General features: G+C 70.2%; 48 protein-coding genes (2 of these 48 running past the window's edge). 15 read left to right on the plus strand and 33 right to left on the minus strand.

The features are described from left to right. A protein-coding gene (locus tag H295_RS0118125; RefSeq protein ID WP_020136749.1) for a PHP domain-containing protein crosses the window boundary here: on the minus strand, window positions 1-187 show its beginning. 671 nt of this gene lie to the left of the window's left edge; 187 of the gene's 858 nt are visible here — the first part of the coding sequence; the start codon lies at window positions 185-187; the stop codon falls past the left edge of the window. Between the two features lie 99 nt (window positions 188-286). Next, window positions 287-928, minus strand: a complete 642-nt coding sequence (locus tag H295_RS0118130) for a DUF6758 family protein (RefSeq protein ID WP_028809478.1) — start codon at window positions 926-928, stop codon at window positions 287-289. Between the two features lie 182 nt (window positions 929-1,110). On the opposite strand from H295_RS0118130, the gene H295_RS0118135 reads away from it, so the two are divergent. Beyond that, window positions 1,111-2,334 carry an MFS transporter gene (locus tag H295_RS0118135; RefSeq protein ID WP_020136751.1) on the plus strand — a complete coding sequence of 408 codons (1,224 nt, stop codon included), beginning with the start codon at window positions 1,111-1,113 and terminating at the stop codon, window positions 2,332-2,334. A 158-nt stretch (window positions 2,335-2,492) separates the two neighbouring features. On the opposite strand, the gene H295_RS0118140 is transcribed toward H295_RS0118135, so the two are convergent. Then, window positions 2,493-3,077 carry a suppressor of fused domain protein gene (locus H295_RS0118140; protein ID WP_028809479.1) on the minus strand — a complete coding sequence of 195 codons (585 nt, stop codon included), beginning with the start codon at window positions 3,075-3,077 and terminating at the stop codon, window positions 2,493-2,495. Window positions 3,078-3,570: 493 nt separating this feature from the next. Here H295_RS0118140 and H295_RS0118145 point away from each other — a divergent pair, with 493 nt between their 5' ends. Together H295_RS0118145 and H295_RS0118150 are read left to right on the plus strand one after the other, a co-directional pair. Continuing rightward, on the plus strand, window positions 3,571-4,689 hold the full coding sequence (locus H295_RS0118145) for a magnesium and cobalt transport protein CorA (protein WP_020136753.1): 1,119 nt from the start codon (window positions 3,571-3,573) through the stop codon (window positions 4,687-4,689). 10 nt (window positions 4,690-4,699) lie between these two features. Continuing rightward, a complete protein-coding gene (locus H295_RS0118150; protein WP_020136754.1) occupies window positions 4,700-5,212 on the plus strand; it encodes a hypothetical protein in 513 nt (170 codons plus the stop codon). Window positions 5,213-5,230: 18 nt separating this feature from the next. Here H295_RS0118150 and H295_RS0118155 read toward each other — a convergent pair whose 3' ends face one another. Then, entirely contained in the window at window positions 5,231-5,977 is a 747-nt protein-coding gene (locus tag H295_RS0118155; protein ID WP_020136755.1) for a hypothetical protein, read from the minus strand. 202 nt (window positions 5,978-6,179) lie between these two features. Between H295_RS0118155 and H295_RS0118160 the strand changes: the two genes are divergently transcribed. The 3 genes from H295_RS0118160 to H295_RS0118170 are packed head-to-tail and all read left to right on the plus strand — an operon-like array spanning window position 6,180 to window position 9,232. After that, window positions 6,180-7,466 carry a magnesium transporter MgtE N-terminal domain-containing protein gene (locus tag H295_RS0118160; RefSeq protein WP_020136756.1) on the plus strand — a complete coding sequence of 429 codons (1,287 nt, stop codon included), beginning with the start codon at window positions 6,180-6,182 and terminating at the stop codon, window positions 7,464-7,466. After that, window positions 7,456-8,055: a DUF1003 domain-containing protein gene (locus H295_RS0118165; protein ID WP_020136757.1), complete on the plus strand. Its 600-nt coding sequence runs from the start codon at window positions 7,456-7,458 to the stop codon at window positions 8,053-8,055. The genes H295_RS0118160 and H295_RS0118165 overlap by 11 nt, the downstream gene beginning before the upstream one ends. Window positions 8,056-8,098: 43 nt before the next feature. Continuing rightward, entirely contained in the window at window positions 8,099-9,232 is a 1,134-nt protein-coding gene (locus H295_RS0118170) for an Mrp/NBP35 family ATP-binding protein (protein WP_028809480.1), read from the plus strand. Between the two features lie 131 nt (window positions 9,233-9,363). On the opposite strand, the gene H295_RS0118175 is transcribed toward H295_RS0118170, so the two are convergent. The 4 genes from H295_RS0118175 to H295_RS0118190 form a co-directional block, all read right to left on the minus strand. Further along, window positions 9,364-9,660: a hypothetical protein gene (locus H295_RS0118175; protein ID WP_020136759.1), complete on the minus strand. Its 297-nt coding sequence runs from the start codon at window positions 9,658-9,660 to the stop codon at window positions 9,364-9,366. Further along, window positions 9,657-16,463 (minus strand): HYD1 signature containing ADP-ribosyltransferase family protein, encoded by a 6,807-nt coding sequence (locus H295_RS0118180; RefSeq protein ID WP_020136760.1) that lies wholly within the window; start codon window positions 16,461-16,463, stop codon window positions 9,657-9,659. The genes H295_RS0118175 and H295_RS0118180 overlap by 4 nt, the downstream gene beginning before the upstream one ends. A 180-nt stretch (window positions 16,464-16,643) precedes the next feature. Further along, on the minus strand, window positions 16,644-20,273 hold the full coding sequence (locus H295_RS0118185; protein ID WP_020136761.1) for a LamG-like jellyroll fold domain-containing protein: 3,630 nt from the start codon (window positions 20,271-20,273) through the stop codon (window positions 16,644-16,646). Window positions 20,274-20,308: 35 nt separating this feature from the next. Then, window positions 20,309-21,865 (minus strand): FG-GAP repeat protein, encoded by a 1,557-nt coding sequence (locus H295_RS0118190; RefSeq protein WP_199788596.1) that lies wholly within the window; start codon window positions 21,863-21,865, stop codon window positions 20,309-20,311. Between the two features lie 509 nt (window positions 21,866-22,374). Here H295_RS0118190 and H295_RS0118195 point away from each other — a divergent pair. After that, window positions 22,375-24,297, plus strand: coding sequence for a glycosyltransferase family 2 protein (locus tag H295_RS0118195; protein ID WP_028809484.1), 1,923 nt, complete (start codon window positions 22,375-22,377; stop codon window positions 24,295-24,297). A 91-nt stretch (window positions 24,298-24,388) separates the two neighbouring features. Here the strand turns inward: H295_RS0118195 and H295_RS0118200 are convergent, their stop codons facing one another. The 5 genes from H295_RS0118200 to sigE all read right to left on the minus strand — a co-directional run bounded on the left by H295_RS0118200 (window position 24,389) and on the right by sigE (window position 29,361). After that, the gene (locus tag H295_RS0118200; protein WP_020136764.1) at window positions 24,389-25,054 is read right to left on the minus strand and encodes a hypothetical protein; all 666 of its coding nucleotides are present in this window, start codon (window positions 25,052-25,054) and stop codon (window positions 24,389-24,391) included. A gap of 320 nt (window positions 25,055-25,374) precedes the next feature. Next, window positions 25,375-25,821 (minus strand): sec-independent translocase, encoded by a 447-nt coding sequence (locus tag H295_RS0118205; protein WP_020136765.1) that lies wholly within the window; start codon window positions 25,819-25,821, stop codon window positions 25,375-25,377. Window positions 25,822-26,000: 179 nt separating this feature from the next. Continuing rightward, complete coding sequence (locus H295_RS0118210; protein WP_078616679.1) at window positions 26,001-27,608, minus strand: S1C family serine protease; 1,608 nt, start codon at window positions 27,606-27,608, stop codon at window positions 26,001-26,003. 98 nt (window positions 27,609-27,706) lie between these two features. Continuing rightward, window positions 27,707-28,666 carry an anti-sigma factor family protein gene (locus H295_RS0118215; protein ID WP_028809485.1) on the minus strand — a complete coding sequence of 320 codons (960 nt, stop codon included), beginning with the start codon at window positions 28,664-28,666 and terminating at the stop codon, window positions 27,707-27,709. Next, window positions 28,663-29,361: an RNA polymerase sigma factor SigE gene (sigE, locus tag H295_RS0118220; RefSeq protein ID WP_020136768.1), complete on the minus strand. Its 699-nt coding sequence runs from the start codon at window positions 29,359-29,361 to the stop codon at window positions 28,663-28,665. Before sigE ends, H295_RS0118215 begins: the two co-directional genes overlap by 4 nt. Window positions 29,362-29,662: 301 nt before the next feature. Here sigE and H295_RS0118225 point away from each other — a divergent pair, with 301 nt between their 5' ends. Further along, window positions 29,663-30,295 (plus strand): O-methyltransferase, encoded by a 633-nt coding sequence (locus H295_RS0118225; RefSeq protein ID WP_199788602.1) that lies wholly within the window; start codon window positions 29,663-29,665, stop codon window positions 30,293-30,295. A gap of 147 nt (window positions 30,296-30,442) precedes the next feature. Here H295_RS0118225 and H295_RS45530 read toward each other — a convergent pair whose 3' ends face one another. Beyond that, window positions 30,443-30,610, minus strand: coding sequence for a DUF3117 domain-containing protein (locus tag H295_RS45530; RefSeq protein ID WP_003966491.1), 168 nt, complete (start codon window positions 30,608-30,610; stop codon window positions 30,443-30,445). Window positions 30,611-30,967: 357 nt separating this feature from the next. On the opposite strand from H295_RS45530, the gene H295_RS0118235 reads away from it, so the two are divergent. Beyond that, entirely contained in the window at window positions 30,968-31,759 is a 792-nt protein-coding gene (locus H295_RS0118235) for an enoyl-CoA hydratase/isomerase family protein (RefSeq protein WP_020136770.1), read from the plus strand. Window positions 31,760-31,791: 32 nt separating this feature from the next. Here H295_RS0118235 and H295_RS0118240 read toward each other — a convergent pair whose 3' ends face one another. Beyond that, window positions 31,792-32,367 (minus strand): DNA-3-methyladenine glycosylase I, encoded by a 576-nt coding sequence (locus tag H295_RS0118240; protein ID WP_020136771.1) that lies wholly within the window; start codon window positions 32,365-32,367, stop codon window positions 31,792-31,794. Further along, window positions 32,364-32,717, minus strand: coding sequence for a DivIVA domain-containing protein (locus H295_RS0118245; RefSeq protein ID WP_020136772.1), 354 nt, complete (start codon window positions 32,715-32,717; stop codon window positions 32,364-32,366). Before H295_RS0118245 ends, H295_RS0118240 begins: the two co-directional genes overlap by 4 nt. Window positions 32,718-32,891: 174 nt before the next feature. On the opposite strand from H295_RS0118245, the gene folP reads away from it, so the two are divergent. Continuing rightward, entirely contained in the window at window positions 32,892-33,752 is an 861-nt protein-coding gene (folP, locus tag H295_RS0118250) for a dihydropteroate synthase (protein ID WP_020136773.1), read from the plus strand. 270 nt (window positions 33,753-34,022) lie between these two features. Here the strand turns inward: folP and H295_RS0118255 are convergent, their stop codons facing one another. Both H295_RS0118255 and dapE read right to left on the minus strand, forming a co-directional pair. After that, window positions 34,023-34,781, minus strand: a complete 759-nt coding sequence (locus H295_RS0118255; protein WP_020136774.1) for a TIGR00730 family Rossman fold protein — start codon at window positions 34,779-34,781, stop codon at window positions 34,023-34,025. A gap of 112 nt (window positions 34,782-34,893) precedes the next feature. Continuing rightward, a complete protein-coding gene (dapE, locus tag H295_RS0118260) occupies window positions 34,894-35,973 on the minus strand; it encodes a succinyl-diaminopimelate desuccinylase (protein WP_020136775.1) in 1,080 nt (359 codons plus the stop codon). An 85-nt stretch (window positions 35,974-36,058) separates the two neighbouring features. On the opposite strand from dapE, the gene H295_RS0118265 reads away from it, so the two are divergent. Continuing rightward, window positions 36,059-37,054, plus strand: a complete 996-nt coding sequence (locus H295_RS0118265) for a heavy metal transporter (protein WP_078616680.1) — start codon at window positions 36,059-36,061, stop codon at window positions 37,052-37,054. A gap of 273 nt (window positions 37,055-37,327) precedes the next feature. Continuing rightward, on the plus strand, window positions 37,328-37,783 hold the full coding sequence (locus tag H295_RS0118270) for a hypothetical protein (RefSeq protein ID WP_020136777.1): 456 nt from the start codon (window positions 37,328-37,330) through the stop codon (window positions 37,781-37,783). A 67-nt stretch (window positions 37,784-37,850) separates the two neighbouring features. Here the strand turns inward: H295_RS0118270 and H295_RS0118275 are convergent, their stop codons facing one another. Both H295_RS0118275 and fdxA read right to left on the minus strand, forming a co-directional pair. Continuing rightward, a complete protein-coding gene (locus H295_RS0118275) occupies window positions 37,851-38,942 on the minus strand; it encodes a bifunctional succinyldiaminopimelate transaminase/glutamate-prephenate aminotransferase (protein ID WP_020136778.1) in 1,092 nt (363 codons plus the stop codon). A gap of 115 nt (window positions 38,943-39,057) precedes the next feature. Then, window positions 39,058-39,375 carry a ferredoxin gene (gene fdxA / locus H295_RS0118280; protein WP_020136779.1) on the minus strand — a complete coding sequence of 106 codons (318 nt, stop codon included), beginning with the start codon at window positions 39,373-39,375 and terminating at the stop codon, window positions 39,058-39,060. A gap of 140 nt (window positions 39,376-39,515) precedes the next feature. Here fdxA and H295_RS0118285 point away from each other — a divergent pair, with 140 nt between their 5' ends. Both H295_RS0118285 and H295_RS0118290 read left to right on the plus strand, forming a co-directional pair. Next, a complete protein-coding gene (locus H295_RS0118285; RefSeq protein WP_020136780.1) occupies window positions 39,516-40,526 on the plus strand; it encodes a GNAT family N-acetyltransferase in 1,011 nt (336 codons plus the stop codon). A gap of 32 nt (window positions 40,527-40,558) precedes the next feature. Then, entirely contained in the window at window positions 40,559-41,431 is an 873-nt protein-coding gene (locus H295_RS0118290; protein WP_028809489.1) for a transglutaminase-like domain-containing protein, read from the plus strand. A gap of 64 nt (window positions 41,432-41,495) precedes the next feature. Here H295_RS0118290 and H295_RS0118295 read toward each other — a convergent pair whose 3' ends face one another. From H295_RS0118295 to H295_RS0118330, 8 genes are all read right to left on the minus strand, one after another. Continuing rightward, a complete protein-coding gene (locus tag H295_RS0118295) occupies window positions 41,496-42,113 on the minus strand; it encodes a response regulator transcription factor (RefSeq protein WP_020136782.1) in 618 nt (205 codons plus the stop codon). Then, window positions 42,110-43,276: a sensor histidine kinase gene (locus H295_RS0118300; RefSeq protein ID WP_020136783.1), complete on the minus strand. Its 1,167-nt coding sequence runs from the start codon at window positions 43,274-43,276 to the stop codon at window positions 42,110-42,112. The genes H295_RS0118295 and H295_RS0118300 overlap by 4 nt, the downstream gene beginning before the upstream one ends. Continuing rightward, window positions 43,273-44,028, minus strand: coding sequence for an ABC transporter permease (locus H295_RS0118305; protein ID WP_020136784.1), 756 nt, complete (start codon window positions 44,026-44,028; stop codon window positions 43,273-43,275). The genes H295_RS0118300 and H295_RS0118305 overlap by 4 nt, the downstream gene beginning before the upstream one ends. Beyond that, window positions 44,025-44,936, minus strand: coding sequence for an ABC transporter ATP-binding protein (locus H295_RS0118310; RefSeq protein WP_043217598.1), 912 nt, complete (start codon window positions 44,934-44,936; stop codon window positions 44,025-44,027). Before H295_RS0118310 ends, H295_RS0118305 begins: the two co-directional genes overlap by 4 nt. Window positions 44,937-45,052: 116 nt before the next feature. Beyond that, window positions 45,053-47,653 carry a membrane protein gene (locus H295_RS0118315; RefSeq protein WP_043217600.1) on the minus strand — a complete coding sequence of 867 codons (2,601 nt, stop codon included), beginning with the start codon at window positions 47,651-47,653 and terminating at the stop codon, window positions 45,053-45,055. Between the two features lie 158 nt (window positions 47,654-47,811). Next, entirely contained in the window at window positions 47,812-48,222 is a 411-nt protein-coding gene (locus tag H295_RS0118320) for a DUF6113 family protein (RefSeq protein ID WP_020136787.1), read from the minus strand. Continuing rightward, on the minus strand, window positions 48,219-49,076 hold the full coding sequence (mshB, locus tag H295_RS0118325) for an N-acetyl-1-D-myo-inositol-2-amino-2-deoxy-alpha-D-glucopyranoside deacetylase (RefSeq protein WP_020136788.1): 858 nt from the start codon (window positions 49,074-49,076) through the stop codon (window positions 48,219-48,221). Before mshB ends, H295_RS0118320 begins: the two co-directional genes overlap by 4 nt. A 58-nt stretch (window positions 49,077-49,134) precedes the next feature. Continuing rightward, window positions 49,135-49,329 carry a hypothetical protein gene (locus tag H295_RS0118330; RefSeq protein WP_020136789.1) on the minus strand — a complete coding sequence of 65 codons (195 nt, stop codon included), beginning with the start codon at window positions 49,327-49,329 and terminating at the stop codon, window positions 49,135-49,137. A 176-nt stretch (window positions 49,330-49,505) separates the two neighbouring features. On the opposite strand from H295_RS0118330, the gene H295_RS0118335 reads away from it, so the two are divergent. Further along, a complete protein-coding gene (locus H295_RS0118335) occupies window positions 49,506-51,626 on the plus strand; it encodes a S9 family peptidase (protein WP_020136790.1) in 2,121 nt (706 codons plus the stop codon). A 122-nt stretch (window positions 51,627-51,748) separates the two neighbouring features. On the opposite strand, the gene H295_RS0118340 is transcribed toward H295_RS0118335, so the two are convergent. The 5 genes from H295_RS0118340 to H295_RS0118360 form a co-directional block, all read right to left on the minus strand. After that, a complete protein-coding gene (locus H295_RS0118340; protein ID WP_020136791.1) occupies window positions 51,749-52,810 on the minus strand; it encodes an ABC transporter ATP-binding protein in 1,062 nt (353 codons plus the stop codon). After that, on the minus strand, window positions 52,803-53,804 hold the full coding sequence (locus H295_RS0118345; RefSeq protein WP_020136792.1) for an ABC transporter ATP-binding protein: 1,002 nt from the start codon (window positions 53,802-53,804) through the stop codon (window positions 52,803-52,805). The genes H295_RS0118340 and H295_RS0118345 overlap by 8 nt, the downstream gene beginning before the upstream one ends. Window positions 53,805-54,053: 249 nt before the next feature. Further along, on the minus strand, window positions 54,054-55,025 hold the full coding sequence (locus tag H295_RS0118350) for an ABC transporter permease (protein ID WP_028809490.1): 972 nt from the start codon (window positions 55,023-55,025) through the stop codon (window positions 54,054-54,056). After that, a complete protein-coding gene (locus tag H295_RS0118355) occupies window positions 55,018-55,941 on the minus strand; it encodes an ABC transporter permease (protein ID WP_020136794.1) in 924 nt (307 codons plus the stop codon). Before H295_RS0118355 ends, H295_RS0118350 begins: the two co-directional genes overlap by 8 nt. A gap of 7 nt (window positions 55,942-55,948) precedes the next feature. Further along, on the minus strand, window positions 55,949-57,277 hold the 3' portion of the coding sequence (locus H295_RS0118360) for a peptide ABC transporter substrate-binding protein (protein WP_028809491.1). It continues 312 nt past the right edge of the window; only the last 1,329 of its 1,641 coding nucleotides appear in the window; the start codon falls outside the window, past its right edge; it ends in the stop codon at window positions 55,949-55,951.

Here is a 57,277-nt window from a genome sequence, read left to right on the forward strand (position 1 = left end):
GCTCGGCCCCGGTGACGAGGGTCAGCCCGGCGGGCAGGGCGGCAAGCGCCTCGCGGTGTCCACGGGTCGTGTCGTGATCGGTGAGCGCGACGACGTCCAGCCCGGCAGCGGCGGCGTTGCGCACCAGCTCGGCGGGGGTGTCCGTGCCGTCGGAGGCGGTGGAGTGGGTGTGCAGGTCGATGCGCACGCGGACTCCAGGCGATGACGGGACGGGGAGGGACGCTCAAGGATAACCGGATTTTCGAGGTCCGCTGTCACATCCGCAGCAGGGGTGCGCCCCCTACAGTCAGGGCTTCAGCAGGCGCGGCGACAGCGCTCCGCAGGGCACCAGTTCCAGCTCCGCCCCGGCGTCCCGCAGATCCGTCAGCACCAGTTCGTCGTACATCAGGAGCCCCGACTGCTCGGGCCAGACGACCGCCCACAACCACAGGCCGAGCGCCTCCCCGGCGAAGACCGCCCGGTCCTCCGGCGCCCCGGCCACGTGCCACAGCGGAGTCGGCCGCCCCGCGGCCAGCACCTTGGCCTGCGCCGGTTTCTCCACGCTCATGTACGGGCCCGGGTCCGGCCCGTCGATCCCCGCGTACCGCGCCCCGAGCCCGACACCGAGCTCCTCGGCGACGAGAATCAGCTCGCCGACGCCTCCGAGCGGGCCGGGGCCCGTGCAGGCCACCGCCGTGGCACGGCCGCCGCTGCGGTCGTCGCCCGCGCAGGCCACGCCCGTGAACAGCCAGCCGACCGGCAGCGGCCAGGGCATCCACACCGGCACCTGCGTGCGATGCACCACGACACCGAGGGCCTCGACGCTGGGCGGGATCACGGGCTGCAGCGGATGCACGGTCCCGTGCACATCGCACTGCCAGCTATCGGCGAAGAGTCCGGGAGCCCTGACCCGGCCACCACACTTCGGGCAACTGGGTTCGCCCCTCATAGGGCCCCACGGTCCTACCCTCGCCCCGCCACGTCAAGGACGATCACCCGTCCGGTCGGAAGCGGTTCGTCCCGGCAGCACCAGCCGAGATTAGATGTAGCTTGCATTTATTAGTCACTCTAACTTAGTATGTGTATATACCAACCATCACGTGAAGCCTCGTCGAGAGTGGAGGAAAGACCATGGACCCCTTCGATGCGGGAGCCGGTGGCATCCTGCGCCAGCCGAAGGCCGTGTGGGCGACGGCGGGTGCGTCCGTCGTCGCCTTCATGGGCATCGGACTCGTGGACCCGATCCTGCCGTCGATCGCCAAGGGCCTGGACGCCACGGCGAGCCAGGTGTCCCTCCTGTTCACCTCGTACTTCCTGATCACCGCGATCGCGATGCTGGTGACCGGCTTCGTCTCCAGCCGCATCGGCGGCAGGAAGACCCTGCTGCTCGGCCTCGCCCTCGTCGTGGTCTTCGCCGGACTCGCCGGCACCTCGGGCTCGGTCGGTGAACTGGTCGGCTTCCGGGCCGGCTGGGGTCTGGGCAACGCCCTGTTCGTCTCGACCGCCCTCGCCGTCATCGTCGGCGCGGCGGCCGGCGGGAGCGCGGCGGCGATCCTGCTGTACGAGTCCGCCCTCGGCCTCGGCATGGCGTGCGGCCCGCTGCTCGGTGCCCTGCTCGGTGACGCCAGTTGGCGCTACCCGTTCTTCGGCACGGCCTTCCTGATGGCGATCGGCTTCCTGTGCATCACCGTGTTCCTGAAGGAGCAGCCGAAGCCGGCCCGCAAGACGTCCCTGCTCGACCCGCTCAAGGCGCTCGGCCACGGCGGTCTCGCCTCGGCGGCCGTCTCGTCCTTCTTCTACAACTACACGTTCTTCACCGTGCTGGCCTTCACCCCGTTCGTGCTGGACATGACCCCGTACAAGTCGGGTGCCGTGTTCTTCGCCTGGGGTGTGCTGCTCGCCGTGTTCTCGGTGTTCGCCGCGCCGCGCCTCCAGAAGCGGTTCGGTTCGCTGAAGGTGCTCGGCGGCTCGCTGGTCCTGCTCGCGGCCGACGTGCTCGTCCTGGGCTACGGCAACCACACCGCGGCCGTCGTCTGCACGATCCTGTCCGGCGCCTTCATCGGCGTGAACAACACCGTCTACACGGAGCTGGCGCTCGGCGTGTCGGACGCCCCGCGCCCCGTGGCGAGCGCCGGCTACAACTTCGTGCGCTGGTTCGCGGCCGCCGCGGCGCCGTTCTTCGCGCCGAAGATCGAGGAGTGGACCGACGTCCACGTCCCGTTCGTGGTGGCCGCGGTGACCGCGGTGCTGGGCGCGCTCGTGGTCGTCGTACGGCGGAAGGCGCTCACGCACGAGGCGGAGGAGCTGGAGCCGCGGCACGCGGTGGAGGACAGCGTCACGGTGTTCGCCGGCTGACGGCGGTCGAGGGCACGGCCCATCGCGTTCGCCGGCTGACGGCGGCCGGGGGCACGGCCCATCGCGTTCGCCGGCTGACGGCGGTCGGGGCCAGGGCCCGTCGTGTTCGCCAACTCACCGCTTCCGGCCAGCACTTGGTGAGCTTGCTCACGCGGGGGTCAGTCCAGCGGGACGGATTTCCGGGACGGGTCCCGGAGGTCCGTCCCGTGCGTCAGCCAGCGCTCCTGGAGGGCCTGGGCGCCGTGCACGCGCTTCCAGGCGGCCTCGTTCGGCGTCATCGGGAGCAGCGGCAGGAAGTGCACCGGGTCAAGGGGCTCGTCGAGCTCCAGGTCCTCGACCAGACCGCCGGGCTCGGCGACCAGGACCGAGGTGAAGGGGGCGCCGGGCCACAGTGGTTCGCCCACGTCGAGCGAGGCGCCCGGAGCCACCACCACGCCCTCGACCTGCGGGGACGCGGCGAGCACGGCGAGCGGGCGGAGCACCTTGTCGGTGTCGGCGAGCCCTGCCCGCACGGAGAGGACCAGTTCGGCACGCGGGCCCTTGACCGGGTCGGCGAGCATCGCGGTGGGGTCGCTCATCGGCTGCGCGGACATGCCGAGGGTGGCGTAGCGGACGACGTCCCCGTCGGTGAAGCGGAGCACCTCGATGCGGTCCGTACCGAGGAAGGTGACCGCCGCGCGCGCGTCCGGCTCGCCCAGCGCGCCGCGCATCCGGGCCTCGACCAGAGGAAGAACATCTGCCATGCGGCGAGCATAGAACTCGTCAGTACCGGGCAAAGCAGCGCCTTGACACTTCGGGCTGCTGCTACTCTGGCCCGGTCGTCGGGGCAGCACGCAGAAGCGTCGCGTTCAAGTCACGACGCCTTGTGAGACTCCCTTGCGGGAATGGATCGTCCCTTACGAGGGACCGGCCGGAGGAGGTGGGGCTGTCATGGATCGAAGTCGACCTGGTAGTACCACTCGTTCTTCCGGCCTCTGATGCAGCTCTGTGACGTTCGGCAACCGCCGCCTCTCACGTTCGCGTCTTCGTGCGGAAGAGCACTTCGTTCGTTTTGCCTGATCACTCTGATCACTCTGATCACCAGCAGTAGCTGAGTCAGTAACGAAGTCCGCCACCGCGATGGTGCGGTGCTCCCCGCTTTGTGGACGTGCCAAACACCGACAGCAGGACGTCCTCATTCCGGGTAGTTCCACCCGTCGCCGGGGCCCTTTGTTGCCCGTCACGAAGGAGCCTGCCATGTCGATGATCCGTGACCTGCGTGCCGCCGTGCGCCCGTCGCGTCCCTCGCTGCGCAAGGACACCGGCGCGTACGACGCGACGCGCGACCCCTCCACCCCCTCCGCCGTCGTCGACTGCGCGGTCTACCGCGACGGCCGGCGTGTGGAGACCGACTGCCAGCTGAGCCCGCACGAGGCGATGCGCCAGGTGCGTCGCGACGGCGGGTTCGTGTGGATCGGCCTGCACGAGCCGAGCGAGGCCGAATTCTCCGGCATCGCCAGCGAGTTCGGGCTGCACCCGCTCGCCGTCGAGGACGCCGTCCAGGCCCACCAGCGGCCCAAGCTGGAGCGCTACGACGACTCCCTGTTCACCGTGTTCAAGACCATCCACTACGTCGAGCACGACGAACTCACCGCCAACAGCGAGATCGTCGAGACCGGCGAGGTCATGTGCTTCACCGGCCGGGACTTCTTCATCACCGTCCGGCACGGCGGCCAGGGCTCCCTCAGGGCGCTGCGCCACCGCCTCCAGGACGACCCGGAGCTGCTCGCCAAGGGCCCCTCGGCGGTGCTGCACTCCATCGCCGACCATGTCGTCGACGGCTATGTGGCGGTCGCGGACGCGGTGCAGGACGACATCGACGAGGTGGAGACCGAGGTGTTCACCCCGGGGCGCGGCGGCAAGGTCTCGCGCGGTGTCGACTCGGCGCGGATCTACCAGCTCAAGCGCGAGGTGCTGGAGTTCAAGCGGGCCGTGGCCCCGCTGCTGCGGCCGATGCAGCTGCTCAGCGAGCGGCCGATGCGGCTCGTGGACCCCGACATCCAGAAGTACTTCCGCGATGTCGCCGACCACCTCGTCCGGGTCCAGGAGCAGGTCCTCGGCTTCGACGAGCTCCTCAACTCGATCCTCCAGGCCAACCTCGCGCAGGCGTCCGTCGCCCAGAACGAGGACATGCGGAAGATCACGTCCTGGGCCGCGATCGTCGCCGTACCGACGATGGTGTGCGGGGTCTACGGCATGAACTTCGACTACATGCCGGAGACGCACTGGCGGTTCGGCTACCCCGTGATCATGGCGATCACCGGTGTCATCTGCATGGGCATCCACCGCACACTCAAGCGCAACGGCTGGCTCTAGAGTGGGCGCCATGACCAGCGAGCTGCTCGACCGCGCCCTTGTGGAAGAGGCCACCAAGAAGTCCGGCCTCGTCTGGGTCCAGGGGCCCGGCTCTCCGGCTCGCGCGCTGTGGCACGTGTGGCACGAGGGTGCCGCGTGTCTGGTCGGCGACGGGCCCGGGGAGCAGCCGCTGCCGGGGCTGACCGACGGCGGCACCGCCGAGGTGACCGTCCGCAGCAAGGACAAGGGGGGCCGGCTGGTCTCCTGGACGGCCCGGGTCGTGGAGCCGGCGCCGGGGTCCGAGGCGTGGGAGGCGGCGGTCGGCGAGCTGAAGGGCAAGCGGCTGAACGCCCCGGACGGCGAGGCGATGACGGACCGTTGGGCGCGTGAGTGCCGGGTGCTGCGGCTGGAGCCGACGGGGGCCCTGGGCGCGCTGCCCGACGGCGACCTGGCCGAACCGCCGCTGCCGACACCGGCGACCACGCGTGAACCGGTCCCGGCCGGGCTGCCCCGGCTGCTGCTGAGGCGTCGCAAACGCGGATAGCGGGGTCGGCCCGCGCGGCTAGGACGTCGGCAGCTGCTTGCCGTAGTCCACCGTCTCGTCCTTCTCCGGCTCGGTCAGGGCGAAGTTCTTGCCCCAGGCCGAGAAGGTCAATGTGCCCGCGCCGCCCGCGCGGGCCAGGCGCAGCGGGTACGGCTGCCCCTCCAGGGAGACGTCCAGCGTGCCTCCGTCGCCCTTGTCACCGGTGATCCGGATCGTGCGGGTACCCGCTTGTTCGTGATGACCGTCCGTGTCCAGGGTGCCGTGCAGGGTCAAAAGCCCGTCGAGGAGAACGTCCTTGTCCGTGAAACCGCTGAACTTCTTGTACGCCGGGTCCCCCGAGGGCACCTTGACGTACTTGCCGTCGAGCTTGTCGGCGGCCGCGTCGCTGTCGTCGCCCTTGCCGTCCTCATGGGCCCAGAAGCCCGCGTCGGCCTTCAGATACAGCTTCTCGCCGATCCGCAGCAGCTGGAAGGTGGTGCCCTCGGCGGTGACCGAGCCGGAGCCGCCGGCGGCGCTCAGGCGCATGTCGAGCCGGTACGTACGGCCGCTGGTGACCACGTTCCCGGACAGCCGCAGCGCGTCGGCGGCGCCGGCTGCCGCCCGGGTCTTCGCCTGGATCTGCGCGGCGGGCAGCTTGCCGACCCCGTTGGTGCCCGCGTCGGGGTCCTCGCTGCATCCCGTGAGCCCCGTGCCCGTGACGACCAGGGCGCACACCGCGCCCGCCAGTACGGTCCTGCGGGTTCGGTCCCGGGCGATCGCGGTCACAGGTGAGGCTGCCTCTCCGACGACGGTCCATCAGCGTGGTACGGCAGCGTACCGGGGCCCGGGTCCCCGGGCGGAGCCGGACCGTCCGGACCCCTCACCAGGGCGTATCCGATCGGTACGGGCTAGCCTTAAGCCCTCCCGAGCGGGCAATCCGGACAAGGAACGACGAACGAATCACCCTGTACGCAAAGGAAGCACAGCCATGGCAGCGGGAGCCCCCCGGATCTTCGTCTCGCACCTAGCCGGTGTCGCCGTCTTCGATCCCAACGGCGACCAGGTGGGCAGGGTGCGCGACTTGGTCGTCGTGCTGCGCGTCGGGCGCAGGCCGCCCCGGGTGCTCGGCCTGGTCGTCGAACTGTCCACGCGGCGCCGCATCTTCCTGCCCATGACCCGGGTGACGAGCATCGAGTCCGGCCAGGTCATCACCACCGGCGTGCTCAACGTCCGCCGCTTCGAGCAACGGCCCACCGAGCGCCTGGTCTTCGGCGAACTGCTGGACCGGCGGGTCACCCTGGTCGAGTCCGACGAGCAGGTCACCGTCCTCGACATCTCGGTGCAGCAGCTGCCGGCCCGCCGGGACTGGGAGATCGACCGGGTCTTCGTCCGCAAGGGCGGCAAGGGCGGAGCGTTCCGGCGCAAGGGCGAGGCGCTGACCGTCGAGTGGTCGGCGGTCACCGGCTTCACGCTGGAGGAGCAGGGACAGGGCGCGGAGAGCCTGCTGGCCACCTTCGAGCAGCTGCGCGCGGCCGACCTCGCCAACGTCCTGCACCACCTCTCCGCCAAGCGGCGCGCCGAGGTGGCGGCAGCCCTCGACGACGACCGCCTGGCCGACGTGCTGGAGGAGCTCCCCGAGGACGACCAGATCGAGATCCTCGGCAAGCTGAAGGAGGAGCGGGCCGCGGACGTCCTGGAGGCCATGGACCCGGACGACGCGGCCGACCTGCTCTCCGAGCTGCCCACGGAGGAGCAGGAGCGGCTGCTGAGCCTGATGCAGCCGGGGGACGCGGCCGACATGCGGCGCCTGATGGCCTACGAGGAGCACACGGCCGGCGGTCTGATGACGACCGAGCCGATCGTCCTACGGCCCGACGCGACCGTCGCCGACGCGCTCGCCCGCGTCCGCAACCCCGACCTCTCCCCCGCGCTCGCCGCCCAGGTCTACGTGTGCCGCCCGCCCGACGAGACCCCGACCGGCAAGTACCTCGGCACCGTCCACTTCCAGCGGCTGCTGCGCGACCCTCCGTACACCCTGGTCAGCTCGCTCGTCGACGACGACCTCCAGGCCCTGGACCCGGACGCGACGCTGCCGGTCATCGCCGGGTTCTTCGCGACGTACGACATGGTCGCGGCACCCGTGGTCGACGACTCGGGTTCGCTGCTCGGCGCGGTGACCGTGGACGACGTGCTCGACCACATGCTGCCCGAGGACTGGCGGGAGACGGAGTTCGACGCGGAGGGGGCCGAGGGGGTGGCTCACCATGACGCCTGAGCGCGAGAGCTCGAACCGCGAGCGCACGCCGTCCGGCGCCACGGCCACCACCCGCACCCGGGCCCGCCTGGACCAGCCGCGTCCGCCGCGGCGCAGGCTGCTGCCCGAATGGGACCCGGAGGCCTTCGGACGCCTGTCGGAGCGGATCGCCCGCTTCCTCGGCACCGGCCGGTTCATCGTCTGGATGACGGTCGTGATCATCGCGTGGGTGCTGTGGAACATCTTCGCGCCCGGCGACCTGCGCTTCGACAACTACCCGTTCATCTTCCTCACGCTGATGCTGTCCCTCCAGGCCTCCTACGCCGCCCCGCTGATCCTGCTCGCGCAGAACCGGCAGGACGACCGGGACCGGGTCAACCTGGAGCAGGACCGCAAGCAGAACGAGCGGTCGATCGCGGACACCGAGTACCTGACCCGGGAGATCGCCGCGCTGCGGATCGGTCTCGGGGAGGTGGCGACCCGCGACTGGATCCGCTCGGAGCTCCAGGACCTGATGAAGGAACTGGAGGCGAGGCAGCACGACGGTCATGCCATATTCCCGGCAGAACGGTCGGATCGGCCGTCGGGACGTGACGTAGACGACCGTTGATGACCGTGCAGGGGGCCCGGCACGGCGCCGTACCATCGTCTGTATGGCTAGCGAAGACGCGGTGCGCGAGGCACTGGCGACGGTGAACGACCCCGAGATCAACCGGCCCATCACGGAACTCGGGATGGTCAAGTCGGTCGAGATCGGGGCGGACGGGGCGGTCGCGGTCACCGTGTACCTGACGGTCTCCGGCTGCCCGATGCGCGAGACGATCACGCAGCGCGTGACGGATGCGGTCGCGGCGGTCGAGGGCGTCACGCGCGTCGACGTCACGCTGGACGTGATGAGCGACGAGCAGCGCAAGGAGCTGGCGACGGCCCTGCGGGGCGGCCAGACCGAGCGCGAGGTCCCGTTCGCCAAGCCCGGCTCGCTGACCCGCGTCTACGCGGTCGCCTCCGGCAAGGGCGGCGTCGGCAAGTCCTCGGTCACGGTGAACCTGGCGGCGGCGATGGCGGCCGACGGCCTCAAGGTGGGCGTGGTCGACGCCGACATCTACGGCCACTCGGTGCCGCGCATGCTCGGGGCGGACGGCAGCCCGACCCAGGTCGAGAACATGATCATGCCGCCGTCGGCGCACGGCGTGAAGGTCATCTCGATCGGCATGTTCACCCCGGGCAACGCGCCGGTGGTGTGGCGCGGCCCGATGCTGCACCGAGCTTTGCAGCAGTTCCTGGCGGACGTGTACTGGGGCGACCTGGACGTCCTGCTCCTGGACCTGCCCCCGGGCACCGGCGACATCGCGATCTCGGTGGCTCAGCTGGTCCCGAACGCGGAGATCCTGGTCGTGACGACCCCGCAGCAGGCGGCGGCCGAGGTCGCCGAGCGGGCCGGCTCCATCGCGGTCCAGACCCACCAGAAGATCGTCGGCGTGGTCGAGAACATGTCCGGCCTGCCCTGCCCGCACTGCGGCGAGATGGTGGACGTCTTCGGCACGGGCGGCGGCCAGACGGTCGCGGACGGCCTGACGCGAACCATCGGCGCCACGGTCCCGGTCCTCGGCTCCATCCCGATCGACGTCCGCCTCCGCGAGGGCGGCGACGAGGGCAAGCCGGTCGTACTGAGCGACCCGGACTCCCCGGCGGGAGCGGCACTGCGGGGGATCGCGGGGAAACTGGGGGGGCGGCAGCGGGGGCTTTCGGGGCTGTCGCTGGGGATTACGCCTCGGAACAAGTTCTGAAGCTTTTGATATTAATCGCTTCACGCTCGAACTTGAAGCGCAACACACAAGGGCCCACCTGCACCGTTGCAGGTGGGCCCTTCGCGACGTCACCGAGTGCTCGACGTCACTAAATTATTGCGAGCGACCGATCAATCCCGCTCACGGTATGCGTCGACCTGCTCAGCGATTCCTTCCAAGGCATCGGGCCCGATTACTTCTTCCAAAGAATCGCCCACAAATTCACGGGCCCGCGCCAGACGGGCGGGGAGATTGTACTCCACCACGTACTCAAGGAGAATGCGGGGATCCGCCCCGGATCCGATGCGTGACAGCACCCGGTCCATTGAGACCACGTACTCCTCCAGATCCCGAAAAAGGTCAGTGAATTTCTCCAAATCCACTGCGACGCTCTGGGGCACGCCGGGCACGCCGGGCACGCCGGTCACCTGACTACCCTAATATTCGTGACTGCGATATCACCATCTGCGACCCATTCCGTAATTCCCATGGTTGCATTATATCTTGACCGCACTCGCCCAGCCGGGACGTCGAATTCGAGAACGTGGTTTCCGCGACCGCGCCCGATTCCCAGTTTGGCCTCGGCGTCACGAGGACTCCACGGCTTCCCCTTGGCAGGAACCATGAAGACCTTGTTCTGGTCGCTTGCTCGTATGATCCCGCTCTGCTTGATTCCCGCCTTCCCTCGGGCATTGGTGTAGTGCCGCATCCGAACCATCTCTTCGGCGGCTTCGTCACCACCCGTGGGACAGTTGTGGACAAGAATGGGAGTGGCTCCGAGCACCACGTAATACGTGTGAAGCTCATTGACCGTGAGGTTGCGAACCGTAGAGTCGAGAGCCGTCCAGCGCTGAACCGAGGCGATCCGCACTTTGGTGCCCTGACTGGTACGCAACCAGTTGCCGGCCATGAGGTCCGTGGCGTTAAGCCACTCGCCGAGCTCGGGAACCCAGAACGGGTGTTTGTCGGTCGCCGTCACCGAGGCCGTCTTGTCGCCCTTGTCCCCGTCGACGTCGATCGTGACCTTGACCAGGTGCTTGAGGCCCTTGCCAGTGATCTCGGCGGTGACAGTCTCGGGCTTGGTCTCTCCAGTCTTCGGGTCCGTGGCCAGGACCTCGTCGCCGATGTCGACGTCCTCGATCTTCTTGGTCGTGCCATCGGCCATCAGGACGAGGGTGCCGGGTGTGAAGCTGTTCGGCTTCTTGACCACGCACTCCGCGGCGTCCTCGGCAGCCTTCGCTGCCTTTCTGCTCTTCCGCCAATCCTGGAAAGTGTCCAGCAGGTCCTTGCCCAGACCCCAGATCCGCTTCCCCAAGGCCGCAGCCTTGTCCCAGCGGAACAGGTACTTCTTCGCCAGCTTCGCCAGTGGCCCACCGCCCAGGAAGGACGAGACCACGTTCAGGGCCGTGTTGCCGCAGGCCGCCAGGTTTCCTGTCGTGAAGCAGTCCAGGGCGTCCGTGATGCCCAGTTCGTCGGCTGCGATCTTGCCGAGTTCCTTGGCGATCGCTATCGCCTTCTGCTTCGCGGAGTCCTCCGCGTCGCGGGCGATGTCGGCCTTGGCCTGGGCCTCCGTGTAGGTGCTGTTGCCGGCGCTCTTGTCCGCCCTGCCGTCACCGTCGCTGTCGACCGCACCCGAGTGCTTCTTCGGACCCGGACCGCACTCGTTCCAGCCGCCGACGCAGTCGGCCAGTCGCAGGCCCGACGCATCACTGTTCGAGACCGGGCTGTTGTTGGCGTAGGCGTAACCGTTGATCTGCTGGGGGTCGGTGTAGTCGATGATCGGGTCGGCGGAGATGAAACGGCCGGTGTCGGAGTCGTACTCGCGGGCACCGAGAGTCGTCAGGCCCGTGGACTTCTGGACCGTACCGCCCACGAACCCCTTGTCGTTGACCCAGCCGGACCCCGATGACGTCGACTCGTCCCGCGCGTTGCCGAACGCGTCCATGCGGCGGCGGGTCACAGAACCCGTCTTCGCGTCGACCGCCAGTTCCGCCGTGCCCTGGTGGTCCGAGGCGAGGAAGTGGACGCCGTCCGCCTCCCGCATCGCGACCGTCGTGCCGGCGAAGGTGTAGTACCGGGTCGCCGTGACCTTGGCGGTGGACTTGTCGTAGTGGAGCTCCGTGCCGGGGAGGTAGAACGTCTTCTCGGTCGGCGTGTCACGGAGGATACGGGCACCCGAGGCGTCGTACTTGTACGTCGTCACCGACGCGTCCGCGTTCGTGACCTGCGTCAGCTCACCCTGCTTGTCCCAGGTCAGCGACTGGGTGTCGCCGTCCAGGACGCGCTTGTTGGTGTTGCCCGAGGCGTCGTAGACGTAGGTGTCCCGGGACGTCACCTGCGGAGTCGTGCTCGTCGCCGCGGTCTGCTGCGTCACCGACGACACCGTGTGCGGACCGGACGCGGCACCGTTCGGGCCGGAGCCCGTCTCGCCGTACTTGTAGGTGCGGGTCGACGTCGCCGTGCCGTTCAGGCCGTGCCGGGTCTCGCCGGTGCGGTTGCCGAGGGTGTCGTAGCCGTAGTCCGTCCAGTACGGGGCCACTCCCCCGACGGTCGACGCCGAGGCACCCGACGCGCAGGAGGTGTCCGTGCCGCCCGTGCCCTTCGCGCCGTTCGACGCCACCGACGACGTCCATGCCGAGGAGACCCGGCCGAGACCGTCGTACACGAAGCACTGCACGTCACTCGTGCCGCCCGACGGCGTGTCCGCGATCGAGAGGATGTCGCCGGCGGCGTCGTAGGTGTAGTCGGCGTCGTAGGCGACGGCCGACGCGCCCTCGACGCGGACCGAGGAGTTGGTCAGGCGGTTGGTGCCTGCCTCGTAGTAGTTGTTGATCCAGGTCTTCTTCGCCGTCGACCCGCCGGTGGACAGCTCCAGGGTCTCCAGGTTCGACGTCGGGGAGTACGACGCGTCCGTGACGTAACTCAGGCCGCCGAGGGAGGTGTTGAGGCCCACGGGGCGCCGCAGGGCGTCGTAGACGTTCGCCACCGACTCACCGGAGAGGTCGGCCACCGCCGGCAGGGTCTGGTGGTTGAGCGTGCCGTCGTCGTTGTATCCGGCCCCGAACTCGTACGTCCCGCCCAGCTGCGGCTCGGCCGTCTTGGACAGGTAGTACTTGGTCGACAGGGGCAGGTAGTCGTTGTCGACGTCGAGGGTCGGATAGGTCACCGACGAGTAGACCGCGCCGTCCTTGTAGGTGTAGACGCCGTACAGCTCGCCCTTGTAGACCGTGTCGTACTTCGACACCGACAGCTTGGTGCCGGTGGTCGGCTCGCCCTGCCAGGTGGAGGCCACCCGGCCCAACTCGTCGTAGACCGTGGAGGTCTTGTCGCCGTTGACCGTGACCGACGTCTGACGGTCCAGCAGGTCCCAGGTGTACGAGGACGCGCCCGCGTCGGGGTCGGAGGCAGTCTCCTTCCGGCCCAACTGGTCATAGGTGTACTTCCAGTTGTTGCCCTTGTCGTCGGTCACGCTCGTGAGCTGACCGGCCGCGTTGTAACCGTAGGACGTGGTGACGGCCGCGCCGTCCGTCGGGTACTGGATCTGGGTCGTCGTACGGTCCCGGCCGTCCTTGACCGCCGTCGTCCTGACCCCGCCCTTGGGCGGAGTGGTCGTGACACGGTCGCCGCCGTACGTGTACGTCGTGCGGTACTTCTCCGTGCCCTGGACCTTGAAGATCGACGCCGTGGTGCGGCCCGCGCCGTCGTACGTCGTCACCGTCTGGGCGTCCAGGTCGGCGTCGACCGGATCGAACAGGGTGGAGGACGGGGCCTGGGTGGTGAAGTAGGTGTCGTTCACCTGCGTGACGCGACCCGAGCCGTCGTACAGCGTGTCGGCGACCATGCGGCCGCCCTCGCCCTCGGTCTGCTCCTGCCTGGGCCTCAACCAGCCGTCGTACAGCGACCATTCACTGCCGTACGTCGTCCCGTCGTTCTCGATCTTCTGGGTGTGGACGGCGGCCGGGCCGTCGTCGCCGCGGATCAGGTACTCGTACTTGATGGACGGGGTGAAGCTGTTCGCCTTGGGGCGGTCCGGCATCCACACCGAGACCAGACGGCCGAAACCGTCGTAGGCGAGGTCCGTGCGCAGGCCGTTCTGGTCGACCTTGGCCGTGGGCTGCCCCCAGGCCGGGGCGTATTCGGTCGAGGTCGTCCAGCCGTCGACGTTGGTGACGACGGCCTTCGTCGCCAGGCCGTAGGTGTCCGTGTACACGGTCGAGGACGTGTACAGCGTCGGCGACGACGCCGTCTCCGCGTCCTTGACCACCTTCGGGCGGCCGTAGTCGTCGTAGGAGGTCACCGCGGTCGTCTGGTACGTCGCCGTGGTGCCGTTGTGCGACTGGAGCCGCTTGGTCGTCGTCGGGTCGCCCTTGGTCGGCGCCGCGCCCAGCGTCGCCGAACCGTCGTAGTACGTCAGGTCGTCGGAGATGACGTCCCTGGCCCGGTTGGGGGTCGAGGCACAGTCGACGGCGACCTTCTCGACGCGCGAGACGAGCGAGTAGATGTGTGCGCTCGCACTGTCGGCGTACTCGGTGCGGGTGCACTGGTTGTCCGCGACACCGACCTCACCGTCGTCGTCGACCATCTTGGCGCGCCCGGTCGAACCGTCGTACGTCGTGGACGACTTGATGTGACGCCAGCCGCCCGCCGCGAGAGCCGTGTACGTGTCCACCGAACCGGTCGCGACATAGCGGGCCTGGTAGGTGGCCCAGTCCTGGACCTCGGTCGCGGTCACCGCGGTCCAGGGAACCGTCACCGACTTCTCGGTGACGACATCACCGTTGTAGGTGAGCGTCTCGAGCTCCAGTCCGGCCTTCCAGTCGGAGTCGTCGTAGGAGCCGCCGGTGGAGTCGGTGACCTTCGCGGACCGGGTGGCGCCGGCCTTGTTGACGTCACCGTCGAGACCGCGGAAGTAGACGTGCTCGGTCTTGGTGTTGGACGCGGAGTTGGTGCCGGCCGAGGTGACGACCTGGACCTTGCCGTAGCCGCGCCAGTCGCTCCAGGTGCGGTACTCGGACTTGGAGATGCCGTCGGCCGGCGTCTTGCGCCAGCCCGCGTCACCGACGTAGGTGTACGAGGTGACCTGGTCGGCGTTGTCCCCGGTCAGGTCGGTCTGGACGACCGAGCCGACGACGTACTTGTGGAACCAGTCGGTGATCGGGTCGGTGACGCCCGGCGGATTCCACTTCACCGGGAAGCAGCGCTTGACGGAGGAGTCCTCGGCCGGGACGTTGCCCGGCGTGCACTGGTTGTCGGCGTAGTTGACGCTGAGCGCGCCACCGCTCTCGTTGAGGACGCTCGACAGCCGGTACCGGTAGAAGGGAAGGAGGTTGTCGCCGGTCTCGTCGACCCGGTTGGGGAGCTTGGTGCCGTTGAGCTCCACGGAGGGAACCGAGGCGTCGGTGCCGACCTTGCCCGTGTGGTCGATCTTGTTCAGCCACAGGGACTTCGAGGCGTCACCGTTGTCGGTGAAGAGGTGGGTCAGTTTCCACTCGTCGACCGGGGTGTAGGCCGAGTCGCCGGTGCGGATCTGCGTGGTGATCTTGGTGAGCTTCTTGCGGGTCCAGAAGGTGGGCGAGTTCTGCCCGGGGCACTTGGTGTTCGCCTTGCAGTTCTGGTCCCAGGGGACGTCGGGCCAGTCGGCGGCCGTGGCGTCGGTGAGGGCACTCGCGGAGCAGTCGGTCAGGGAGCCCACGCAGCGCTCGGCCGTGGTGAAGACGACCTGTGCGGCCGGCTTGGTGGAGTACACCTGCTTGTCGCGCTGACCGTAGTCGATGCGCTTGAGGTAGCCGCCGCGGATGTACGGCTTGCCGTTCTCCGTGGTCTTCAGGCCCTGCGTGTAGTAGTTGGTCTCCGTGCCGTAGAAGTACGACAGCGCGTTCCCGTGCGGGTCCACGACGTAGTCGAGGTTCCAGCGCCAGGCCTGGGTGCAGTACGCGTTGGCGAAGGTCGCGTTGTAGCAGGGCTCGCCGCTGTCGTCACCGTAGACGGGGACGGTCCAGGTGGAGCCGGTCTCCTCGTTGCCGCTCGCGTAGCCGGTCAGCCGGTTGAGGCCGAACCAGTACTGGGTGCCGTCGGCGGTGGTGATCTTCCAGTACTCGCCGTTGTCGTCACCGTTGGTGGTGCCGGTCAGGTGCTCGACCTTGGAGTTGTCGTCGGAGCTGATCCGCCACTCGCCGCTCTTGTCCTTGACGAGCCGCCCGGAACTGCCACCGGTGAGCGAGATCGTGGCGTTGTCGAACGCCCAGCACTGGTCGCCGTTGTTGTCGGCGTGACCGTCGTCGGCGCAGGACTTGTAGCTGCGCTCGATGTAGCCGGGTTCGTAGGAGAAACCCTGGCCGATCCAGGAGCCCTGGTTGTTGGTCGTCGCCGTCTGGCCGTCGATGGACTGGGAGTTGTAGCTCAGGCCGACGGTCGGCTGGAGGCCGCCGGGGACCGGCGGGGTGGTCATCGGGTACGACCACGTGAAGGCGCCGGAGCTGGTGTCGACGCCCCACTGCGAGGACTGCGCCAGGCTGGTCGCCTTGTAGGAACCGCCGTCGCCGCTGTCGCCGGCGGTGGCCGCCACGACCGTGGCCGAGGAGGCGGCGGCGCCGGCCGTGAGGAGCTGGGTGGCGGGGCCGGAGGTGTCACGCGCCGCCTGCACGGTCGCGGTCAGCGTCTGCCCGGCCTCGTCGTTGGCCGTCTTCAGATACGTCGGGGTCGAGCAGGCCTTCTTCTCCGGCGTGGTCAGGACACAGGAGGGATAGGTGGCCAGCCGCAGCCGGGAGCCGTAGGAACCGCCGAAGGCGTCGGCGAAGTCCGAGTAGTCCAGGGCGATCCGGGCCGGTCCGGCGGTTCCGCCGCCGTCGGTGCGGGCGACGGTGAACAGCATGCCGTCCACCCCGGCCGCCTCGGTGGCCTTGCGACCGAGCACTTCCAGGCGGACGGAGTCGGCACCCTTGGTACCGCCGGCCGCCTTCGCGGTGAGGGGCAGCCCCTTGGCCTGGGCCGCCTTGCCGCTGAGCTTTACCTCAGCGCTGCCGGCTCCCGGCCAGTGCGCCTTCTGCGTCTTCCTGACCGCGGCCTTCTCGGCCTGGTCCGTCTTCTTGAACGTCTCGGGAGTGGCGTTCCTGCCGCGCACCGGGTCGTCGAGGTCGGTCTGCGACTTGGGGCGGGTCAGTCCGCTGTCCGCGGTGGCGGTGGGGGCGTACTGCGGGAGCAGCCCTATGGACAGCGCGAGGCCGAGGACCATCGCGGCCCGTCTGCGACCGCTTCGCCAGGCCGGTCGTGAGGACCGGAACCAGGGAGGCGAGGACATCAACTCTCCTAGCTTGTAGGGGGAATGGAGGGTGTGGTGCGTATGTCGGGGGGGCGGAGCGCACGTCGAGACGGGCGGGCGGCAATGAAGCCGCCCGCCCACACACGGAGTTGGTTACGCCGCGTTCTCCTCGACGCTGGAACCACCGGGCAGACCGGCCACGAGGGACACCAGTGAGGCGTCCAGCGGCCCCTGGTACATCCGCACCTCGTCCACGGCACCGGAGAAGTACTCGCCCGCCGTCTTTCCGGTCAGCGCGCGGCCGACCTGGAGGTTCGTGGTGCTGAAGTCCCAGGAGTTGTCCCAGGCGACGTCCACGGTGGCGACGCCGTTGACGTAGAGGAGCACGTCGCCGAAGACGGCGTTGTAGACCAGGGCGAGATGGTCGCCCTCGCCCGTGGCGTTCGGGGCCTTGCCCTTGTCGAGCGCGGTGGTGGTCACCGGAGCCGCCGTGTCGCCGTTGGTCACCACGAGCTGATAGCGGGTGTCGGGCACCGAGTACTTGACCTTGATGGCGGTGCCGTTGGCGCCGGACAGCGAGAGCACCGTCTGGTCCGTCGTCGGGTTCGCCGCGGCGAGCCGGGCGCGGGCGGTGAGGGTGAAGCTGTCCTGTGAGGTGAGCGGCCCTGCGGCCGCGCGGGTGGCGTATCCGGACAGACCGTCGAGAGCCAGGTGCCCGTCGCCCCGCAGCGGCTCGGCGGGCGGCTTGTCCGCACAGTCGGGATCGGCCTCGGGATCGCAGGAGTCGTCCGGGATCGTGTAGATCGAGGCACTCCCGCCGAGGGTCAGCCCGGTGCCGCCGCCGGTCTCCGGGGAGACTCCGGCGGGCGCCGAGTCCAGCTGCCAGTAGGCGAGCTGGTGCGGCTGGATGCCGCCGAGTTCCTGGCCTTCGGCGGGCGGGACCACCCGGTCGTGGAGCTTGACGTCGGCGACGCTGCCCTTGAGGGGGGCCGTGTAGCCGTCGAGATCCAGCCTGCGACCGATCTGCACGGCGCCGGAGGAGGTCCAGACGGTGTGCCGGGCCTGGACGTCGTCGGCGACGAGGACGCCGTTGACGTAGAGCATCAGCTTGCCGAGCTCGTCGTCGTAGACCCCGATGAGGTGCGTCCAGCTGCCGACGACGGCGGTGGCCCCGGACACCTTCCAGCTGCCGAGGGACTCCATGTCGCTGATCGGGATGCGGAAGGTCCAGGAGGCGCTGTCCACGTCGTAGCCGAGCTCGAAACCGGGCTTGGCGGTGCCGTCCTGGCTCACCACGGTCATGTTCTCGGTGGGGATCGCGGGCAGTTTCACCCAGGCGCTCACGGAGAAGGTGGAGCCGGTGTCGACGGCGGCCTTGCCCGCGTCGAGGTAGGCGTTGTCGCTGCCGTCGAACGTGGCCGCGGTGTCGGTGGAGCCGAGCGGGCCCGTGTTTCCGAACGTCACCCCGGAGCCGGCCGTCGCATCGGGGGTGCTGCCGCTGCCGTCCGCCTTGGTGGAGCCCTTGGCGTCACCGAGGGTCCAGGCGGCGACAGGGGCGCGCCCGTCGCTGACCTGGAAGACATGGACGGTGGGGGTCTTCTGCGCGTTGCCCGCGCCGTCCACCGAGGTCACGTGCAGGGTGTACGGCCCTTCGCTGGGCGGCATCCACCGAATGGTCGCCGGCCCGCCGGCGGAGGCGGCCGTCGCCGTCTTCTGAGCGCTGTTGGCGTTCGGACCGGTGAAGTAGTAGCGGTACTGCGTCACGTCGGGAGCCGGCGAGTCCATGGTGAAGCTGCCGTAGTCGCCGACTCCCGCATGCCAGGCGTCGTCGTCCGGGTACTCGGCCGAGGTGATCACCGCCGACCCGGGCTTGGTGGTGTCGTAAATGAACTCGCAGCGGGTCTGGTCGGCCTCTGTCGACCATGCACCGTACGACTCCTGGTCGTAACCGCGGACCGCCCAGGCGACGGTGACGTCCGGCGGAATGCTGAATCCGGCCTCGCCGTCGCCCGAGATGTCCTCCCCGATGGTGTAGAAGAAGGTCGCCACGCCGGTCTGGTCGCTCCAGCTGGAGTCCACCGTGGTCTTCTTGGCGGTCGTCGCATAGTGGGTGACCGTGGTGCTGCCGGAGGTCCACCAGACCTTGAACTGGGCTTGCAGCGTCTCGGAGTTGGCGCCGGTGTCACCGTGGTCGTAGTCCCTGATCACGGCGGAGACGCGGGGTGCCTTGGTGACGTAGTGCTCGGTCGCCTTGCCGTACTCGCAGCTGCCGCCGGGCTTCATGTTGAGGTCGGACTGGGCCGGCTCCAGCGGCGGGCGGTTGTACTTCACCGACAGGAAGGCGTTGCCGCAGAACCGCTTCCAGTACGAGGTGTCGGACTCGCTGCCCGCCTTCAGCCGGAACGTGGTGGTGTCCCAGCCCTTGTCGGCCGCGGTCTGCACGGCGCTCTTGGCGTTGAAAACGGCGTTCTGGTTGGTGGAGGTGCATGATCCGGCATTGGCCGTGGGCGACTTGGTGTCGACGGTCGCCTTGGATCCCGGCTGGTTGGCCCAGTTCGTCTTGGAGTTGATCGCGCTGGCGCCGGTGCTGTTCACCCGGGCCAGCTGCACCTCGCGGGCGGACGAGCTGTAGGTGAAGACCAGGGTGACCGCGAACTCGGCGCTGACGATGTCCTTGCCCTCGAACGACCCGGTGGGGAGAGCGAAGAACTGCCGCTTGACGTCGGTGGAACTGGCGCAGCGGACCGAGACGTCGGTGGGGCAGCGGCCCACACCCTCGTCGTCGTCGAACTTCCAGTACGAGTTCTGCGACCAGTACGAGGACACCATGGCCCAGCCGGTGCGGCTGGCGGTCTTGACCACGGGGTCGATGTAGACCGGGTAGACGGTGTCCTTGTCGGTGAGCAGCTCGCGGTCGGGCGTGAGGGTGACCGTGTCGTCCGAGACGTCGAGGCCGACGTCGGCGACCTGGGCGCCGTCGGGCGGGGTGACGGCGTCCGTGTCCGCTGCGCCGGACTCGGTGTCCGCGCCGTCCGTCGAGGCGTCGGCGTGCGCGGAGTCCCACATCAGCGGCTGCGGTGCCTCGAAGACGGCTCCGCCCGCACCGGGGTCGCCGGCGGTGAGGCCGCCGTCCGCGTCCTGGGTGAGGTTCACGGAGTCGGTGCCGACGGGGAGTTCGAGCCGGGCCAGTTCCGGGTTGGCGGCCGCCTCGGCGTCCTTGACGACCAGGATGTGCGAGAAGCCCTCCGCACTGGCGGTGACCTTGAGGTCGACGCCGTCCAGGACGTCGGCGTAGGTGGCCGTCGAGCCGTCGATCTTCGGCTTGGGGAGCTTCGTCGGCCAGTCGAGGGAGAGCCCGTGGCCGTCCTTCTCGATCTGGGCGAAGGTCGTGTCACCGCCGCCGGAGAAGGACATCGCGGTGGTCGTGGCCTTCGGCGCGAGAGTGCCGTTCTTCTGCTTGACCAGAGTTGTGTCGATGTCCGTCCACTTGCCGTCCTTGCGCGTGCGGACGGGCTGGACGTACTGCTTGGTCGTGAAGGTGCCGTCGGGGTTGGCGACGGTGGTGCTGCGTTCGTCGCGCAGCGTCTGGATCTCGACCGCCTTGCCGGACTTCCTGGCCTTGGCCTGGGCGTCGGACGGGGAGAGGGACGCCCCGCCGTCCCGCGAGGCGCTCGCCTCGGAGGGGGTCTGCTCGGCGGCGGGGGCGGGGAGGATGCCGAGGCCGGGGGTGAGGAGGGCCGCGATGGTGGCGGCGGCGATGAGGGGGCGTCTTGTGCGGGTCATCATCGTGTCGTGCTTTCTGCTTCTCGATCCGCCGTTCACCCGATCACCCCGAACACCGAGCCCGCGTCGGGCAGACCGTCGGATCCCGGCTTGTTCGTGGTGGTGCCCGTGCTGGTCGTGCCGTCGACGTCCGTCCAGGGCAGGATGTAGAGCACACCCTTGGAGGTGGCCGTCTCCTTGCTGTAGGGCACCCCCACGTAGAGATAGGAGGTTCCGGCCACTACTGCGACGCCCGTGTAGTCACGGTCCGTCGCAGTGCCGGGAAGCCCTGAGCCCCGGGTGAGGAGCTTGTCGTTCGTGGTGAGATTCGCGTCAAGCGGGCGGAAGATGTGGACGCCACCCGCGTCCTTGGCCGCTTTGTCCCTGCCGGGCTCACCGACGGCGAGGCGCACGTTGGCCGAGGCAGTCACGACACTGGAGTCGGTGTTGACGATGGCCACACGCTGTCCCATGAAATCGCCGGCCAACGCACCGCCGCCCTCCATGCCCGGGAGGCTGTTGTCGAAGGCAGCTATCTGGGTGTACGCGCCGGACGGCTGGATGCGGAGCACCAGGACGCCCCCTGCATCTTTCGTGGTGCCGATGTCCTCACCCGGGATGCCCACGGCAAGGAGCGCGTCGGAGTTGTACGTCTGATCGCTCGGCCGGTAGCCGGTCAAAGAGATCGAGGTTCCGAAGCCGTCTCCGGCCTCAGACCCCCCGCCGATCCCGGTGCTGTCCTGCCCGAGGCCCACGAGTGGCGTCGGCATGCCGCCGGAGAGGGTGTGGTTGAAGACGGCGACTCCACCGGCGAACTCGAGGTCACCGGCGCTCTCCCCCGGGGACCCGACGGCGAAGTAACGGTTGGTGCCGGAGAGCGAGTAGCCGAAGCGGTCGTTCGCCTCGGCGTCGCCCGGAACTCCGGGGGAGTTCTGGCTCAGGGAGACCTTGGTGCTCCCCTGGATGTACTCGATGCAGCCCGCGTCGGTGTAGGTGGTGCCGCCTGAGGTGACGCCCTCACCGGGTACACCGACGACCAGGTACGGCACGCTGTTCGCGGTGGTGCCCGCCTTCAGCGCATAACCGAACCAGTCGTACGCCTCGGTCGTGGTGGCGGAGTCGAGGCCGGCCTGGGTGTATCCGTCGATCGTGGAGCCGGTACCGATGCCGGTGGGTGTGCCGTGGACGACGTAGATCGCTCCGGCGTCGACGAGATTGACCCCGTCCTTCACCACGTCCTCGTACGGCGTTCCGATCACGAGGTCGCTGCATCCGTCGCCGTCGGCGTCGTAGGCAGCGTAGGAAGTACCGAAGCCGTCACCGGCCTCGGGTACGGCCGACATGCCTGCCGTGGCTTGGGATATCTCCGAGACTCCCTTGCCGCCACCGAGCACCACGCGCACGAGCCCCGCCCGCTTGGCGCCGCTCACTGTGGCCTCGGGGTCTGCGATCACTCGGTCGCCCACTCCGTCGCCGTTGAAGTCGCTCGACGTTCCCGCCGTGCACGTGGCTGCCGCCGCCTGTGGCGAGGTCAACGTCACGCCCCCCGTGACGGCCAGGAACAAGCCGACCGATACGGCCAGCCCCCCGGCCAGATGTGTACGCGTGCGCACACTCCACCCCTTGTTTCCCCTTTGGGCAGGTCACGTAAGACCACCCTATGAATGACGTAAGAGGAAACTAAATACGAGCCAGATAAAGAGCGTCAAGGCTTAACGGAAAACGAGCGCCCACAATAATCACACAGGATGTGACGATCTTTGCTTACGTGCTGCAATCGACTGGAAGCGGACGGTTGACTCAGAAGCGGAACAAAAGCCGCATCAGAGTATCTCCAGGCTCTCAATCCGGCCGTTGCTTCACTGAATCCTCACGCATAGGGCGCAGAGAGGTCGTGATATGTTCATAGCTCAAGCAAGCTGCGCGGGAGCCGATCGAGAACCGGGGGCAACGGTCAGAAATTCACTCTCACCGCTGCCGGTCATTTCACGCACCGCGTTTTTCCGAGGGTGTTGTGTAACCGCTTGTTGATCACCTCGGTGCATTTCTCGGCTTTCCGCATCCGCTCTTTCACTCGGTGAAGGACTCACCAGCGCCTGCGCGGGCAGGTAGGGTCCGTGGAATGCCGAGAGTCAAAGTCAGCGTCGTGGTCCCCGTCTACAACACCGGGAAGTACGTCGACGAGTGCGCGCCGTCGCTGCTGGGGCAGAGTCTGCCCGCCGACGAGTACGAGGTCATCTACGTCGACGACGGGTCGACGGACGACACACTGGCACGGGTGGAGAAGCTCGCGGACCGGCATCCGAACGTCCAGGTGCACACCCGGCCCAACTCCGGCTGGCCCGGAGCGCCGCGCAACCTGGGCATGCGGCACGCGAAGGGCGAGTACATCCAGTTCGTCGACCACGACGACACCCTCGGCCCGGAGGCCCTGGAGCGGCTGTACGAGCACGCGAAGCGCAATGACGCCGACGTGGTGCTCGGCAAGATGTCCAGCACGATGGTGCGGCCCAGACGTCTGTTCCGGCACACCGTGGACGCCTGCACGATCGAGAACGACGAGCTCATGCAGAGCATGACGCCGCACAAGATGTTCCGGCGGGCCTTCGTCGAGAAGCACGGGCTCCAGTTCCCCGAGGGGCCGTGGTTCTTCGAGGACATGTTCTTCGTCGGCGCCGCCTACCTGAAGGCGGAACGGATCTCCGTCCTCACCGATTACCCCTGCTACTACTGGATGAAGCGGGACGACGGCGGCAACAACACCCAGCACCGCTTCAGCCCCCGGTTCGGGTTCTGGGACAACGTCCGCACCATCGTCCGCCAGATCAAGGACGGCACCGAGGCCTCGAACGATCTCGACGCCCTCCAGAACCGCCTTCTGCACCGCAACTACCACGTCGAGATCCTCTCCCGAGCCCGCGAGCCCGAGATCCTCCGTGAAGACCCCGCCCAGCAGCGGGAGCGGTTCGACGCGGCTCGGCGGCTGGCCCTGGAGGAGTTCCCCCCGGCCGTACGCGAGGGCCTGCCCGTCGTGTCGCGGCTGCGGGCCGAGCTGCTGGAGGCCGGGGACTTCGACGGGGCCGTGGCGCTCGCCGAGCGGGTGCGTGAGGTCAAGGCCCGCAGCACCGTGGGCGAGTTGCGGTGGGCGGACGGGCGGCTAGTCGCCGACGTCACGCTGGAGCTGCTCCGCGGGGACGGTGAGCCGCTGGTGCTCGTCGAGCGGGACGGCAAGCGGTGGCTGGACCCCGAGCTGCTGGCCGGGGTGCCGGGGACCGGGGACGGCTGGGAGGTCCGCGACCCGTTCCGGCTGGCGTACGCCGAACTGGTCGTCAAGGACCGGGACCGGGAGGACTGGTGGTACCCGGAGGGAGACCTGGAGGTGCGGCTCGAGCCCGCCGGTGAGGGACGGTCGCGGCTCGTCGCCTCCGGACGGCTCGGCCTGGACCCCGAACGGCTCGCGGGCGGGCGGCCGTTGGAGCGCGGTGTGCACGACGTGTGGGCCTTCGTCCAGCTGCTGGGCATCGACCGGATGGTCCGCCTGACCGGCGACGGCACGCCGGGCGCCCCGGCCGCGGACCCGGCGCTGACCGGCGGGCGGCTCGCGCTGCCGTACTGGACCGGCAGCGGTCAGCTCGCCCTCGACGTGGACCAGCGTCAGCGCAGGCTCGGTTCCGACACGGCCGGTGCCGCCGCGGCGAACACCGCACGCGGTGAGCGGACGTTGCCGTTGCCGTACGTGGCGGCGAGCGCGGAGAGCGCTCCGGCCCGCGTCAAGGTCACCGTGGCCGCGTTGACGGTGGACGCCGAGTTGATCGCGGGGACGACGGCTGAGCTGCGGCTCCCCGGCCGCCTCAAGCTTCCGGCCGGGCGTCACCCGGTCAGGTTCCCGAAGAGCGACGCCCCGGTCGCGTACGCCGTCGTCCGGGACGGCGCCCTGCTGCGGCTGGAGGGCCCGGCGCACGAGACCGGCGCCGGCCGTCGACTGCTCGACGCGGTCGCCGACAACCGCCAGGTCCGGCGGGTACGGCGGCGACTGGGCCGTTAAGACCGACAACATCGCCGTCCAGGACGGATGTGGGGCACCGCCCGGTCGCGGTGCCCCTTCGTTTCGTCCTTCTACTCGTACGCCGAGACTTCTACTCGTACGCCGAGATGTCCTTGATCATCGCGAACCCGAGTCCGTACGCGCTCATGCCTCTCCCGTACGCCCCCACGTGCACCCCCTCCTGGGTGGAGCCCGCGAGGACCCAGCCGAACTCCGACTCCCGGTAGTGGAAGGGCGTGGGCACGCCGTCCACCGGCAGGGACAGGGTCGACCAGTCGGATCCCTCCAGGTCGTCCGCCAGGACCCAGGCCGTCTCGGTCTGCTGGTCCAGCCAGTCGTCGCGCAGGGAGTGGTCCATCTGCCCGGGCCAGGTGAAGGACAGCAGGCCCACCCCGGCCAGCCAGGCGGCGGAGGAGACCGAGGTGGCCTCCAGCAGCCCGGTGCCGTCCGCGCTCCTGCGGGACGGGTTCGCGGCGACGGTCACCACGACCGCGAACTTCTCCTTCGGCTCCCCCGTGGACCCCGCCTCGTTCTTCACGGAGGGCTCGTCACCGTGTCCGATCGAGCCGTGCTCGACGGCCCCGTCGGCCGAGGTGCCGACCTGCATCAGCCAGCGCGGCCCCGTGAAGGCCTCGTCGAGGCCGTACCAGGGGAAGGGCGCCTGAAGGTAGCCGTCGACCGTGCGCCGGGCGGAGGGGACCTGCTGTCCGCTCTCCGCGGCCGGCGCCTGCGCGACCGTCCCGCTCGTCGTCTCCATGTGCCGGACGCCTCCTACTAGCTCTCGTCGGACCGGACCGGCCCCGCCCCCCTTCGGGCGGCGTCGCTGGTTCGCGTACGGCCCGTACAACAACTCGGCAGCATATCCACACCGCTCCGAGCTGCCGGGAAACCGCCCGGCGCGCGAGGCATACGGGGGGTGGGTTCAGGCCCTCAGGGGTGCCGGCCCACTATGAAACGCGTCACGTGTCGGCCGTACGACAGCGAAAGGCGCCCGCGAGCCGAAGGGCTCGGCAGGCGCCTGCCGGTGACGGGGAGCGTACGGCTGAGATGACGTCCGCGTCCGGTGGGGCGTACGGCTCAGGTGGCGTCCGCGTCGAAGGGCGGACGGTCGTCCTTGCCGTTCTCCTCGGGCTTCTTGGACATGTCGATCCGGCCGCCGGAGGAGGACGACGAAGAGGAGGAGGACGCGGACGACGAGGTGTCGGTGCTGTGCACCGCGTCGGTGACCTCGGCCATCTCCTTCTTCAGGTCGAAGCCGTTGCGGATCTCCTTGAGCCCCAGCTCGTCGTTGTCCAGCTGCTTGCGGATGAACGTCTTGGGGTTGAGGTCCTCGAACTCGAAGTCCTTGAACTCCGGGCCCAGCTCCGAGCGGATGTCCTGCTTGGCGCTCTCCGAGAACTCGCGGATCTTGCGGATGGTCCGCATGACGTCCTGGATGACCTTCGGGAGCTTGTCCGGACCGAAGACGAGCACGGCGAGGACAACGAGCGTGATCAGCTCGAGCGGTCCTATGTCATTGAACACCTGAAGCTCCTTGGGGTCCGGGCCAGGACCACGGTACCTGCCGTTCCCGTATGACCGGTACTGTCCCGCAGGCTCCGGGCGCGGGTCAGTGAACGGTTTTCCGGGATGTTTGCCATGTGGGGTGGGATGCGCAGCGGTTCCTGTGAGGTTCGTGTCGGCCGGCGAGTGTCCGGCGCGCGTCAGCTGCCCTCCGAGGAACCAAGGGTCAGCGTGACCGTGAACTCCCTTCCGGCCCGCTCCACGGTGAGCCGGAGAAGGTCACCGGGGCGGTGGGCACGGGTCCTGACGATGAGCTCGTCACCGGAGTGGACGGGCCGGCCGTCGACCCCGGTGATCACGTCACCCGCCTTGAGCCCGGCCTTCTCACCGGGCCCGCCCTCGCTCACCGCGGGTCCGCCACCGCGTCCCCTGGTCCCCACGCGGGCGCCGTCGCCGGTGTAGCCCATGTCGAGGGTGACACCGATCACGGGGTGGGTCGCCCGACCGGTGTTGATCAGCTCTTCCGCGACCCGCTTGGCCTGGTTGACGGGGATGGCGAAGCCCAGACCTATGGAGCCGGCCTGGTCGCTCTCGGACCCGACTCCCTGACCGGCCGAACGGATCGCGGAGTTGATGCCGACGACCCTGGCCCGCGAGTCGAGCAGGGGGCCGCCGGAGTTGCCGGGGTTGATGGGCGCGTCGGTCTGGAGGGCGTCGACGTACGACACGTCGCTGCCGTCCCCGCGTTCGCCCCCGGCGGTGATGGGCCGTTCCTTCGCGCTGATGATGCCGGAGGTGACGGTGCCCTCCAGGTCGAAGGGGGCGCCGATCGCGACGACGGGGTCGCCGACCCGGACGTTGTCGGAATTGCCGAGAGGCAGCGGCCGCAGCCCCCGGACCCCGTTCACCTTGACGACGGCGAGGTCGTAGCCGCTGTCCCGCCCCACGACGGTGGCCTTGGCGGTGTCCCCGCTGGGGAAGGTCACCGATATCTCGCCGTCGGACCCGGCGGGCTCGACGACGTGGTTGTTGGTCAGGATGTGCCCGAGACCGTCCAGCACGAAGCCGGTTCCGGTGCCGGACTCCGCCGTGCCGCGCACATGCAGGGTCACGACGCTGGGCAGCGCCCGTGCGGCGATCCCGGCGACCGTCCCCGGCGGGCGCTCACCGGACTCCCGCCCGGCCTGCGGCAACTCCACGACACCGCCCTCGACCCGGTTCCGCTCCAGATACACCCCTACGGCCCCTCCGACCCCGCCGGCCACGAGCGCGAGCAGAACGGCCCCGGTCAGCAGGGCTTGCCGGGTCGGCCGACTTCCCTGGTCCTGTGCGGGGACAGCGGTACCGGTCTGCTGGAGGGGGGCGGGGTCCCAGGGGTCGTAGTTCTGCCAAGGCGGCGAGGGAGGGGGAGCCGTTTCATCCGCCGGGGCGGGCACGGTGTCCGGCGGCGGTGTCGAGGTGCCGCCCTGCGGGGATACGGTCGCCGGGTGCTGCACCGGCGGGGCGGGCGCCCAAGGGCCCGGTACGCCGTACGGCGGGGTGTCGTTGGAGCCGGAGTCGGTGTCCTGCGGCGGCTCGGGACGGTTGGCAGCGGGCTCGGGGGCAACCGCCTCCGGCGGCGCAAGCTCGAAGTCCCCGTCCGGCTCCGCCGAACCCCGCGGAGCCGCCGGCTCGAAGTCCCCGTCGGAAGGCGTCGCCGCGTCAGACCACGGCGTGTCCTGCGGGGCATCAGGCTCCCCCGGCCCGAAACCCTCCCGCCCCCGGGGTCGGCTCCACCATTTCGCCTTCGTGAGCTTGCCCTGGTCCACGTTCCCCCCACACACCCACAGCTGACCGGCCGCGTCCGCGGCGCGTCGACCTCTCTGTGGATTCAACCAGGTTCACGCGCCCCGGAGCAGGGCGCCGGTCAGCGGGCGGAGGCGGGGGGCGTCGGCGCTGACGTGTTCGGGGGGACGGGTGCTGCGAGGAGGCCGGTGGCGGTGAGGTCCGGCGTGGGGGACAGGGAGGTCAGGGTGAGCGGCGGGGTCTCGCTGAGCGGACGTATGAGCGGGGACATGGCGGCGGCACCCGCGACCACAGGAGCCGTGAGGGTGTGCAGCGCGGCCTGCTGGACCTGGGCGGGGATACCCGGCAGCAGGGGAGCGGAGGCCTCGGTGGGGGCGACGGGGGTGTCGCCCAGTGCCCGCTGCCCCTGTTCCTGCGCGAGCAGGGGGCCCACGCCACGCCGACGCTGGTTCTCCGGCACCGCCGCTCCCGTGCCCGGGGCGCGCGCCGGAGTGACGTTGCTGCCGGCTCCGCGGGCCTCGGTGTCGCCCGGCACGCCCGTGGTGACGCCGCCCAGCGCGATCGCGGCGAGCGACACCGCCCCTGCGGCGACGAACGCGATCCGCATACCGCGTGAGGCGGAGCGCTCGGCGTCGTGGCGGCTGACGTCATGGATGCGGAAACCCCGGCCGGCGGCGGGCGGGAGCACCCCCGCGTGCGTGCGTGCGGGGACGTAGTCGAACTCGAAGCGATCGCCACGTCTTACCCCGAAGGCCCCGGTGCCGGGTCGTCCCGACAGTCCCCCGATGCCTCCCCCGCCGAACGGCGAGCTGTCGCCGTCCTCCGGATCACCTCCGGGCAGCCCCTGGAGGCGGGCGAGGAAGCTCTCGGAGGGCGGCGGCGGGGCGGCCTCCGCGAAGACGTTCTTCAGGCGGCGCTGGGCGTCGGCCTCCGCTTTGCACTTCGCGCAGGTGGCGAGATGCGCGAGGACACGCTCACGCGTGGCATGACCGAGCTCGCCGTCCACCAGGGCGGCGAGTCGGTCTCCCAGATGCTGGTCCGCGAGGCTTCCCTCGCCGGGTTTGGGCAGTGATCCACTCACGCGGTCGCGCCCCCTCCCCCCAGCGCGGGGACCCGGGCCATGAAGGAACGGCGCTCGGCGCGGGCCTCCGGGGAGCGGTGCGCGAGGGCCTTGCGCAGCTGGGAACGGCCGCGGTGGATCCGCGAGCGCACGGTGCCCAGCTTGACGCCCAGGGTCGCGGCGATCTCCTCGTACGACAGTCCCTCGATGTCGCACAGGACGACCGCGGCGCGGAACTCCGGCGCAAGGGTGTCGAGGGCCTGCTGGACGTCCGCGTCGAAGTGCGCGTCGTTGAAGACCTGCTGGGGCGAGGGCTCGCGGCTGGGCAGTCGCTCGGCCGCGTCCTCGCCGAGGGCGTCGAAGCGGATGCGCTGCTTGCGGCGGACCATGTCCAGGAAGAGGTTGGTGGTGATGCGGTGCAGCCAGCCCTCGAAGGTGCCCGGGGTGTACGTGGACAGCGAGCGGAAGACGCGGACGAAGACCTCCTGCGTGAGGTCCTCGGCGTCGTGCTGGTTGCCGGTGAGGCGGTACGCGAGGCGGTAGACGCGGCCGCTGTGCGTGCTGACGATCTCCTCCCAGGTGGGCGGAGTCCACGCCTGCCCATCCGCGTCGGTGGCGAAGGTCGCGGTCTGGGCGTAGTCGCCGGCGTGGCTGTGGTCAGCGGTGTCGTTCACGGATTTCGGCCTGCCCGCCGATCCGAGGAAGCGCCGCAGCACTCCCCCACGATCCCCAGGCGCGGCCGCACCTCCCCTGTCGGCTCTGGTTGTCTCCAGTGGAGCCCCTACCATAGCCACCTCGCCCGTTAGCTCCGGATAAGCGGTTTTACGAGAATTTGATCTGGGCTGATACCACTCGGTCCCCTGCGTCAGCAGTTGCTCGAGGGCCTGCTCGTCATCGTGATCCAACTGTGTCCCCCCGGGTGCGTCTCCACCCCTCTAAACGCCCGGTCCCATCTGCGGGTTCCCGACGCCAACGGATACAGTCACGCCCAGGCAACCACGGGGCAAGGAGAGGGCCATTACCGCCAACCGGCAGACGAGCTGGGCGTTCGCCGACGCCTACGTCGCCGAGGACGAAGTGCTGCTCTGGGCCCGCGACCGGGCCCGTGAGGCGGGGCTGCGCTCGGTGTCGCCCGGCACGGGCGCGGCGCTGCGGTTGCTGGCGGCCTCCGTGGACGCGAAGGCGGTGGCCGAGATCGGCACCGGCACCGGCGTCTCCGGCATCCATCTGCTGTACGGCATGCGCCCCGACGGGGTGCTGACCACCGTCGACCCCGAGCCGGAGCACCAGCAGTTCGCCCGCCAGGCCTTCCGCGCCTGCGGCTTCGCCAGCAACCGGGCCCGCTTCATCCCGGGCCGCGCGCTGGACGTCCTGCCCCGCCTCGCCGACGCCGGCTACGACCTGGTGTTCTGCGACGGCGACCGGCAGGAGGTCATGGACTATCTCGCTGAATCGTTGCGCCTGTTGCGTCCGGGTGGCCTCGTGGTCTTCGAGGGCGTCTTCGCCAACGGCCGCACGGTGGACTCGGGGCCGCAGCCCACGGAAGTGCTGCGGCTGAGGGAACTGCTGCGGGCCGTCCGCGAGACCCAGGAGCTGATGCCCTCACTGCTGCCGGTCGGCGACGGGCTGCTCTGCGCCGTCAAGCGATAGCGACAGGAGCAGCAGTTCCAGGAGCAGTGGTTCCAGGAGCAGCCGCTTCCACCCCGTACCGCCATCCGGGTGTCCGTCCGGGCAGACCGCTGCCCCGGCACCTCAGGAGATGCCGGGGCAGCCGAAAGGGTATGGTCGCGTTCCGCGTCAGCCGACGACCTTCTTGAGGGCGTCGCCGAGCGCGTCGGCCTCGTCAGGGGTCAGCTCGACGACGAGCCGACCGCCGCCTTCGAGCGGAACGCGCATGACGATGCCCCGCCCCTCCTTGGTCACCTCGAGCGGGCCATCGCCCGTCCGCGGCTTCATGGCCGCCATGCTCGTTCCCCTTCCTGAAACCAGCTCATCGCCAAAGCCGACGGCCCTGGAGGGCACGCGCGTCAAAGTGGGACACGCGACACCGGCATCGAACACATTGCTTCCAGGCCATTATCCCGCATCGCGGGACCCGATGACCAACATCAGTCGGCATCGCTTGGGCAACGCGCGCGAGCAAAACCACTCAATTCGGCGATGTGGCTGCGATACTCCGCCGCCGCGCGGATCCGGACGTGCTGTGAACGCTCCCGATTTCTTTGACGCAGGTCACACGTCCGCTCCGGTCCCCGCACGACGATCTCCGCCATGCTGTCCTGTGGACATCCGGTCCATCGGACGCAGCGGAGGGGAAACGCCATGACCGACACCGTGCTCTACGAGGTGAGCGACGGACTCGCGACGATCACGCTGAACCGCCCCGAGGCGATGAACGCGCTGAACATCGCCACGAAGGTCGCTCTGCGGGAGGCGGTCGAGTCGGCGGCGCAGGACGACGCCGTACGGGCCGTGCTGCTGACCGCGGCCGGGGAGCGGGCGTTCTGCGTGGGCCAGGACCTCAAGGAGCACATCGGGCTGCTGGCCGACGGCTCGACGGAGGTCATGAGCACGGTCAAGGAGCACTACAACCCGGTGGTGCGCGCCCTGACCGAGATGCCCAAGCCGGTGGTGGCCGGGGTGAACGGGGTCGCGGCGGGCGCCGGCTTCGGGATCGCGCTCGCGGCCGACTACCGGGTGGCGGCGGACACCGCGGCCTTCAACACGTCGTTCGCGGGGGTGGCGCTGACCGCGGACTCCGGCATCTCGTGGACGCTGCCGCGGGTGGTGGGGCCGGGCCGCGCCGCCGACCTGCTGCTCTTCCCGCGGACCATGTCGGCCCGGGACGCGCACGACCTCGGGATCGTGAACCGTCTGGTGCCGTCCACCGATCTGCCCGCGGAGGCGGAGAAGGTGGCGCGGGCGCTGGCCTCGGGGCCGACGGTGGCGTACGGGGCGATCAAGGAGTCTCTGGCCTACGGGGCCACCCACACCCTGTCGGAGACCCTGGACAAGGAGGACGAGCTCCAGACCCGGGCCGGGGCCTCCGAGGACCACGCGATCGCCGTACGGGCGTTCGTGAACAAGCAGGCCCCCGAGTACCTGGGCCGCTAGGCACCCGAGGCCCGTACCCGGGCCGTCCGGACTCAGCCCGTTCGCACGACGCACGTCTCCAGGTGGTCGTCCACCAGTCCGCAGGCCTGCATCAGGGCGTACGCCGTCGTGGGGCCCACGAAACGCAGGCCGCGCTTCTTCAGGGCCTTGGACAGGGCCGTGGAGTCCGGGGTGATCGCCGGGACGTCACCGAGCGTCTTCGGCACCGGGTGCGAGGCCGGGGCGTGGGACCAGATCAGCTCGTCCAGCTCCCCCGGGGTCCATTCCGCCAGCACGCGCGCGTTGGCCAGCGTCGCGTCGACCTTGGCGCGGTTGCGGATGATCCCGGGGTCCAGGAGCAGGCGCTCGCGGTCGGCCTCGTCGAAGGTCGCCACCTTGGCGATCTCGAAGCCCGCGAAGGCCGCCCGGAAGGTCTCGCGGCGGCGCAGGATGGTGATCCAGGACAGGCCGGACTGGAAGGCCTCCAGGCTGAGGCGTTCGTACAGGGCGTCGTCGCCGTGGACGGGGCGGCCCCACTCCTCGTCGTGGTACGCCACGTAGTCCGGGGTGGACAGCGCCCAGGGGCAGCGCAGCGCCCCGTCCGGGCCCGCGAGGGCGGCGCCGGTCACCGCTGCTCCTCGTGACCGTGGTCCGGCTTCTCCATGCTCACGTGGGCGGTGGCCCGGGCACCGGCCAGCGCGGACTCCAGGTCGGCGATCCGGGCGTCCCGCTCGGCGAGTTCGGCGCCGAGCCGGCTGAGGGCGTCGTCCACGTCGGCCATGCGGTAGCCGCGGGCGGCGAGCGGGAAGCGCAGGCTGTCGATGTCGGCGCGGTCCACCGGGCGGTCGGGCGGCAGGGGGTCCTGGAGCCGCTCGGGGGCGACGTCGGGCAGCGGACCGTCGCTGTCGCCACCGCCCACCACGGCGAGCGTCACCGCGGCGACCACGACCGCGAGCGCGATGACCAGGAACAAGAACATAACCATCGCTGAGGTCCCCATGGTCCCTGCCGGCGGCCGGCCGCCGGCGTCGAATGTGTCAGGGTCCGATCGTGCCATGCGAGTCTGACAGTTAGGGTCGCAGGCGGCCGCGGAAGCCGAAGACACAGGCGGCTGAAGCCGAGGACACAGACGTGGGAAGTGAGGTCACAGGGGATGCTCAGGCTGGGCAGGCGCTCCTTCGCGGCGCACGAGCCGGTGATCATGGCGATCGTGAACCGGACCCCCGACTCCTTCTACGACCAGGGGGCCACGTTCCTCGACGAGCCCGCCCTCGCGCGCGTGGAGCAGGCGGTGGCCGAGGGCGCAGCCATCATCGACATCGGCGGGGTCAAGGCGGGGCCCGGGGAAGAGGTGTCCGCCGAGGAGGAGGCGCGACGGACCGTGGGGTTCGTGGCGGAGGTGCGGCGGCGGTTCCCGGACGTGATCATCAGCGTCGACACCTGGCGGGCGTCCGTCGGTGCGGCGGTGTGCGAGGCGGGGGCGGATCTGCTCAACGACGCGTGGGGCGGGGTCGATCCGGGCCTCGCGGAGGTCGCGGCGCGGTACGGGGTGGGGCTGGTGTGCACGCATGCGGGGGGCGCGGAGCCGCGTACCCGGCCGCACCGGGTGACGTACGACGACGTCATGGCGGACATCCTGCGGGTCACCGTGGGACTGGCGGAGCGTGCGGTGTCGCTCGGGGTGCCGCGGGAGTCGGTGCTGATCGATCCCGGGCACGACTTCGGGAAGAACACGCGGCACAGCCTGGAGGCGACGCGGCGGCTCGGGGAGATGGTCTCCACCGGGTGGCCGGTGCTGGTGTCGCTGTCGAACAAGGACTTCGTGGGCGAGACGCTGGACAAGCCGGTGAAGGAGCGGGTGGTGGGGACCCTGGCGACGACGGCGGTGTCGGCCTGGCTGGGGGCGCAGGTGTACCGGGTGCACGAGGTCGCGGAGACCCGGCAGGTGCTGGACATGGTCGCGTCGATCGCGGGGCACCGGCCGCCTGCGGTCGCTCGTCGGGGGCTGGCGTAAGACGTTTTTCGCCCCCGCCGCCCCTACCCGTCCCGTCCTCCAGGGGCTGCCGCCCCTTCGACCCCGCTCCCAGGGGCTCCGCCCCCGGACCCCCGCTCCTCAAACGCCGGAGGGGCTGCATTGCCGACCGTTCGCATTTCAGCCTCGGTCCAGGCGATCTCAGCCCGTCCGGCGTTTGAGGACGAGGCCCCTTTCAGGGCCGAAGCGGGGGTCCGGGGGCGGCAGCTCCTGGCAACGGCGCCGTACCAAGACCCCGGTTCAAGCCCGGCGCTAGCGTCCCGCCTCCTTCGACACCAACGCCACCGCCTCGTCCACGTCGTCGGTCACGTGGAACAGGAGCAGGTCCTTCTCCGAGGCCTTGCCCTGGGCGACCAGGGTGTTCTTGAGCCAGTCGACCAGGCCGCCCCAGTACGCGCTGCCGAACAGCACGATCGGGAAGCGGGTGACCTTCTGGGTCTGGACCAGGGTCAGCGCCTCGAAGAGTTCGTCTAGGGTGCCGAGGCCGCCCGGGAGGACGACGAAGCCCTGCGCGTACTTCACGAACATCATCTTGCGGACGAAGAAGTAGCGGAAGTTGAGGCCGATGTCGACGTAGGGGTTGAGCCCCTGCTCGAAGGGCAGCTCGATGCCGAGCCCCACCGACGTGCCCTTGGCCTCGCAGGCACCCTTGTTGGCCGCCTCCATGGCGCCCGGGCCGCCGCCGGTGATGACCGCGAAGCCGGCCTCCACCAGGCCCCGCCCGAGCCGCACGCCCGCCTCGTACTCCGGGGAGTCGGCCGGTGTCCGAGCGGAGCCGAACACACTGATCGCGGGCGGGAGTTCGGCGAGGGTGCCGAAGCCCTCGATGAACTCCGACTGGATGCGCAGCACGCGCCAGGGGTCGGTGTGGACCCAGTCCGAGGGGCCGCCCGCGTCCAGCAGGCGCTGGTCGGTGGTGCTCGCCGTGACCTGGTCCCGCCTGCGGAGGACCGGTCCCAGGCGCTGCTCCTCCGGCGGCTGCTTCTTGCCCTCGGGGTTCCCGGTAGCCATGTGCGCTCCCTCCGCTTGCCTGGTCTTTCCATCTCAGCGTAGATCTACGCGGGTTACGGAGGGGGGACGTCCGCGTGTCCGGCACGAAGCACCACCGCGCCGCCCGGTGTCCTCACGCCGTCAGCCAGGCCCTCAGCTTCTGCTCCGCCTCCGGGATCAGCGAGACCTTCACGCGCTCGTCCAGCTTGTGCGCGAGCAGCGGCTCACCGGGGCTGTAGTTCACCGCGGGCACGCCGAGCGCGCTGAAGCGGGAGACGTCGGTCCAGCCGAACTTGGGGCGGGCGACGCCCCCGACCGCGGCCATGAAGGCCTGGGCGACGGGGTGGGTGAGGCCGGGGCGGGCGCCGCCGGTGTGGTCGTCGACGGTGAACTCGTCGACCCCGCAGTCCGCGAAGAAGTCCCGCACGAAGGCCTCCGCCTCGGCCTCGCTGCGGTCGGGCGCGTAACGGAAGTTGACCGTCAGGACGCAGGAGTCGGGGATGACGTTGGTGGCCACGCCGCCCGTCACGCCGACCGCGTTGAGGCCCTCGTGGTACTCGAGGCCGTCGACGACCGGCTTGCGCGGCTCGTACGCGGCCAGCTTGGCGAGGGCCGGGCCGGCCTTGTGGATCGCGTTGGACCCCATCCACGCGCGCGCGGAGTGCGCACGCTCTCCGTTGAACGTCAGCAGCACCCGCAGGGTTCCCTGGCAACCGCCCTCGACCTGGTTGTCCGTGGGCTCCAGCAGGACCGCGAAGTCGCCCTCCAGCCACTCCGGGTGGGCCTCGGCCACATGTCCCAGGCCGTTGAGGTGGGCCGCGACCTCTTCGTTGTCGTAGAAGATGAACGTGAGGTCGCGGTTGGGCTCGGGGACGGTCGCCGCGATGCGCAGCTGGACCGCGACGCCGGACTTCATGTCGCAGGTGCCGCAGCCCCAGAGGTAGCCCTCGTCGTCGAGCCGGGAGGGGACGTTTCCCGCGATGGGCACGGTGTCGATGTGGCCGGCGAGGATGACGCGTTCCGGGCGGCCGAGGTTCGTGCGGGCGACGACGTTGTTGCCGTGCCGGTCGACCGTGAGGTGCGGCAGGGCGCGCAGGGCGGTCTCGATCGCGTCCGCCAGGGGCTTCTCGGTGCCGCTCTCGGAAGGGAAGTCGACGAGCTGCGCGGTGAGCTGAGCCGCGTCGAGGGAAAGGTCAAGAGGGGTGTCGGCCATGCTGTCGACCCTAGCGCCCCCCGCCGCCCGCCCCTCTGTCCCCATCGGGCTCTGGCTCCTCAGTACTCTCCAGTATCTTGTGCGGATGCCAGAGCCGTTGCCCCCCACCCGCAAACGCCGTGGCCGCCTCCTGCGCTTCGCCGCGGCCCTCGTGATCCTGTGCGCGGTCGCCGGTTATCTCGTGGTGCAGTACGTCACCGGAGGCCCGGGCGGTCCGGGATGCAAAGTCGTCTCCGGCGAGGCGGGCGGACCGTCGTACGAGTTCACGCCCGAGCAGGCGGTGAACGCGGCGACGATCACCGCCGTCGGCACCGGGCGCGGGCTGCCCGAGCGGGCCGTGGCCATCGCGCTGGCCACCGCCCTCCAGGAGTCGGGGCTGCGCAACATCTCGCACGGCGACCGCGACTCGCTGGGCCTGTTCCAGCAGCGTCCCTCGCAGGGCTGGGGCACCCCGCAGGAGATCCTCGACCCGACCTACGCGGCGGGCGAGTTCTACAAGCACCTGGTCAAGGTGGCGGACTACCAGAAGCTGCCGCTGACCGTCGCCGCGCAGCGGGTGCAGCGCAGCGGCTATCCGGAGGCGTACGCCAAGCACGAGCCGGACGCCACCGTGCTCGCCGCAGCCCTCACCGGCACCTCGGCGGCCACCCTGACCTGTGACGGCCGCCAGGACCCCGTACAGGCGGCCGCCACCGGTTCGGTGGGCGCCACGACCCAGCAGGCCGCGACGGGCCCGGACGGGGTGCGGTCGGCCCTGGTACGGGACTTCGGGCGGGACGTGCTGGAGACGACCGCGGCGGAGGTGGGCGCCGAGGCGTCGCCGCGCGCGCTGTCCGCCCCCGGTGACGGGCGGACCGTGACCCTTCCGGTGCGCAAGGACACGAGCCGGGGTGCCGGCCGCAGTCTCACGGAACGCGGCTGGCAGCTCGCGCACTGGGCGGTCGCCAACTCCTCCGCGCTGCGCATCGAGCGGGTCTCGTACGCCGGGCGGCAGTGGACCGCGGGCAGCACGGACAGCCAGTGGCGTCCGGCAAGCGGCGAGAGCTCCACGGGGTCGGTGCGGATCCTCACGGCACGGTAGTTCGGAAGATCACCTGGGAGGGTCACGTCCGGCCGCCGCGGGAGCGGGTGTGCGCAGGTTTTCGCCGCGTCACCCCCGTATCCGCCAGAACCCTTGAGAACAAAGGGCTCCAAGGATTCGACGGACTTTCAGACCGGTAGCTTTTTGCCCGTTTTTATCCGGAGGTGATAATGCGACGCATTGCCAACTCTTTACGTTGGGCCTCCGCAACCTTCGTCGGCTTCGAGCGGTAGTCACGGCGTCCTAGCAACGTTTCCTCGTCGAAGGAGCAACATGTCCCTCCCCCTGACCCGCAGGATCGCCCGTGCCGCGCTGCTCGTCGCTGCGGGAGCGGCAGCCGGGGTCGGTGCGGCCGGCGCCGCCAGTGCGGCCCCCGCGCAGCTGCCGGCTGCCCCGAACCTCGGCGGCCTGACCGCTCTGGACGGGGCGCACGTCGGCAACACGGTGGACGGTGCGGCGCAGAACCTGGCCGGGACCGCGGGCAAGGCCGGTGGCAAGGCGGTCGAGAAGGCCGTGCCGACCGCGGGCAAGACCGGCGGCAAGGCCGTGAAGAAGGCGGCTCCGGCCGCGCAGAAGACGGCGGGCGAGGCCGCCGGTTCCGCCGGGGGCCTCCTCGGGGACACCACGTCCACGGCCACGAAGGGCGGCCTGCCGACCGACTCCCTCACCAAGGGCGGAGGCCTGCCGTCGGCGGACACCCTGCCGGTGAAGAGCCTCCCGCTCGGCTAGTACCCCGCGCGTACGCCGAAGGGGCCCGGAGATCTCTCCGGGCCCCTTCGGCGTACGGCAGAAGCAGTCACAGACGTTCCACGGCCGCCCGTACCCGCTCGTCGGTCGCCGTCAGGGCCACGCGGACGAACTTCTCGCCTGCCTCGCCGTAGAAGTCGCCCGGAGCCACCAGGATGCCCCGGTCGGCCAGGTGGTCGACCGTGGACCAGCAGGACTCGTCACGGGTGGCCCAGAGGTAGAGGCTGGCCTCGCTGTGCTCGATGCGGAAGCCGTGGTCCAGGAGGGCCTCGCGCAGCAGGGTCCTGCGGGCCGCGTAGCGCTCACGCTGCTCACGCACGTGCGTGTCGTCGCCCAGGGCCGCCACCACCGCCGCCTGGGTCGGCGCCGACGTCATCATGCCGCCGTGCTTGCGGATCTCCAGGAGGGGCGCGAGGACCGCCGGGTCGCCCGCCAGGAAGGCCGCGCGGTAGCCCGCGAGGTTGGACCGCTTGGAGAGCGAGTGGACGGCCACGATGCCGTCGTAGGAGCCGCCGTTCACGTCCGGGTGGAGCACCGAGACGGGGTCGGCCTCCCAGCCGAGCTCCAGGTAGCACTCGTCGGAGAAGAGCAGGATGCCGTGCGACCGGGCCCAGGCGACGATCCTCGTCAGCTCGTCCCTGGACAGCACCTTGCCGGTCGGGTTCGACGGCGAGTTGAGCCACAGGAGCTTCAGGCCCGCCGGGTCCAGCTCGGTCGGGTCGTCGTAGACCTCGTACTCGGCCCGGGCGAGGCGCGCGCCCACCTCGTACGTCGGGTACGCCAGGCGCGGGTAGGCGACCCGGTCGCCCGGGCCCAGGCCAAGCTGGGTGGGGAGCCAGGCGACGAGTTCCTTGGAGCCGACGATCGGCAGGACGTGCCGGTGGGTGACCTCGCGGGCGCCCAAGCGGCGCTCGACCCAGCCGGTGATCGCGTCGCGCAGCGCCGGGGTGCCCCAGACGGTCGGGTAGCCCGGGGAGTCCGCCGCGTCGATCAGAGCCTTCTGGATCAGGTCGGGGACCGGGTCGACAGGGGTGCCGACGGAGAGGTCGACGATGCCGCCGGGGTGCTCGAGAGCCTTCTTCTTGTACGGCTCCAGCTTGTCCCAGGGGAAGGTGGGCAGGCGGTCGGAGACTGCGGACACGGCTGTCGCGCTCGCTTTCGGGTCGTACGGCAAAACGCCTCGGTCCCGCACGGCCGTGATCAGGGATGATCAGGCCGTACGGGACCGAGGCGGCACGCCTGGGGGTGCCGGATGATCAGGCCTGCGGCGGCAGCGCGGCGATGAACGGGTGGTCCCGCTCGATCAGGCCGAGCTTGCTGGCGCCACCGGGCGAACCGAGGTCGTCGAAGAACTCGACGTTCGCCTTGTAGTAGTCCTTCCACTCATCCGGGGTGTCGTCCTCGTAGAAGATCGCCTCGACCGGGCACACCGGCTCACAGGCACCACAGTCGACGCATTCGTCCGGGTGGATGTACAAGGACCGGGAGCCCTCGTAGATGCAGTCGACCGGGCACTCCTCGATGCAGGCCTTGTCCTTCACGTCGACACAAGGCTGCGCGATGACGTAGGTCACGCTGTCGTTCCTCCTCCATAGGGCGCTGGCGGGCCTCCTCAGGCTCCGCCGCCTCGCGCGCGGGAGCGCGGCGTCGTCGATGCCCGCCCCTAGTATCTCCGTTCTTGGCCATGATCCGAACAGGAGGGGTGAACTGACCTGTGGAAATCTCCGCCGCGGGGCGCCTGGTCGTCCGTATCTCCGCTGCTGACGTGGGGAAACGGGTGTCCGTGCGGTGCCTGGACGAAACCGCCGTCACGCACGAGAAGTTCACCGACACGGTGGGTGTTCTCACATCATGGGACGCCGGTGTGCTGATGATCACGCGACGGGACGGCGAGCGCGTCCGCATTCCGGAGTCCGCGCTGGTGGCGGGCAAGGTGGTCCCCTCCGCCCCGGCGCGTCGCCGGGGGCCCGCCGCCTCGTACGAGGAACTGGCCCGGATCGCCGCGCGCGGCTGGCGGCCGGTGGAGAGCGAGCGGCTCGGTGAGTGGGAGCTGCGTGCCGCCGCCGGGTTCACCCGCCGCGCCAACTCCGTCCTCCCGCTCGGCGACCCCGGGCTGCCGCTCGACGAGGCCCTGGCCGCCGTACGGCGGTGGTACGGCGAGCGCGGGCTGCCGGCCTACATACAGACCGCGACCGGCGCCGACGGCACCCAGGAGGTGCTGTGCGCGGAGCTGGAGACGCGCGGGTGGACGCGGGAGGTGACGGCGGAGCTGTGGACGGGGGCCCTGGCCCCGGTCGCGGACCGTTCCGGTGACGGTGTGGTCCTGTCCCGGGAGGCCGACGCGGGCTGGCTGGCGCGCTACCAGCGCAAGGGCGTGAGCGAGGTGGCGCTGCGGGTGCTCGGCAGCGGGCCCTCGGTGTGGTTCGCCACGGTTTCCTCGGAGACGGGAGGGGCACCGGCAGCGATCGGGCGGTGTGTCGTCGACGGCCGCTGGGCCGGGTTCGCCGCGGTCGAGGTGGATCCCGCGCTACGGCGACGGGGGCTGGCCTCGACCGTGATGGCGGCGCTGGCGCAGCGGGCGCTGGAGGAGGGCGCGTCGGCCGCGTGGCTCCAGGTCGAGTCGGACAACGCCGGGGCGCGGGCTCTGTACGAGCGGATGGGGTTCAGCGCACACCACGCCTACCACCACTACCGCGAGCCGGATGTCTCCGGCGCCGCACGGTAGTAGCGATCGCCGCGAAAGGGCACAAGCCGGCTATGCGTCCCCCGAATCCTCCGTATCCGCCGCCGCACCCGCCCCCGTCCGAGCGTTCCGCCGAACTGCGGCGGCGGTTCGCCGAACAGGCACGGTCCGAGCGGCCGGACCTGTCCGCGCTGTGCCTGCTGGTGGCGGCGCAGGCGGACGGGACCCTCGACGAAGCCGGGATCGACGCGGCCGAGATCGAACTCGACGAGCTGGCCGGGCGGTTGCCGTTCAGGCCGGGTGGACCGCGATCGTGGGCGGTGGCGCTGCGGGAGCTGCTCGGGGACCGGTGCGGGTTCCGCGGCTCCGCGGCGGACTACCAGCGCCTGGAGTCCTCGCTGCTGCACGAGGTGCTGCGGCGGCGCAGGGGGCTGCCGATCCTGCTGTCCGTGGTGTGGATGGAGGTGGCCCGGCGGGCGGGGGCGCCGGTGTACGGGGTGGCTCTGCCGGGGCACTTCGTGGTGGGGTTCGGGCCGCCGGAGGAGCAGGTGCTGGCGGATCCCTTCGACGGCGGGCGGGTGCTGGCGGGTTCCGACGCCGAGGTGCTGGTGGCGGGGGCGACGGGGGCTTCGCTGGACCCGTCGATGCTGCGGCCGGCGGATCCGCTGGAGGTGGTGCAGCGGATCCTGAACAACGTGCGGGTCTGGGCCACGGCTCGGCCGGAGCGGTCGGACGTGGGGCTGTGGGCCGTGGAGTTGGCGTTGCTGCTGCCCTCGCATCCGGCGCGACTGCGGTACGAGCGGGCGCAGTTGCTGGTGCAGCGGGGGGACTTCGTCGAGGGGGCCGGGGAGTTGGAGGCGTATGCGGGGGTGGTGGCGGCGGTGGATGAGGTAGCGGCGGATCGTCTGCGACAGCAGGCGCAGGCCGCGCGGGCGAGGTTGAACTAAGGCCGTCGTAGCGTCTACAGGTCCGTGGTGGCTGGTCGCGCAGTTCCCCGCGCCCCCGGGTGGGTCACAGCCAGCCCTTCTCTCTTGCGATGCGAACTGCCTCGGCCCTGTTTCTCACCGCCAGCTTCTGGATCGCCGTCGACAGGTAGTTGCGGACCGTGCCCTGGGAGAGGTGGAGTTCCTTGGCCAGTTCCGCGTTGGTGGAGCCGTCCGCCGCTGCCCGGAGGACCTCTCGCTCCCGGTCCGTCAGCGGGTTCGCGCCCTCCGCGAGGGCCGCTGCCGCGAGGGTGGGGTCGATGACCCGCTCTCCCGCCAGCACCTTCCGTACCGCTTCCGCGAGTTGGGCCGCGGGGGCGTCCTTGACCAGGAAGGCGTCGGCGCCCGACTCCATCGCGCTGCGGAGGTAGCCGGGGCGGCCGAAGGTCGTGAGGATGACCAGCTTGACCGCCGGGAGTTCCTTGTGGAGCTGGGCCGCCGCCTCGATGCCGGTGGCGCCGGGCATCTCGATATCCATGAGGGCCACGTCGATGTCGTGGGCGCGGGCCGCCGCCAGGACCTCGTCGCCGCGGGCCACTTGGGCGACGACCTCGATGTCGTCCTCCAGGCCGAGCAGTGCGGCCAGCGCCTCGCGGACCATCGACTGGTCCTCGGCGAGCAGGACCTTGATCGTGCGGCTCGTCATGGGGCGGATCCTACGTCGGCCGCGGCACCGGCGGGCACACGGGCGACCAGCCGGAAGCCGTGCCGGGTGCCGGTGGCCTCCAGGGTGCCGCCGGCCTTCTCCAGGCGTTCGGTGAGGCCGGTGAGGCCGTTGCCGTGCCCCTTGCCGGAGCCGTTGGATCCATCGTCCTCTACGGAGAGTTCGAGCATCGGTCCGTCGAGGGTCTGGCGGCGCAGCAGCTCGACCGTGCAGCGCCGGGCCCCGCTGTGCCGTACGACGTTGGTGATCGCCTCGCGCAGGGCCCAGGCAAGGGCCGCCTCGCTGTCCTCGGGGACGCCGGTGAGGTCCGGTTCGGCGGGGATCCCCGCGGTGACTCCGGCGGCCGTCAACGCGACCTGCGCACCGGCGAGTTCCGCGGCCAGACGGGGGCGCCGGTAGCCGGTGACCGCCTCGCGGACGTCCACCAGGGCCTGGCGGCTGACCTGTTCGATGTCGGCGACCTGCTGGGCGGCCTTGTCGGGGTGGGCAGGGAGCATCCGGCCGGCCAGCTCGCTCTTGAGAGTGATGAGGGACAGGGAGTGACCGAGCAGGTCGTGAAGGTCCCTGGCCAGACGCAGCCGCTCCTCGTTGGCGGCGAGCTGCGCGACCCGTGCCCTCGCCTCGCGCAACTCTATGGTCGTGCGGATGAGTTCACGCACCCCCGTCATCGCGAAGCCGCCCAGCAGGGCCGGGATGAGCAGGGCGCCGATGTAGTCGGTGCCGTCGGCGACGACCAGGGCCAGGCCCGCCATGACGGCGGACACGGCCGGGATCGTCAGGCGGGCGAGCCGCAGCGGCAGGGCCGCGCCGGACGCGATGGAGACGTACACGAAGAGGACGAGCCACTCGCGGCCCAGGGTGAGGACGAGGACGGTCGACTCCGCGGACAGGACCGCGAGTGAACCGAGCACGAACTCCGGGGCGTTGCGGCGGCCGGTCCGGAACAGCAGGGCCAGGTACCAGGCGACGAAGCCCGCGAGGCCGAGCCAGCCGAGGACGACAGCCATGACGCTGTGGCCGCCGTGCACCAGGTCCGAGACGGGCGCGCTCAGATAGACCAGCCAGATGCCCGTCCACAGCATCTTGACCATCAACTGCTTGCGGGTCTCCGGGCGCTTCCCGATGCCCACGCCGGTGCCGCTCACGCCTTCAACGTGTCCTTCCGGTACAGCCAGGCCGCGCCGCCCGCGAACAGGGCGAACGAGACGACCAGGATGGCGATGTCCTGTGCGTGCGGGGCGCGACTCTGTTCGATGGCCTGCCCGAGGGCAGCGTACGCGTGCGTGGGCAGCCATTTGGCGATGTCCTGGAGCCACTGCGGGAACGTCGTCGTCGGCATCCACAGGCCGCCCAGGATCGACAGGCCGAAGTAGGTGATCATCGTGATGGGCCGGACCGCGTCACCGGTGGCGAGGTAGCCGATGGCGACGCCGAGCGCGGCGAAGACCAGGCTGCCGGCCCAGATCGCGCCGGTGAGGGCGAGCCACTGCCAGGCGTCGAGGCGTACGTGCTTCACGGCCGCGGCGACGACGAACACGATCACGATCGAGGGCAGGCTCACCACGGCCGCGCTCGCCGTCTTCGCGAGGACGTAGCCGTGCCCCGGAAGGGTCGTCAGCCGCAACTGCCGTACCCAGCCGCCCTCCCGCTCCTTGGCGATGCGCTCGCTGTTGCCCATCAGGACGGCGGTCAGGGCGCCGAAGGAGGCCATGGAGACCATCATGTAGGTCGGCAGGGTCAGACCCGTGCCGTCGACCTTGCTGGTGCTGTCGGCGTTGCCCGCGATGATCAGGAAGAGCAGCGACGGGTACATCACCGAGAAGAACAGGAACTTCCGGTTGCGCAGGGCGCGGGTGAGTTCCAGCTTGATCAGGCCCCGCGAAGCAAAGGTGTTCATGACTGCTTGGCCTCCTCGGCGGCGGTGATGGCGACGAAGGCCTGCTCCAGACCGAGCCCGGCGACTTCGAGATTGCGGGGGTAGAGGCCGAGGCCGTAGAGGGCGTGGACGGTCGCGTCGGCGTCGGTGGACTGGATGCGGACGGTCTGGCCGGAAATGTCTATGACGCTCAGGAACGGCAGGTTCCGCAGCGGCGCCTCCTCGATGACGCCCTCCAGGTCGAAGGCGATCCTGCGGGCCCCCGCCTTCGCCTTGATCTCGGCCGCGGTGCCGTCGGCCAGCAGACGGCCCCGATGCAGGACCAGCACCCGGTCGGCGATGGCGTCGGCCTCTTCGAGGTAGTGGGTGGCGAAGAGGACCGTACGGCCCTGGTCGGCCTGTTCACGCATGGTGGCCCAGAAGGCCTGCCGGGTGGTGACGTCCATGCCGGTGGTCGGCTCGTCCAGGACGATCAGGTCGCTGTCGCCGGCGGTCGCGAGGGCGAAGCGGACCCGCTGGGCCTGCCCGCCGGAGAGCTTGTTGACCTTGCGGTCGGCGATCTGGGCGACACCGGCGCGGGCGAGGACGTCGTTCGGCTTGTACGGCTTCGGGTGCAGGTCGCAAGCGAGCCGGACCAGCTCCGCGACCGTGACCTCGTCCATCAGGCCGCCGCTCTGGAGCATCGCGCCCACCCGGCCTGCGACGATCGCCTCACGCGGGGTGGTGCCGAAGAGACGGACGCTGCCGCCGTCGGGCTGCTTGAGGCCGAGCAGCAGATCGAGGGTGGTGGACTTGCCGGCGCCGTTGGGGCCCAGCAGCGCCACGGTCTCCCCCGGCCGCAGGGTCAGGGTCAGTCCGTCCACGGCGCGTATCTCGCCGTACGCCTTGCTCACCTGGTCGAAGGCGACCACCGGGGCTGTCGTTGTCATACGGCCATGGTGGCGCCGCGGGTGCGGTGGCGCGCAGTGTCGGCCGTCCGGAGTGCCGCATGACAGATGTCATGCCGGGCGGCACTCCGGGGCGGTCTCCGCTGTTGCGTGCGGGCTCAGCTCGGGTTCGTGTCGATGACCACGACGCGCTGTGCCGCCGTCTTGCCGCGCAGCGCCTTGCCCAGTGCGGAGGCGACGTCCTGCGGCAGGACGTCGCGCTTGCCGCTGGCGCCGTTGATCTGCACGCCGGCGAAGGTGGCGCCGTACGCCTCCTTGAGCGCTTCGAGGTTGTACGTCTCCACGAGCTTGCCGCCGACGGCCTTGAACCCGAGGATCTTCGGCAGGGACACCGCACCGAAGTCGATGCTGTGCGTCGAGTCGGTCTTGATCGTGACGAGTCCGGACATCGCGGGCTCCGCGAACTCCTTCATCATCCGGTCGACCTCGGCATTGGACACCGACGGCTGCTTGGTGGTCGTCGGGAGCGTGACCGTGCCGGACGTGCCGGTCTCCACCTGGGTGCGGTACGCCTGCTCGACCGCGGCGGTCGACCTGGCGACGTCGATGCCCTTGCCGGGCTTGCCGTAGACGGCGACGGCCTTGCCGTTCTTGAACTTGATCGTGCCGTCGGTGGTCGAGCCGGCGCCGCCCGAGGCGTTCTCCAGGGCCGCCTGGAGCTTCTCCTCGTCCACCGGCATGACCGGGTCGACGATCCGGTGGTTGCCGAAGAGGGAGCCGATGACCGAGACGGGGTTGTAGTCGCTCTTCGCGGCCGCGGCGACCGTGGCCTGGTCGTCGAGCTGGAGGCCCGCCTGGTCCGGCTTGAGCGCGATGGTCCTGCCGTCGACCGAGAGCTTCAGGGGAGCGTCGACCGACTTGCCGAGGGAGTCGTCGAGCTTCTTGACGGCGTCGTCGCGGGTGCCGCCGCCGATGTCGACGCCGAGCACGGTGGTGCCCTTGGGGACGTCGGAACGGTTCATCAGCAGACCGGCTCCGTAGGCGCCGACCCCGAGGAGGACCACGGTGCCGCCGACCATCGCGAGCTTGCTGCGGCCCTTCTTTTTCTTCTTCTTCGACGAGGCCGCGGTGTTCTGCGAGGCGCTGTCGGGTGCCTTCGGGGCGGTGCGGGTGTCGGCGCCGCCCGGGCCCTGGGTGCCCGGGGGCACGACCGGGATGCCGCTGGTGACGGTGTGTCCGGAGACGTTGTCCGGGGTGCCGTAGCCGGGGGCGCCCGGTCCGGGGGCCGGCTTCTGCGGGGTGAGGATCGCGGTGTCGTCGCTCAGACCGCCACCGGGGCCCATGCCGCCACCGGGGCCCATGCCGGTGCCGGGGGCCGTACCGAGGCCGGGACCGGCGCCGAGGGCCCCGCCGGGGGCGCCGCCGAGCGTGGGAGGGCCACCCGGGCCGCCAGGACCGGCGGGAGCGCCGGGGCGGCCGCCGATGCCGTTGGGGGCGCTGGGGCCGCTGCGGCCACGGGGGCCGCCGGGGCCTCGGGAGCCACCCGGGCCGGCTTGACCGTTGGGAGTGCCCTGGCCGGCAGGGCCGCCCTGACCGCCGAAGCCGTCCGGCCCGGTGAACGACTCGCCGCCGAAGGACTCGGCCCCGGCGAAGGGGTCCGGTCCGGCAGGCGGTACGACCGGGCCGTCACCGGTGACCGGGCCACCCGTGGGGCCCGCGGGGCCCTGGGGTCCGCCCGGGCCGGCGGGGCCCTCCGGTCCGCCGAAGCCGCCGCCGTAGTCGATCCGGCCGCCCTGGCCGCCGTAGTCGATGCCGCCGTTCTGACCGCCCGGGCCGGCGGGGCCGCCCTGTCCGCCCTGGCCGCTCTGGCCGCCGAAGCCGCCCTGCCCGTTCAGGGCGTCCTGGCCGGCCTGGCCGCCGTAGCCGCCCTGGCCGTTCGCGCCGTTCGGTCCGGCAGCGGTGCCGTTGCCGTTCTCCGCGAAGTACGGGAGGTCGTCGCGGCGGGGTTCCTGGCCGCGCTGGCCGGGGCCCAGCGGGCCCGCGTTGAGGGCCTCAGTGACGTCGAAGGAGCCGGTGCCGCCGCCGTGGCCGGGGGCCACCGGGCCGCCGGTCGCGCCCGGGAGCCCGGCGCCGTTCGTACCGCCGGAGCGCGAGCCGCTCGGCACGCTCATGGAGCCGACCACACCACCGGGCCGGCCACCGGAGCGCGCACCGCCCGCACCCGGGCCGCCGTGGCGGGGCCCGGACGCACCGGCACCACTGGGCCCACCGGCACCCGCAGCCGCGCCCGGCGCTCCGGGCGCACCCGCACCCGAACCGCCCGGCAGACCGGCCCCGTTGGTCCCGCCGCCGCCCGGACCGCCCTTGGCGGGGCCGGACTTGCGGGGCGCGAACCAGTCGCTCGCCTTCTCCTCGGCGGGCGGAGCGGGTTCGGCGGGGAGTTCGACGGTGCCCGTGGTCGAGGAGGAACTCGGCGCCGGCGCCTCGGTCTCCGCACCTCGGTCGACGGGGCTGTCCGTCTCACCAACGGGCTGGCGCACGACGACCGGCGGAATCGGCCGCGACCCCGGGATGTTGATCCGGATCCGGGTCGTCAGCGTGGTCTCGGTCTTGCGCTCCTCCGGCTGCGCGCCCGAACGGCCCGCGTCCGGACCGCCGTCGGACACCTGGGGCGTCCCGTACGGCGGCGTACCCGAGGGGTAGGCGGCTCCGCCGCGCCCGTTGGGCCCGGAGGACGGACTGTCAGTTTCACGACTCAAGGCAGGTTCTCCTGGTTGGCTCCGCCGCCCGTTTCGACCTCACTGCTTCGGGCGTCGGCGGCGCGCACCACCATACTGGCCACTTCTGGCCCGTATCCCACGACCGCCGGGGAAACCCACACGGGACTCGCACGCATCCGATGCGGAGAAGTGGTACGTCACTTGCCAAGTCGGACGGGACCGCCGCCCGGTTGCCGCCCCGACCCAAGGGTGGCGCAGATCACAGCAACTGCCATACCGCCGAGCAGGAAGAGGTAGGAGCCGCTTCCTGCGGCGAAGACGAAGTCGCCTTCCGGTCGGCTGGCGGTGAGGAAGATGACGGCGACCATCCAGCCACCGGCGGGCGCGACGGCCCCGGCCCGGCTGTCGGCGGCGCGTGCCCCGCCGAGCAGCAGTCCCGCCTCACCGAGGAGAGCGAGCAGCAGGCCCCAGGGGAACCAGCCGCCCTGCACCAGCGCCCCGGCGAGCCCGACGAGCGCGCCGAGCACGAAGAGGCCGAGGTAGGCGGCGGCCCGGCCGGCCGACGGGCGTTGCAGGGGCTGGGCCAGCATCGACGTCCGGTCGTTCATGACGCGCCCTCGATCCCGGAGAACAGGTCGCTCTCCCTGGTGCCGCCGTGTTCCCCTCTCACCAATTCGTAGTACTCGGTGGTGAAGAGGGGTTGCGCGAGTTCGTTGGAGAGCGCGAAGTACGCCCCCGACACATCGATCTGGGTCGCGTGTGCGGCCATCGCGGCGCTCTTGGCGGCGGCGTACGCGGTGCCGTCGATCTCGGTGGTGATCCGCTCGTCGTCGACCACGCCCGGCACGTCGTCGAGGACGCCGGCCTTGCCGAAGGGGAGCGCGGCCAGGTCGTCCTGGAGGCGGGCGAAGGCCTGCTCGCCGACCGTGCGCGGGACGCGGTTCCAGTAGACCTTCGGGATCTCCCACCCGGCGTCGGCGGCGAGCTCGACGGCTCGCATGGCGACGCGGTGGGCCTGGATGTGGTCGGGGTGGCCGTACCCGCCCTGCTCGTCGTAGGTGACGAGGACCTGGGGGCGGACCTCCAGGATCACCTCGACCAGGTGGGCGGCGGCGGTGTCGACGTCGGCCTGCCAGAAGCAGGCGGGGTCGTCGTTGTCCGGCAGGCCCATCATTCCGGAGTCCTGGTAGCGCCCGGCACCCCCGAGCAGGCGGAAGTCCGCGACGCCGAGCTCACCCATGGCCGCGGTGAGCTCGCCCCGGCGGTGCTCGCCGAGCGCGGCACCGGCCAGGTGACGCAGCCCGGGCGGGATGACCTCGCCGAGCTCGCCGAGGGTGCAGGTGACCAGGGTCACCCGGGCGCCCTCGGCCGCGTACCTGGCCATGGTCGCGCCGTTGTTGATCGACTCGTCGTCCGGGTGCGCGTGCACCAGGAGCAGACGCCGAGCGGGCTGTTCCGTCATGGCCCCAGCCTACGAGGGGCCACCGACAGTCCCGCGCAGCCGGGTCGTCGAGGACGGGTCAGAACTTGATACTGCCGATCATGCCCGCGATGTTCGTCGTCAGCTCGCTGATCGTCGGGGCGATCGAGGAAGCCGCGAGATAGAAGCCGAGCAGGATGCACACGACCGCGTGTCCGCCCTTCAGACCCGACTTCTTGATCAGAAGGAAGACGACGATCGCCAGCAGCACCACCGCCGAAATCGAGAGTGCCACGGCGGCTCACCTCCAAAGATCCCAGGGACGCGGGGGGTCGGACCAGGGGGCAGATAAATCCATACGTCAGCCAGCAGGTTCATACCCACTATGCGGTAGTGATCATAACTATCCGTGGCTGCGCATCGGTCGGCGCACGGCCGCACAAGGGGGCGCATGGCCAATATGGTCGGGTCATGACGACTGAGCCTGACTCCTTTCCCCGCACGCACGCCCGCACCCAGCGCTTCACTCTGGGCGCGCCGCGCGCGTTCACCGTGGCGCCCGACGGGTCTCGTGTCGCCTTCCTTCGCTCCAACTCCGGTACGGACCGGGCCAATTCACTGTGGGTCCTCGACACGGCGGACGGCGGGGAGCGCGTGGCAGCCGACCCGCGCGCCCTCCTGGGCGGCGCGGAGGAGCGTCTGTCGCCCGAGGAGCGGGCCCGGCGCGAGCGCAGCCGCGAGGGCGGCGCGGGAGTGGTCGGCTACGCCACCGACGCGGCCGTCGAGTTGGCCTCTTTCGCCTTGTCAGGGCGGCTTTTCACGGCGGAGCTGCGGGCCGGCACGGCACGTGAACTGCCCGTGCCGGGACCGGTGATCGACCCCCGACCGGCGCCCGACGGGCGGCACATCGCGTACGTCGCGCGGGGCGCCCTGCGGGTCGTGGGCGCCGAGGGCGAGGGCGACCGGGTGCTCGCCGGGCCCGAGTCGAATCAAGTCACCTACGGCCTGGCGGAGTTCGTCGCGGCCGAGGAGATGGGCCGCACCCGGGGCTTCTGGTGGTCGCCGGAGTCGGACCGACTGCTGGTCGCACGGGTGGACGACACGCCGGTGCGGCGCTGGTGGATCTCCGATCCGGCCCACCCCGAGCGTGATCCACAACACGTCCCGTACCCGGCGGCGGGCACCCCCAACGCGGACGTACGGCTGTTCGTGACCGACCTGGGCGGGGCGCGCACGGAGGTCTCCTGGGACCGTGCGAGGTATCCGTATCTGGCCCATGTGCACTGGTCAGCGGCGGGTGCTCCACTGCTGCTCGTACAGGCGCGCGACCAGCGCAGTCAGCTGTATCTGGCGGTCGACCCGGAGTCCGGCGCGACCCGGATGGTGCACGCGGACGAAGATCCGATTTGGCTTGATCTTTTCCCTGGCGTGCCCTGCTGGAGTCCCTCGGGGCAGCTCGTGCGGATCGCCGACGAGGGGGGCGCACGGGTCCTCGCGGTCGGCGAACGGCCGCTCACCGGGCCTCAGTTGCACGTCCGCGCGGTGCTGGACGTAACCGCGGACGACGTGCTGGTCTCGGCCTCGGCCGGCACTCGCGCCGAGTCACCGGAGACCGGCGAGGTGCACGTCTATCGGGTGAACGAGCTCGGAGTGGAGCGCTTGTCGCAGGAGCCCGGCGTGCATTCGGCGGTGCGCGCCGGGGGCGTGACCGTGCTGGTGTCCGCGAGCCTCGACCGGCCGGGCACCCGGGCGCGGGTGCTGCGCGACGGCAAGGAGACGGCGACTGTCACGTCGTATGCGGAAAATCCCGGTTTGACCCCGCGCGTGACCCTCGTCGAGGGGGGCGCACGCAGGATTCCGTGCGCCGTGCTTATGCCGCAGGACTACGCCGGAGACAGCCCCCTTCCGGTTTTGCTGGACCCGTACGGGGGTCCGCACGGTCAGCGGGTGGTCGCCGCGCACAATCCCCACCTCACCTCGCAGTGGTTCGCCGACCAGGGCTTCGCGGTCGTCGTGGCCGACGGCCGGGGCACCCCGGGCCGCTCCCCCGCCTGGGAGAAGGCCGTCCGGGACGACCTTGCGGCCGTGGTCCTCCAGGACCAGGTCGACGCCCTCCAGGCGCTCGCCGGGGACTTCCCGCTCGACCTGGACCGGGTCGCGATCCGCGGCTGGTCCTTCGGCGGCTATCTGGCGGCCCTCGCGGCACTGCGCCGCCCCGACGTCTTCCACGCGGCGGTGGTCGGCGCCCCGGTCACCGATCTGCGCCTCTACGACACCCACTACCAGGAGCGGTACCTCGGCCACCCGGACGAGCAGCCCGAGGTCTACCGGCGCAACTCCCTGGTCGACGACGAGGGCCTGGTCGACGCGGTGGGGCCGCACCGCCCGATGATGATCATCCATGGCCTCGCGGACGACAACGTGGTGGTCGCCCACTCCCTGCGGCTCTCCTCGGCCCTGCTCGCCGCCGGCCGCCCGCACGAGGTGCTGCCGCTGTCCGGGGTGACCCACATGACCCCGCAGGAGACGGTCGCCGAGAACCTGCTGTTGCTTCAGCTGGACTTCCTGAAGCGGTCGTTGGGCCTGGTGTAGGCACGGCAACGGGCCGGGGCGACATGGCGCGCCCCGGCCCGTTTACGGCACCCGCACGGCCGTACGTTCTTCAGCCTGACGTGTCCGTATATCGAGATCGGGTCGGTGAAGTTGCCTCCGTGTTACTCCGGCTCCCCGGGCGGCACGGCCCCGCCCGGCGCGGAGTTGCTGACGGACAGGGTCTCGGCGAAGTGGCAGGCCGAGTCATGGGCGGCCGGTCCGCTGGTGTGCCGGAACTCCGCCGGGACCGCCAGGGCCGGCACCTCCAGGGCGCAGCGCTCCTGTGCCTTCCAGCAGCGGGTGCGGAAGCGGCAGCCGGACGGGATGTTCGTCGGGGACGGGACATCGCCCGCCAGGATGATCCGCTCGCGGTGCTCACGGGCCTCCGGGTCGGGCACCGGCACCGCGGACAGCAGCGCCTGGGTGTAGGGGTGCGTGGGATGGTCGTAGATCTCGGCGTCCTTGCCGATCTCCACGATCCGCCCGAGGTACATCACCCCGACCCGGTCCGAGATGTGCCGGACGATCGACAGGTCGTGCGCGATGAAGAGGTACGACAGCTCGAAGTCGCTCTGGAGCCGGTCGAGGAGGTTGATCACCTGGGCCTGGACGGAGACGTCGAGGGCGGAGACCGGTTCGTCGGCGACGATGACCTCGGGGCGCAGGGCCAGTCCGCGCGCGATGCCGATGCGCTGGCGCTGGCCGCCGGAGAACTGGTGCGGATAGCGGTTGATGTACTCGGGGTTGAGGCCGACGACGTCCAGCAGGTCCTGGACCCTCTTGCGGCGGTCGCCCTTGGGGGCCACCTCGGGGTGGATGTCGTACGGCTCCCCGATGATGTCGCCGACCGTCATCCGGGGGTTGAGCGAGGTGTAGGGGTCCTGGAAGACCATCTGGATGTTGCGGCGGACCGACTTGAGGGCCTTGCCGGACAGCTTGGTGATGTCCTCGCCCTTGTACTTGATCAACCCCTGCGTCGGTCGCTCCAGATTGACCAGCATCTTGGCGACGGTGGACTTGCCGCAGCCGGACTCTCCCACGATGCCGAGGGTCTCGCCCTTGCCGAGCGTGAAGTCCACCCCGTCGACCGCCTTGACGGCACCCACCTGTCTCTTGAACAGGACGCCCTGGGTCAACGGGTAGTGCTTGACCAGTCCACCCACTTCCAGGATCGGCTCAACCATGGAGGCACTCCGTCCAGAAGTGGCAGGCACTGGTCCGCCTGCCGTCCATGCCGTCCATGCCGTCGGCACCGTCCACTTCGTACAGGGGTGGTACATCCGTCCGGCAGACGTCCCGGGCCATCGGGCAGCGGGGGTTGAACGCGCACCCCGGAGGGATGTTCATCAAGTTGGGCGGCAGTCCCTTGATCGCGTACAGCTCCTGGCCCTTCTGGTCGAGACGGGGGATGGAGTCGAGGAGACCGCGCGTGTAGGGGTGGGCGGGGGCCTTGTAGATGTCGTGGACGGGCGCCTGCTCGACGATCCGGCCCGCGTACATGACGGCGATCCGGTCGGCGACGTCCGCGACGACACCGAGGTCGTGGGTGATGAGGATGAGGCCCATGTGGTACTCGCGCTGGAGCTCGGCGAGCAGGTCCATCACCTGGGCCTGGACGGTGACGTCCAGGGCGGTGGTCGGCTCGTCGGCGATGATCAGCGCGGGCTCCAGGGCGAGGGCCATCGCGATCATGATGCGTTGGCGCATGCCGCCGGAGAACTGGTGCGGGTAGTCCTTGACGCGCTCCTTGGCCGCGGGGATCCGCACGTGGTCCATCAGCTCGACGGCCTTCGCGCGGGCGTCCTTCTTCGACATCCCCCGGTGCACGACGAACATCTCGCCGAGCTGGTCGCCGACGGAGAGCACCGGGTTCAGGGAGGAGAGCGCGTCCTGGAAGATCATCGCCATCTCGGCGCCGCGGATCCTGCGCCGCTCGTCCTCCTTGAGCGTGAGCAGGTCCTGGCCCTGGAAGACGATCTCCCCGCCGGTGACCTTTCCGGGCGGTGTGTCGAGGATCCCCATGATCGCCTGCGCGGTCACCGACTTCCCCGACCCGGACTCCCCCAGCACGGCGAGGGTCTCCCCCGCGTCCACCGCGTAGTCGACCCCGTTGACGGCCTTGGCGACCCCGTCCCTGGTCCTGAACTCCACATGAAGATCACGCACTTCGAGCAGCACGACAACTCACCTCGGCTTCGGCGGGAACGTGAGGGGCCCCGCGGGGCGGAGAAACGGGTGATGGGACGGGGGGGTAGGTGCAGTGCGGGGGCCGACAACGCCGTAGCCCTCGAGGCCCACCCGGCGGCGTGGCACGCGACGACATCCCTGACCTCTCCGACCCGTACCGCGGCCGCGACACGGGCGCCGACCGAACCCCCCACCCGCCCGCGAGGCACGACCGCGCAGCACGCCCCACGCCACCTCCGCTCACCTCAGCTTCGGGTCGAGGGCGTCGCGGACCGCGTCGCCGAGCATGATGAAGGCGAGGACGGTGATCGCCAGGGCCCCGGCCGGCCACAGGAGCATGTGCGGGGCGTTGCGGATGTACGCGGAGGCGGCGGAGATGTCGATGCCCCAGCTGACCGTGGGCGGCTTCAGGCCCACGCCGAGGTAGGACAGCGTGGCCTCCAGCGAGATGTACGTGCCGAGCGCGATGGTCGCCACGACGATCACCGGGGCCACCGCGTTCGGGGTGATGTGCCGCAGCAGGAGCCGGGAGTTGGAGGCGCCCAGCGCCCTGGCCGCCTGGACGTAGTCGTTCTGCTTGGCCGTGATGACCGAGCCGCGCGCGATGCGGGAGATCTGCGGCCAGCCCAGCAGCACCATGAAGCCGATCACCGGCCACACCGTGCTGCTGGTGACCACCGACAGCAGGACCAGGCCGCCGAGGACCACCGGGATCGCGAAGAAGATGTCGGTGAGGCGGGACAGGAGCGAGTCCCAGGCCCCCCCGAAGAAGCCCGCGAGGCCGCCGAGGACCGAGCCGAGCAGAGCCACCCCGAGCGTGGCGCACACGCCGACCGTCACCGACGTACGGGCGCCGTACACCGTGCGCGTGTAGACGTCGCAGCCCTGGCCGTCGAAGCCGAAGGGATGGCCCGGCTGGGAGCCCTCCTGGGCCTTGGAGAGGTCGCACTTGAGGGGGTTCCCGGACGCGATCAGCGACGGCCACAGGGAGATGACGACCAGGAAGAGGATCACCAGGCCGGAGATGATGAAGACGGGGTTGCGGCGCAGGTCGCGCCAGGCGTCGGACCAGAGGGAGCGCGGCTTGCCCGAAGGGCCCGAGCCGTCCGGGCGGCCCCCCTCCAGGGTGGTCGCCTCGCTCACCGCGAGGTCCATCGCCCCGCCCATACCGGTCCCTGCGATCGCTCCCTCTGGTTGCTGGGGCTCAGGCATAGCGGATCCTGGGGTCGAGGACGGCGTACAGCAGGTCGACGAGCAGGTTGGCCACCAGGAACACCAGGACGAGGACGGTCACGAAGCCGACCACGGTCTGGGTGTTCTGGCGCAGGATGCCCTGGTAGAGCTGGTAGCCGACGCCGTGGATGTTGAAGATGCGCTCGGTGACGATCGCGCCGCCCATCAGGGCCCCGATGTCGGTGCCGATGAAGGTGACCACGGGGATGAGCGAGTTGCGCAGCAGGTGCCGCACGATGACGCGCTGTCTGGGCAGGCCCTTCGCCACGGCCGTGCGGACGTAGTCGGAGCGGCGGTTCTCGGCGATCGAGGTGCGGGTCAGCCGGGTCACGTACGCCAGGGACACGGAGGCGAGGACCAGGCCCGGCACGATCAGCTCGCCGAAGGTGGCGTCCGTGGACACCGACGGTTTGATCCAGCCCCACTCGACACCGAGCAGCAGCTGGAGCAGCAGGCCGGTGACGAAGGTGGGGACGGAGATCACGACGAGGGTGAGCAGGAGGACCGAGGTGTCGACCGGTCGCCCGCGCTTGAGGCCGGTGACGACACCGAGGGTGATGCCGATGACGATCTCGAAGAGGATCGCGACGATCGTCAGCCGGATGGTCACGGGGAACGCCGACGCCATCAGCTCGGTGACCTTCTGGCCGTTGAACGCGGTGCCGAAGTCGCCGGTGAAGACGTGCCCCATGTAGGTCAGGTACTGCTGCCAGACCGGCTTGTCGAGGCCGAACTCCTTCTTGAGCTGGGCGGACGTCGCCGCGTCGCACTGCTTGTCGCCGCACAGGCCCGCGATGGGGTCGCCCATCACGTTCACCATGAGGAAGATCAGCAGGGTCGACCCGATGAACACCGGGATCATCTGGAGCAGACGCCGGACGACGTACCGTCCCATGGCGGGCTCAGCCGACCTTGATCTCGTTGTAGACCGGGACGCTGAACGGGTTGAGCTTCACGTTGGAGAGCCGCTCGGAGTAGCCCGCGCTGCCGTTCTGGTACCAGAGCGGGATGGCGGCCATGTTGTCCCGTACGACGCCCTCCGCCTCCTGGAACTTCTCGACGGCCTTGGCCGTGTCGGTCTCGGCGTTGGCCTCGTTGACGAGCTTGTCGAAGTCCTTGTTGGACCACTTGCCGTCGTTGGAGGAGGCGTTGGTGTAGTAGAGCGGCTGGAGGAAGTTCTGGATGAGCGGGTAGTCCATCTGCCAGCCCGCCCGGAAGGGGCCGCTCATCTTCTTCGCGGTGATCTGGCTGCGGAAGTCGGCGAAGGTGCCGACCGGGTTGCCGACGCAGGCCTTGTCGTTGCCGAGCGCGTTGTTGATGGAGTTGCAGACCGCGTCGACCCACTCCTTGTGGGAGCCGGTGTCCGCGTTGTACGTGATCTTGACCTGGCCGCCGGGGAGCCCGCCGCCCTCCTGGATGAGCTTCTTGGCCGCGGCGGGGTCGTAGTCGCAGGCGTCCCCGCACAGGCCTTCCTTGAAGCCGCCCTCCTTGCCGAGGACCGGGGAGGTCCAGTCGGTGGCGGGGGTACGGGTCTTCTGGAAGATGGTCTGGGTGATCTGGTCGCGGTTGATGGCCCGGGACAGTCCGGTGCGGACCTTCTCCATGCCGGCCTTGTTCCAGTTCTTGTCGTAGAACGGGAAGGCGAGGGTCTGGATGATGCCGGCGGGAGTGTTGATGTAGCGGTCGCCGAGGTCGCTCTTGACGTTCTTGAGCTGGGCGGCGGGGACGTCGTCGACCAGGTCGAGGTTGCCGGCCATCAGGTCGGTGTAGGCGGTGTTGTTGTCGGTGTAGACCTTGAGGGTCACGCCGCCGTTCTGGGCCTTGTCGGGGCCCTTGTAGCCGTCCCACTTCTTCAGGGCCATCTGGGAGCCCCTGGTGTACGAGTCGATGGTGTACGGCCCGTTGCCGACCGGCTTCTTCAGCCAGCCCGCGTGGTCGGTGAAGAAGGCCTGCGGGAGCGGGGCGTAGGCGGGGTAGCCGAGGGTGTCGGGGAAGGTCGAGAACTTCTGGTTGAGCTTGACGGTGAAGGTGTTGGTGCCGGTGACCTTCAGGCCGGAGAGGGTGTCGGCGGTCTGCTTGCTGCCGTCCTCCGGGTGCGTCTTGTCGTAGCCGTCGATGTAGCCGAAGAAGTAGGCGTTCTTCTGGTTGTTCTTGAGGGAGGCCCCGTAGTTCCAGGCGTCCACGAAGGACTTGGCGGTGACCTTCTCGCCGTTGCTGAAGGTCCAGCCGTC

The sequence above is a fragment of the Streptomyces sp. 351MFTsu5.1 genome, assembly GCF_000383655.1.
Lineage (GTDB): Bacteria > Actinomycetota > Actinomycetes > Streptomycetales > Streptomycetaceae > Streptomyces > Streptomyces griseorubiginosus.

What these genes read in the sequence shown, in the direction of transcription:
- H295_RS0118130 (WP_028809478.1), bottom strand. Translation starts at nt 928, where the DNA reads ATGAGGGGCGAACCCAGTTGCCCGAAGTGTGGTGGCCGGGTCAGGGCT.
- H295_RS0118135 (WP_020136751.1), top strand. Translation starts at nt 1,111, where the DNA reads ATGGACCCCTTCGATGCGGGAGCCGGTGGCATCCTGCGCCAGCCGAAG.
- H295_RS0118140 (WP_028809479.1), bottom strand. Translation starts at nt 3,077, where the DNA reads ATGGCAGATGTTCTTCCTCTGGTCGAGGCCCGGATGCGCGGCGCGCTG.
- H295_RS0118145 (WP_020136753.1), top strand. Translation starts at nt 3,571, where the DNA reads ATGTCGATGATCCGTGACCTGCGTGCCGCCGTGCGCCCGTCGCGTCCC.
- H295_RS0118150 (WP_020136754.1), top strand. Translation starts at nt 4,700, where the DNA reads ATGACCAGCGAGCTGCTCGACCGCGCCCTTGTGGAAGAGGCCACCAAG.
- H295_RS0118160 (WP_020136756.1), top strand. Translation starts at nt 6,180, where the DNA reads ATGGCAGCGGGAGCCCCCCGGATCTTCGTCTCGCACCTAGCCGGTGTC.
- H295_RS0118165 (WP_020136757.1), top strand. Translation starts at nt 7,456, where the DNA reads ATGACGCCTGAGCGCGAGAGCTCGAACCGCGAGCGCACGCCGTCCGGC.
- H295_RS0118170 (WP_028809480.1), top strand. Translation starts at nt 8,099, where the DNA reads ATGGCTAGCGAAGACGCGGTGCGCGAGGCACTGGCGACGGTGAACGAC.
- H295_RS0118180 (WP_020136760.1), bottom strand. Translation starts at nt 16,463, where the DNA reads ATGGTCCTCGGCCTCGCGCTGTCCATAGGGCTGCTCCCGCAGTACGCC.
- H295_RS0118185 (WP_020136761.1), bottom strand. Translation starts at nt 20,273, where the DNA reads ATGACCCGCACAAGACGCCCCCTCATCGCCGCCGCCACCATCGCGGCC.
- H295_RS0118195 (WP_028809484.1), top strand. Translation starts at nt 22,375, where the DNA reads ATGCCGAGAGTCAAAGTCAGCGTCGTGGTCCCCGTCTACAACACCGGG.
- H295_RS0118200 (WP_020136764.1), bottom strand. Translation starts at nt 25,054, where the DNA reads ATGGAGACGACGAGCGGGACGGTCGCGCAGGCGCCGGCCGCGGAGAGC.
- H295_RS45530 (WP_003966491.1), bottom strand. Translation starts at nt 30,610, where the DNA reads ATGGCGGCCATGAAGCCGCGGACGGGCGATGGCCCGCTCGAGGTGACC.
- H295_RS0118235 (WP_020136770.1), top strand. Translation starts at nt 30,968, where the DNA reads ATGACCGACACCGTGCTCTACGAGGTGAGCGACGGACTCGCGACGATC.
- H295_RS0118245 (WP_020136772.1), bottom strand. Translation starts at nt 32,717, where the DNA reads ATGTTCTTGTTCCTGGTCATCGCGCTCGCGGTCGTGGTCGCCGCGGTG.
- folP (WP_020136773.1), top strand. Translation starts at nt 32,892, where the DNA reads ATGCTCAGGCTGGGCAGGCGCTCCTTCGCGGCGCACGAGCCGGTGATC.
- H295_RS0118255 (WP_020136774.1), bottom strand. Translation starts at nt 34,781, where the DNA reads ATGGCTACCGGGAACCCCGAGGGCAAGAAGCAGCCGCCGGAGGAGCAG.
- dapE (WP_020136775.1), bottom strand. Translation starts at nt 35,973, where the DNA reads ATGGCCGACACCCCTCTTGACCTTTCCCTCGACGCGGCTCAGCTCACC.
- H295_RS0118265 (WP_078616680.1), top strand. Translation starts at nt 36,059, where the DNA reads ATGCCAGAGCCGTTGCCCCCCACCCGCAAACGCCGTGGCCGCCTCCTG.
- H295_RS0118270 (WP_020136777.1), top strand. Translation starts at nt 37,328, where the DNA reads ATGTCCCTCCCCCTGACCCGCAGGATCGCCCGTGCCGCGCTGCTCGTC.
- H295_RS0118290 (WP_028809489.1), top strand. Translation starts at nt 40,559, where the DNA reads ATGCGTCCCCCGAATCCTCCGTATCCGCCGCCGCACCCGCCCCCGTCC.
- H295_RS0118295 (WP_020136782.1), bottom strand. Translation starts at nt 42,113, where the DNA reads ATGACGAGCCGCACGATCAAGGTCCTGCTCGCCGAGGACCAGTCGATG.
- H295_RS0118305 (WP_020136784.1), bottom strand. Translation starts at nt 44,028, where the DNA reads ATGAACACCTTTGCTTCGCGGGGCCTGATCAAGCTGGAACTCACCCGC.
- H295_RS0118310 (WP_043217598.1), bottom strand. Translation starts at nt 44,936, where the DNA reads ATGACAACGACAGCCCCGGTGGTCGCCTTCGACCAGGTGAGCAAGGCG.
- H295_RS0118320 (WP_020136787.1), bottom strand. Translation starts at nt 48,222, where the DNA reads ATGAACGACCGGACGTCGATGCTGGCCCAGCCCCTGCAACGCCCGTCG.
- mshB (WP_020136788.1), bottom strand. Translation starts at nt 49,076, where the DNA reads ATGACGGAACAGCCCGCTCGGCGTCTGCTCCTGGTGCACGCGCACCCG.
- H295_RS0118335 (WP_020136790.1), top strand. Translation starts at nt 49,506, where the DNA reads ATGACGACTGAGCCTGACTCCTTTCCCCGCACGCACGCCCGCACCCAG.
- H295_RS0118340 (WP_020136791.1), bottom strand. Translation starts at nt 52,810, where the DNA reads ATGGTTGAGCCGATCCTGGAAGTGGGTGGACTGGTCAAGCACTACCCG.
- H295_RS0118350 (WP_028809490.1), bottom strand. Translation starts at nt 55,025, where the DNA reads ATGCCTGAGCCCCAGCAACCAGAGGGAGCGATCGCAGGGACCGGTATG.
- H295_RS0118355 (WP_020136794.1), bottom strand. Translation starts at nt 55,941, where the DNA reads ATGGGACGGTACGTCGTCCGGCGTCTGCTCCAGATGATCCCGGTGTTC.